This window comes from Pseudomonas alloputida (assembly GCF_021283545.2).
GTDB classification, from domain to species: domain Bacteria; phylum Pseudomonadota; class Gammaproteobacteria; order Pseudomonadales; family Pseudomonadaceae; genus Aquipseudomonas; species Aquipseudomonas alloputida.
In genome coordinates this window covers 4,257,682-4,314,150 of sequence record NZ_CP128540.1, presented here as the reverse complement: position 1 = coordinate 4,314,150, position 56,469 = coordinate 4,257,682, and the positions used below count along the sequence as shown (strand labels likewise).

General features: G+C 62.2%; 52 protein-coding genes, 2 tRNA genes and 2 rRNA genes (2 of these 56 cut by a window edge). 33 read left to right on the top strand and 23 right to left on the bottom strand.

All coding sequences use genetic code 11. From position 1 onward, the window contains the following. Positions 1 to 592 carry the 3' portion of a MiaE family protein gene (locus LU682_RS20000; RefSeq protein ID WP_010953173.1) on the top strand. The gene continues 26 nt to the left of window position 1, outside the view, so only the last 592 of its 618 coding nucleotides appear in the window; the start codon falls outside the window, past its left edge; it ends in the stop codon at positions 590 to 592. A 22-nt stretch (positions 593 to 614) separates the two neighbouring features. On the opposite strand, the gene LU682_RS19995 is transcribed toward LU682_RS20000, so the two are convergent. Further along, positions 615 to 935, bottom strand: coding sequence for an ElaB/YgaM/YqjD family protein (locus LU682_RS19995; RefSeq protein WP_003248878.1), 321 nt, complete (start codon positions 933 to 935; stop codon positions 615 to 617). A gap of 127 nt (positions 936 to 1,062) precedes the next feature. Here LU682_RS19995 and LU682_RS19990 point away from each other — a divergent pair, with 127 nt between their 5' ends. Continuing rightward, a complete protein-coding gene (locus LU682_RS19990; RefSeq protein WP_003248880.1) occupies positions 1,063 to 1,326 on the top strand; it encodes a hypothetical protein in 264 nt (87 codons plus the stop codon). 20 nt (positions 1,327 to 1,346) lie between these two features. Here LU682_RS19990 and LU682_RS19985 read toward each other — a convergent pair whose 3' ends face one another. Then, positions 1,347 to 1,826, bottom strand: a complete 480-nt coding sequence (locus LU682_RS19985; protein ID WP_010953175.1) for an LEA/WHy family protein — start codon at positions 1,824 to 1,826, stop codon at positions 1,347 to 1,349. Between the two features lie 131 nt (positions 1,827 to 1,957). Between LU682_RS19985 and LU682_RS19980 the strand changes: the two genes are divergently transcribed. Together LU682_RS19980 and LU682_RS19975 are read left to right on the top strand one after the other, a co-directional pair. Next, complete coding sequence (locus tag LU682_RS19980; protein ID WP_010953176.1) at positions 1,958 to 3,082, top strand: sigma-70 family RNA polymerase sigma factor; 1,125 nt, start codon at positions 1,958 to 1,960, stop codon at positions 3,080 to 3,082. Between the two features lie 227 nt (positions 3,083 to 3,309). Continuing rightward, entirely contained in the window at positions 3,310 to 5,736 is a 2,427-nt protein-coding gene (locus LU682_RS19975) for a TonB-dependent receptor (RefSeq protein WP_049587505.1), read from the top strand. 24 nt (positions 5,737 to 5,760) lie between these two features. On the opposite strand, the gene LU682_RS19970 is transcribed toward LU682_RS19975, so the two are convergent. Continuing rightward, positions 5,761 to 6,651 (bottom strand): LysR family transcriptional regulator, encoded by an 891-nt coding sequence (locus LU682_RS19970; RefSeq protein ID WP_010953178.1) that lies wholly within the window; start codon positions 6,649 to 6,651, stop codon positions 5,761 to 5,763. 102 nt (positions 6,652 to 6,753) lie between these two features. Here LU682_RS19970 and LU682_RS19965 point away from each other — a divergent pair, with 102 nt between their 5' ends. The 6 genes from LU682_RS19965 (at position 6,754) to LU682_RS19940 (ending at position 12,285) form a co-directional block, all read left to right on the top strand. Further along, positions 6,754 to 7,833: an extracellular solute-binding protein gene (locus LU682_RS19965; RefSeq protein ID WP_232857326.1), complete on the top strand. Its 1,080-nt coding sequence runs from the start codon at positions 6,754 to 6,756 to the stop codon at positions 7,831 to 7,833. A 25-nt stretch (positions 7,834 to 7,858) separates the two neighbouring features. Continuing rightward, entirely contained in the window at positions 7,859 to 8,824 is a 966-nt protein-coding gene (speB, locus tag LU682_RS19960; protein ID WP_004576768.1) for an agmatinase, read from the top strand. Between the two features lie 232 nt (positions 8,825 to 9,056). Beyond that, positions 9,057 to 9,374, top strand: coding sequence for a hypothetical protein (locus LU682_RS19955; RefSeq protein ID WP_010953180.1), 318 nt, complete (start codon positions 9,057 to 9,059; stop codon positions 9,372 to 9,374). Positions 9,375 to 9,396: 22 nt separating this feature from the next. Continuing rightward, positions 9,397 to 10,542 (top strand): PQQ-dependent sugar dehydrogenase, encoded by a 1,146-nt coding sequence (locus tag LU682_RS19950; RefSeq protein WP_010953181.1) that lies wholly within the window; start codon positions 9,397 to 9,399, stop codon positions 10,540 to 10,542. 41 nt (positions 10,543 to 10,583) lie between these two features. After that, the gene (gene zapE / locus LU682_RS19945) at positions 10,584 to 11,690 is read left to right on the top strand and encodes a cell division protein ZapE (protein WP_010953182.1); all 1,107 of its coding nucleotides are present in this window, start codon (positions 10,584 to 10,586) and stop codon (positions 11,688 to 11,690) included. Positions 11,691 to 11,703: 13 nt separating this feature from the next. Next, positions 11,704 to 12,285: a DinB family protein gene (locus LU682_RS19940; RefSeq protein ID WP_010953183.1), complete on the top strand. Its 582-nt coding sequence runs from the start codon at positions 11,704 to 11,706 to the stop codon at positions 12,283 to 12,285. A 72-nt stretch (positions 12,286 to 12,357) separates the two neighbouring features. Here LU682_RS19940 and LU682_RS19935 read toward each other — a convergent pair whose 3' ends face one another. The 6 genes from LU682_RS19935 to trhP form a co-directional block, all read right to left on the bottom strand. Continuing rightward, entirely contained in the window at positions 12,358 to 13,356 is a 999-nt protein-coding gene (locus LU682_RS19935; RefSeq protein ID WP_010953184.1) for an alpha/beta fold hydrolase, read from the bottom strand. A 75-nt stretch (positions 13,357 to 13,431) separates the two neighbouring features. Then, positions 13,432 to 13,869 carry a YqaA family protein gene (locus LU682_RS19930; protein ID WP_010953185.1) on the bottom strand — a complete coding sequence of 146 codons (438 nt, stop codon included), beginning with the start codon at positions 13,867 to 13,869 and terminating at the stop codon, positions 13,432 to 13,434. Then, entirely contained in the window at positions 13,869 to 14,297 is a 429-nt protein-coding gene (locus tag LU682_RS19925) for a DUF411 domain-containing protein (RefSeq protein WP_010953186.1), read from the bottom strand. The genes LU682_RS19930 and LU682_RS19925 overlap by 1 nt, the downstream gene beginning before the upstream one ends. A gap of 14 nt (positions 14,298 to 14,311) precedes the next feature. Beyond that, positions 14,312 to 15,196 (bottom strand): copper resistance protein B, encoded by an 885-nt coding sequence (locus tag LU682_RS19920; protein WP_010953187.1) that lies wholly within the window; start codon positions 15,194 to 15,196, stop codon positions 14,312 to 14,314. Continuing rightward, positions 15,189 to 16,910 carry a copper resistance system multicopper oxidase gene (locus tag LU682_RS19915; RefSeq protein WP_370688773.1) on the bottom strand — a complete coding sequence of 574 codons (1,722 nt, stop codon included), beginning with the start codon at positions 16,908 to 16,910 and terminating at the stop codon, positions 15,189 to 15,191. Before LU682_RS19915 ends, LU682_RS19920 begins: the two co-directional genes overlap by 8 nt. A gap of 81 nt (positions 16,911 to 16,991) precedes the next feature. After that, positions 16,992 to 18,326, bottom strand: coding sequence for a prephenate-dependent tRNA uridine(34) hydroxylase TrhP (gene trhP, locus LU682_RS19910; protein ID WP_049587511.1), 1,335 nt, complete (start codon positions 18,324 to 18,326; stop codon positions 16,992 to 16,994). A 132-nt stretch (positions 18,327 to 18,458) separates the two neighbouring features. Between trhP and LU682_RS19905 the strand changes: the two genes are divergently transcribed. Beyond that, positions 18,459 to 19,523: an AI-2E family transporter gene (locus LU682_RS19905; protein WP_010953190.1), complete on the top strand. Its 1,065-nt coding sequence runs from the start codon at positions 18,459 to 18,461 to the stop codon at positions 19,521 to 19,523. A 218-nt stretch (positions 19,524 to 19,741) separates the two neighbouring features. Here the strand turns inward: LU682_RS19905 and phnX are convergent, their stop codons facing one another. Both phnX and LU682_RS19895 read right to left on the bottom strand, forming a co-directional pair. After that, positions 19,742 to 20,569, bottom strand: a complete 828-nt coding sequence (gene phnX, locus LU682_RS19900; RefSeq protein WP_003250077.1) for a phosphonoacetaldehyde hydrolase — start codon at positions 20,567 to 20,569, stop codon at positions 19,742 to 19,744. A gap of 34 nt (positions 20,570 to 20,603) precedes the next feature. After that, the gene (locus tag LU682_RS19895; protein WP_010953191.1) at positions 20,604 to 21,710 is read right to left on the bottom strand and encodes a 2-aminoethylphosphonate--pyruvate transaminase; all 1,107 of its coding nucleotides are present in this window, start codon (positions 21,708 to 21,710) and stop codon (positions 20,604 to 20,606) included. 112 nt (positions 21,711 to 21,822) lie between these two features. Here LU682_RS19895 and LU682_RS19890 point away from each other — a divergent pair, with 112 nt between their 5' ends. The 14 genes from LU682_RS19890 (at position 21,823) to LU682_RS19825 (ending at position 38,315) form a co-directional block, all read left to right on the top strand. Beyond that, entirely contained in the window at positions 21,823 to 22,686 is an 864-nt protein-coding gene (locus LU682_RS19890; RefSeq protein WP_010953192.1) for a LysR substrate-binding domain-containing protein, read from the top strand. A 77-nt stretch (positions 22,687 to 22,763) separates the two neighbouring features. Further along, the gene (locus LU682_RS19885) at positions 22,764 to 23,786 is read left to right on the top strand and encodes an AraC family transcriptional regulator (RefSeq protein WP_010953193.1); all 1,023 of its coding nucleotides are present in this window, start codon (positions 22,764 to 22,766) and stop codon (positions 23,784 to 23,786) included. Between the two features lie 146 nt (positions 23,787 to 23,932). Then, entirely contained in the window at positions 23,933 to 28,378 is a 4,446-nt protein-coding gene (locus LU682_RS19880) for an NEL-type E3 ubiquitin ligase domain-containing protein (RefSeq protein ID WP_060489370.1), read from the top strand. A gap of 122 nt (positions 28,379 to 28,500) precedes the next feature. Continuing rightward, on the top strand, positions 28,501 to 30,147 hold the full coding sequence (locus LU682_RS19875) for an acyl-CoA synthetase (RefSeq protein ID WP_049587516.1): 1,647 nt from the start codon (positions 28,501 to 28,503) through the stop codon (positions 30,145 to 30,147). Positions 30,148 to 30,160: 13 nt separating this feature from the next. Continuing rightward, positions 30,161 to 30,928, top strand: a complete 768-nt coding sequence (locus tag LU682_RS19870) for an SDR family NAD(P)-dependent oxidoreductase (protein WP_003250091.1) — start codon at positions 30,161 to 30,163, stop codon at positions 30,926 to 30,928. Positions 30,929 to 30,939: 11 nt separating this feature from the next. Next, a complete protein-coding gene (locus LU682_RS19865; protein WP_010953196.1) occupies positions 30,940 to 32,133 on the top strand; it encodes an acetyl-CoA C-acyltransferase in 1,194 nt (397 codons plus the stop codon). Between the two features lie 8 nt (positions 32,134 to 32,141). Continuing rightward, complete coding sequence (locus tag LU682_RS19860) at positions 32,142 to 33,269, top strand: acyl-CoA dehydrogenase (protein ID WP_010953197.1); 1,128 nt, start codon at positions 32,142 to 32,144, stop codon at positions 33,267 to 33,269. Between the two features lie 13 nt (positions 33,270 to 33,282). Beyond that, the gene (locus tag LU682_RS19855) at positions 33,283 to 34,056 is read left to right on the top strand and encodes an enoyl-CoA hydratase (RefSeq protein WP_003250095.1); all 774 of its coding nucleotides are present in this window, start codon (positions 33,283 to 33,285) and stop codon (positions 34,054 to 34,056) included. Between the two features lie 406 nt (positions 34,057 to 34,462). After that, the gene (locus LU682_RS19850; RefSeq protein ID WP_010952894.1) at positions 34,463 to 35,764 is read left to right on the top strand and encodes an IS4-like element ISPpu8 family transposase; all 1,302 of its coding nucleotides are present in this window, start codon (positions 34,463 to 34,465) and stop codon (positions 35,762 to 35,764) included. A 344-nt stretch (positions 35,765 to 36,108) separates the two neighbouring features. After that, positions 36,109 to 36,477 carry a hypothetical protein gene (locus LU682_RS30045; RefSeq protein ID WP_232857628.1) on the top strand — a complete coding sequence of 123 codons (369 nt, stop codon included), beginning with the start codon at positions 36,109 to 36,111 and terminating at the stop codon, positions 36,475 to 36,477. Between the two features lie 35 nt (positions 36,478 to 36,512). Then, positions 36,513 to 36,917 (top strand): TraR/DksA family transcriptional regulator, encoded by a 405-nt coding sequence (locus LU682_RS19840; RefSeq protein WP_232857627.1) that lies wholly within the window; start codon positions 36,513 to 36,515, stop codon positions 36,915 to 36,917. 178 nt (positions 36,918 to 37,095) lie between these two features. Next, a complete protein-coding gene (locus LU682_RS19835; RefSeq protein ID WP_012271507.1) occupies positions 37,096 to 37,290 on the top strand; it encodes a hypothetical protein in 195 nt (64 codons plus the stop codon). A 345-nt stretch (positions 37,291 to 37,635) separates the two neighbouring features. After that, entirely contained in the window at positions 37,636 to 38,106 is a 471-nt protein-coding gene (locus tag LU682_RS19830) for a hypothetical protein (protein WP_014591718.1), read from the top strand. After that, positions 38,103 to 38,315, top strand: coding sequence for a hypothetical protein (locus tag LU682_RS19825; protein ID WP_010953202.1), 213 nt, complete (start codon positions 38,103 to 38,105; stop codon positions 38,313 to 38,315). Before LU682_RS19830 ends, LU682_RS19825 begins: the two co-directional genes overlap by 4 nt. A gap of 12 nt (positions 38,316 to 38,327) precedes the next feature. Here the strand turns inward: LU682_RS19825 and LU682_RS19820 are convergent, their stop codons facing one another. From LU682_RS19820 to LU682_RS19790, 7 genes are all read right to left on the bottom strand, one after another. After that, positions 38,328 to 38,693, bottom strand: coding sequence for a Na+/H+ antiporter subunit G (locus tag LU682_RS19820; protein ID WP_003250107.1), 366 nt, complete (start codon positions 38,691 to 38,693; stop codon positions 38,328 to 38,330). Beyond that, positions 38,690 to 38,968, bottom strand: coding sequence for a K+/H+ antiporter subunit F (locus tag LU682_RS19815; RefSeq protein WP_010953203.1), 279 nt, complete (start codon positions 38,966 to 38,968; stop codon positions 38,690 to 38,692). The genes LU682_RS19820 and LU682_RS19815 overlap by 4 nt, the downstream gene beginning before the upstream one ends. Then, positions 38,965 to 39,453, bottom strand: a complete 489-nt coding sequence (locus LU682_RS19810; RefSeq protein ID WP_010953204.1) for a Na+/H+ antiporter subunit E — start codon at positions 39,451 to 39,453, stop codon at positions 38,965 to 38,967. The genes LU682_RS19815 and LU682_RS19810 overlap by 4 nt, the downstream gene beginning before the upstream one ends. After that, positions 39,450 to 41,129, bottom strand: coding sequence for a monovalent cation/H+ antiporter subunit D (locus LU682_RS19805; RefSeq protein ID WP_010953205.1), 1,680 nt, complete (start codon positions 41,127 to 41,129; stop codon positions 39,450 to 39,452). Before LU682_RS19805 ends, LU682_RS19810 begins: the two co-directional genes overlap by 4 nt. After that, positions 41,126 to 41,470 (bottom strand): Na+/H+ antiporter subunit C, encoded by a 345-nt coding sequence (locus LU682_RS19800; RefSeq protein WP_003250128.1) that lies wholly within the window; start codon positions 41,468 to 41,470, stop codon positions 41,126 to 41,128. Before LU682_RS19800 ends, LU682_RS19805 begins: the two co-directional genes overlap by 4 nt. Next, positions 41,470 to 44,385, bottom strand: coding sequence for a monovalent cation/H+ antiporter subunit A (locus LU682_RS19795; RefSeq protein ID WP_010953206.1), 2,916 nt, complete (start codon positions 44,383 to 44,385; stop codon positions 41,470 to 41,472). Before LU682_RS19795 ends, LU682_RS19800 begins: the two co-directional genes overlap by 1 nt. 150 nt (positions 44,386 to 44,535) lie before the next feature. Then, the gene (locus LU682_RS19790) at positions 44,536 to 45,486 is read right to left on the bottom strand and encodes a DMT family transporter (protein ID WP_049588164.1); all 951 of its coding nucleotides are present in this window, start codon (positions 45,484 to 45,486) and stop codon (positions 44,536 to 44,538) included. Between the two features lie 84 nt (positions 45,487 to 45,570). Between LU682_RS19790 and LU682_RS19785 the strand changes: the two genes are divergently transcribed. Further along, positions 45,571 to 46,134, top strand: coding sequence for a helix-turn-helix domain-containing protein (locus tag LU682_RS19785; protein WP_003250134.1), 564 nt, complete (start codon positions 45,571 to 45,573; stop codon positions 46,132 to 46,134). Positions 46,135 to 46,182: 48 nt separating this feature from the next. Here LU682_RS19785 and LU682_RS19780 read toward each other — a convergent pair whose 3' ends face one another. Further along, a complete protein-coding gene (locus tag LU682_RS19780) occupies positions 46,183 to 46,731 on the bottom strand; it encodes a cysteine hydrolase family protein (RefSeq protein ID WP_010953209.1) in 549 nt (182 codons plus the stop codon). A gap of 82 nt (positions 46,732 to 46,813) precedes the next feature. Here LU682_RS19780 and LU682_RS19775 point away from each other — a divergent pair, with 82 nt between their 5' ends. Together LU682_RS19775 and LU682_RS19770 are read left to right on the top strand one after the other, a co-directional pair. Continuing rightward, positions 46,814 to 47,806 carry a GlxA family transcriptional regulator gene (locus tag LU682_RS19775; RefSeq protein ID WP_010953210.1) on the top strand — a complete coding sequence of 331 codons (993 nt, stop codon included), beginning with the start codon at positions 46,814 to 46,816 and terminating at the stop codon, positions 47,804 to 47,806. Positions 47,807 to 47,887: 81 nt separating this feature from the next. After that, a complete protein-coding gene (locus tag LU682_RS19770) occupies positions 47,888 to 48,268 on the top strand; it encodes an antibiotic biosynthesis monooxygenase (protein WP_010953211.1) in 381 nt (126 codons plus the stop codon). Here LU682_RS19770 and LU682_RS19765 read toward each other — a convergent pair. After that, positions 48,247 to 49,017: an alpha/beta hydrolase family protein gene (locus LU682_RS19765; protein WP_049588163.1), complete on the bottom strand. Its 771-nt coding sequence runs from the start codon at positions 49,015 to 49,017 to the stop codon at positions 48,247 to 48,249. The two genes, LU682_RS19770 and LU682_RS19765, sit on opposite strands and share 22 nt — an antisense overlap. Next, positions 49,001 to 50,119 (bottom strand): DUF3182 family protein, encoded by a 1,119-nt coding sequence (locus tag LU682_RS19760; RefSeq protein ID WP_010953213.1) that lies wholly within the window; start codon positions 50,117 to 50,119, stop codon positions 49,001 to 49,003. Before LU682_RS19760 ends, LU682_RS19765 begins: the two co-directional genes overlap by 17 nt. 220 nt (positions 50,120 to 50,339) lie before the next feature. Between LU682_RS19760 and LU682_RS19755 the strand changes: the two genes are divergently transcribed. Continuing rightward, positions 50,340 to 52,148, top strand: coding sequence for an aminopeptidase P family protein (locus LU682_RS19755; protein ID WP_049588162.1), 1,809 nt, complete (start codon positions 50,340 to 50,342; stop codon positions 52,146 to 52,148). A gap of 39 nt (positions 52,149 to 52,187) precedes the next feature. Here the strand turns inward: LU682_RS19755 and LU682_RS19750 are convergent, their stop codons facing one another. Both LU682_RS19750 and rhtA read right to left on the bottom strand, forming a co-directional pair. Then, entirely contained in the window at positions 52,188 to 52,469 is a 282-nt protein-coding gene (locus LU682_RS19750) for a hypothetical protein (RefSeq protein WP_014591706.1), read from the bottom strand. Between the two features lie 191 nt (positions 52,470 to 52,660). After that, a complete protein-coding gene (rhtA, locus tag LU682_RS19745) occupies positions 52,661 to 53,548 on the bottom strand; it encodes a threonine/homoserine exporter RhtA (protein WP_010953215.1) in 888 nt (295 codons plus the stop codon). 473 nt (positions 53,549 to 54,021) lie between these two features. Here rhtA and LU682_RS19740 point away from each other — a divergent pair. The 4 genes from LU682_RS19740 to LU682_RS19725 all read left to right on the top strand — a co-directional run. Continuing rightward, a 16S ribosomal RNA gene (locus LU682_RS19740) occupies positions 54,022 to 55,558 on the top strand. Between the two features lie 85 nt (positions 55,559 to 55,643). After that, positions 55,644 to 55,720, top strand: a tRNA-Ile gene (locus LU682_RS19735). Between the two features lie 24 nt (positions 55,721 to 55,744). Next, positions 55,745 to 55,820, top strand: a tRNA-Ala gene (locus LU682_RS19730). A 243-nt stretch (positions 55,821 to 56,063) separates the two neighbouring features. Next, a 23S ribosomal RNA gene (locus LU682_RS19725) occupies positions 56,064 to 56,469 on the top strand; it runs 2,487 nt beyond the window's last position. Together the 16S and 23S rRNA genes with 2 tRNA genes alongside form the textbook arrangement of a ribosomal RNA operon.

Below are 56,469 nucleotides of genomic sequence, written 5' to 3'. Positions count from 1 at the left end.
CTTTCTTGGCTGCCCGACGCCAGATGCCTGGATCGAAGCGGCGCTCGCCGACCAGGAAACCCTGCTGATCGACCACAAGAACTGCGAGTTCAAGGCCGCCAGCACGGCCTTGAGCCTGATCGCCAAGTACAACACTCACCTGGATCTGATCAACATGATGTCGCGCCTGGCCCGCGAGGAGCTGGTGCACCACGAACAGGTGTTACGCCTCATGAAACGCCGCGGTGTGCCGTTGCGTCCGGTGTCGGCAGGGCGTTATGCGTCGGGGTTGCGCCGGCTGGTGCGCGCCCACGAGCCGGTCAAGTTGGTGGATACGCTGGTGGTGGGGGCGTTCATCGAGGCGCGCAGTTGCGAACGTTTTGCCGCGCTGGTGCCGCATCTGGATGAAGAGCTGGGCCGCTTCTACCACGGGCTGCTGAAAAGCGAAGCGCGCCACTACCAGGGCTACCTGAAACTGGCGCACAACTACGGTGATGAAGCGGACATCGCTCGCTGCGTCGAGCTGGTACGCGCGGCGGAAATGGAGCTGATCCAGTCACCAGACCAGGAGCTGCGCTTCCACAGCGGCATCCCGCAGGCTTTGGCCGCCTGATGGGCACCAGGCGGCGCAGGCCTTAACTGCGCCGGCCCAGTAGCAGGCCTACCGCCAGCCCGAGGCCGGCAGAAATAGCAACAGTCTGCCAGGGGTGGCCGCCGATGTAGTCCTGGGTGGCGTCCACCACCGGTTGCGCCTTGCTGCGCACGTTGCTGGCCGCCTGGCGAGCCTGACGAAGTTTCAGGCTTACCTGGGCGCGCAGGGTCTCGGCTTCTTCGCCCACCAGGGCGGCACTGTCGTTCAGCAGTTTTTCCGATTCTTCTATCAGCGATTGCAGTTCGCTGAATACCTGGTCCTTGATCTGATCGCTGTCAGCCAGCGTGGCGTTTTTCCGGGCCATGAACTCGTCCTCGTCAATGGGGGTGTGAACAATGGATGCCGCCACGTCGGGAAAGTTGCGGCGGCTTTCCGATGATGGGTTGCCTGGGTGTAAGATAGCGGCCATTTTCAAACCTGCAGGTAACTTCATGAGTTTCAATCTGGCCAACATGAGCTTCGAGGAACGGGCGCAGATCGAGGCAGAGAAGGCTCGGCTGTTCGAGATGTGGCAGAACAACCTGGGCAAAGCCAAGGGCGAAGCCGCCCGGCTGATTGCCGAAAAGCCACGGCGCAAGGGCAAATGGGCCGAGTGGGTGCGCGCCGAACTGGACGGCATGACGCCGCCTGAATACGCCAGCATGGTGCGCAGCGAAGTCAACAAGCTGATGGCCGCAGCCAGCGCCAACCGCTGAGCACACCCGCCCGGCGCTTGTCAGTAGGTGCCCTTGGGCAGGTCCAGCTTGCCTTCATCGGTAAAGCGCACGGTCCCCAGCGGCCCGCCGGCCAGTTTGCCGCGCAGCTTGTAGGGTAGACCCTGCAGCGAATCCAGCTTGCCCAGCCCATAGGCCTGGCGCAGGAAGGAAAACGCCGTGATGCTTACCGGCACCACGATCACCGCTTCGTCGTAGCGGCCAATATGCCCCTGCTGGTCACTGACCCCAGTGGCCAGCGGCTGGCCGTTCACTTCCAGGTTCAAGGCGATACCGTTGTAATCGATCGGCGCCTCATTGGGGTTTTGCACCCGCATTTTCACCGCCATGCGCAGTTCCAGCTCCTGACCGGGCAGTGGTTCGATGCCGATCACGCTGATGTTCACCGGGTCGCGTGGCTGGAACAGCGCACAGGCCCCCAGGCCACAGGCCAGCAGCAGGACCAGGAACAGGCGGGTGTAGCGGTATAGACGGGCAGTCATGGGCTGTGACCTTGCCGGAGTGGAGCTGGCAGTGTGGCAAATGCGCGTCGGCGTTGAAAGTATCGGTTCATATGAAAGATACTGTTTCTCATTAACGCTCGATAACCTCTCTTACTGGCTGTTCCCCAATCATGCTGACTTCACCCATGTCGGGCCTGCTGGCAAGTTTCCAGGAGCACTACGACGACCTGCTGCAGTTTCTGACACGGCGCATGAGTGACCGCCAGCGCGCGGCCGATGTGGCGCAGGAAACCTACCTGAAGCTGGTGAACATCGACGAGCAGGCGGTGCCGGTGTTGCACGCGCGCAGTTTCATCTTCCGCGTCGCCGGCAACCTGGCGATTGACGCTTTGCGCCGTGAGCAACGCATCGCCGCCAGCCACGACGACAGCGACGGAGCCTGTGAGGTGGCCTGCCCGGCGCCTGCACCCGAGGCGGCGTTGCTGGCCCGCGAGCGTTTGCAGATTCTTGACCAGGCGCTGCTGCAGTTGCCCGACAATGCCCGCCAGGCGCTGTTGCTCAACCGTGTCGAGGGCCTGACCCAGAAGCAGGTCGCTCAACGCCTGGGGGTTTCCGAGAGCATGGTGGCAAAGTATATCGGCCAGGCCTTGCGCCATTGCCGCGGCCGGCTGAAGCAGGCGGGTGTGGCGGCTTCGGTGGTGTTGCTGGTCGCCGCTGTGGCGGGTTGGCAGCAAGCCCCGATACTGCTGGCCGATTACCACACCGCCGTGGGCGAGCGGCAGGTCATTACCCTGACAGATGGCACACGGGTGACGCTGAACAGCGCCAGTGCCTTGAGCGTGGCGTTCAGCGAGCATGAACGGCGTGTGGTACTCGATGCGGGTGAGGCGTTGTTCGAGACCGCCGATGATTCACGTCCGTTTGTGGTCGAAACGGCCGGTGCGCGGGTGCAGGGCAATGCTGCCACCTTCAGCGTGCAGCGCGATGGCCACGTCGTGTTGGCTCGCGGTGAAGCCAAGGTGGGTGAACATGAACTGGCAGTGGCGGCCGATGCCGGCACGCAGATGGCCTGGCAGCGTGGCAAGCTGATCTTCAACGGCAAGCCGCTGGGGCAGGTGCTGACCGAGCTTGAGCGATACCGGCATGGGCGCATTGTGTTGTCCGACAGCAAGCTGGCTGCGATGGAAGTGAGCGGGGTGTTTGACCTGGATGAACCTGAGGCCCTGTTGCGGACGTTGGAGCAGCGGTATGGCCTGAAGGTGACTTACCTGCCGTGGTTGGCCGTGGTGCATTGATCAGCCTGTTCCGGCCTCTTAGCGGCAAGCCCGTTCCTGCACAGATCGCACAATCTTCAGGCGGGCGCAGTCGTTGTAGGAGCGGGCTTGCCCGCGAAGAGGCCGGACAGAAATAAAAATATTTTCCATTTGGCACTGCAAGTTCCTGCAAGCCAGATCGTCGTAGTGAGACTGATCAGCAACCCATTCTCATTTACGACTTGTCAGGAAGCTCATTCGTGCCTCTGATGCTCAAGCCCTTGCACCGCCGTCGCGGTTCTTTTCACCATGCCTTGATGTCTTGCAGTGCCGTGGCCCTGTTGCTCGGCCCCCTGCACGCAGGGGCCGCGACGGCTGCCGAACAGACCCAGATGCAGGCCCGCCAGGTCCAGCTCGACCTGCCAGCCCAACCGCTGGACCAGGCGCTGACCACTTTCGCCGACCAGGCCGGCCTGCACCTGCTGTACACCACAGGCGATGTCGCCGGCCAGGTCAGCCCGGCGTTGCAGGGCAACTACAGTGTCGAGCAGGCCCTGCAGCAGTTGCTGGCCGGCAGCGGCATGAGCTGGCAGTTCAGCGAGGCTCGCACCGTCACCCTGCGCAAGGCCGAGGCCGCGCCGCAGGCGGTCAACCTCAAGCCGATCGAAGTCAGCGTAGCCTCGCGCACCAGCACCGCCATCAGCGAAATCCCCGGGACCGTCTGGGTAGTGGACCAGCAGCAATTGCGCGAGCAGATCGACAGCGGCGTCAGCCTGAAGGAAGCCATCGGCAAGCTGGTGCCGGGCCTTGACCTGGCGCCGGAAGGGCGCACCAATTACGGCCAGAACATGCGTGGGCGCAACGTGCTGGTGATGATCGACGGGGTCAGCCAGAACAGCTCCCGCGGCCTGTCGCGCCAGTTCGACAGCATTTCGCCGTTCAACGTCGAGCGCGTCGAAGTGCTGTCTGGCGCCAGCGCCATCTACGGCGGTGGCGCCACCGGCGGCATCATCAACATCGTGACCAAGAAGGGCGAGCCTGGCCCGGCGCGCTTCGAAACCCAGTTGGGGGCCAGCAGCGGTTTCAACAACAGCGACGACCTGGCCACCCGCTTCGCCCAGTCCGTCAGCGGTGGTAACGAGCGGGTCAATGCCCGGTTGGGTATTTCCGGTGAGCAGAACGAAGCCTTCTACGATGGTGCTGGCGACCAGATCTTCATCGACAACACCCAGACCGACCTGCAGTACAATCGCACCATCGACGTACTCGGTACCTTGGGCCTGCAACTGAACGACCAGCAGAGCCTCGACCTGTTGGCCCAGTACTACGACTCGGGCAACCACGGCAGCACGGGTATCTACTTCCCCAACCTGAACTACAACGCGCCATCCGACCTGGAAGACGCCGAGCTGCGCAGCGGTTATTCATCGGACCTGGAGCCGCGTACGCGGCGCTTGCTGCTCAACGCCAATTACCACCACACCGACGTGCTGGGCCAGGACTTCTACTTGCAGGCTTCGTACCGCAAGGAAGACGACAACTTCTACCCGTTCCCGTACTACAACCGTGCCACGCCCACCGGCTCGCGCGGGGTGTACTTTGCCGCCTCGCAGCAGAACTTCGAAGTCACCAGCCTCAAGGGCCTGTTTGCCAAACAGTGGGATACGCTGAAGCTGACCTACGGCGTTGACCTGGACCGCGAGCGCTTCAACGCCGAGCAGACCACCTTCAACGCCCAGACCTCGTCCGAGTCGGGTGGCCTGGAGCTGGAAAAAGACAGCAAGGCCGACCGCTACCCCAGCTACCGGGTGGATGGTGTGTCGGTGTATGCCCAGCTGGACTGGCATGCCACCGACAACCTGACATTGTCCGGTGGTGCCCGGCGGCAGCAGATGGACGTTGATGTCAGCGACTTCAAGGGTGTGCCAGGTGGCAGTAACGACTATCAGGTCAACCTGTTCAACGTCGGTGCCATCTACGACTTCAAGAACGGCCACCAGGTGTGGAGCAACTATGGCGAAGGCTTCGACCTGCCTGACCCGGCCAAGTACTACGGCAAGCCGGGCCTGAGCGTGGCCGATAACCCGTTGGCCGGTATCAAGAGCCGCCAGGTGGAATTGGGCTGGCGCTATGCCGACCTGGATTGGGATGCGCAGGCAGCGCTGTACTACATCTGGTCGGACAAGATCATCAACGTCGATTCGCAAACGCTGACCATCGACGTGGAAGAGCAGAAAAGCCGCGACTTCGGCTTTGAAGGTGCACTGACCCGGCACTTCCAGACCGGCTGGGAAGCTGGCGGCACATTGCACATGACACGCTCCGAGGAAGAGGCCGAGGACGGCGGCTGGATCAAGCGCGATGCCCGTTATGCCTCTTTGTCCAAGGCCACTGCGTTCGTCGGCTGGAAGGGCGATGGCCGCAGTGCACGCTTGCAGGCCAACCATGCCTTCAGCCTGAAGGACGATGCCGATCACGAGATTGACGGCTACACCACCTTCGACCTGCTGGGCAGCCAGGACACCGGTTTCGGCACCTTCAGTGCCGGTATCCAGAACCTGCTGGACAAGCAGTACAGCACGGTATGGGGACAGCGTGCGACGTTGTTCTATTCGCCGACCTACGGGCCGGCGTATCTGTATGACTACCAGGGGCGTGGGCGGACCTATACGCTGAGCTGGAGCATGGCTTACTGATTGTGGTGGCCTGAACGGGCCTGTTCAGGCAAACGCCGCCAGCAAATCCTGCGCAAATACATGGGCTGCCTCGCCAACCCCCTGTGCCCGGTGCCGGGCCAGGGTGAACGGCACCGCAAAATCAAGCTCAGGGTCCAGCGCCCATAACAGCCCCTCGGCCTCCCAGGCCTGTGCACAATGGCATGGCAAGTAGCCAATATGCTGCCCAGACAGAATGAACGTCAGCACGCTTTCGATCTGCTCCGCCACTGCCGTGCTGCGTCTGCTCTGGAACGGTTCGCCCCCTTTGAGAAAACGGTACGGATGGCGCACCTGGTCCATGTCCAGCAACCGCTCAAGCCCAACATCCGTTTCGCCGTACAGCACATGCCCCCTGCCGCAATACAGCCGCTGTCGTTCCGCGAACAAGGGCTGGTAATCAAAGGCCGCCTGGTTGCCGGAAAAATAGCTGATGGCATAGTCCAGCCGCTGTTCCAGCAACAGCCGTTCCAGCTCCGCCGGCGGTGCACTGACAAGCTCCAGTTGCACCGATTCCTCTCGCCTGCGAAATGCCGCAATGGCCGCCGCCAGTTTCAGGCTCACCGCCTTGTCCTGATTTTCCGCCATGCCTATGCGCACAGTCCCCAGCAGCCGCCCGGCAACGCCGTTGGCCTGCTGGCGAAACTGCTCGATGTTCAGCAGTAGCCCACGCGCCGCCTCCAATAGCAATTCACCTTTTTCCGTCAGGCGAAAACCACCCTTGCCGCGGCTGCACAGGCGGTAACCCAAGCGTGCCTCCAGTTGCGCCATGCGCTGGCTGATGGTGGGCTGGCTCAGGCCCAGCACGCCTTGAGCGGCGCTGAAGCCACCTGCCTCGACTACAGTGACGAACAGCCGCAGCAGGTGCAGGTCGGGATCGTGCACTTGTCCGAGCATTACATTGCTCCTGATGAATGTCAGCTTTGCAAACTTGCCATTGGTGCAATGTAACCCGGCTGGCATGCTCGCGGCATCCACCCATTTACCGAGGTGTCCGCCATGCGTCGATCGTTGTGCCTTTTGTCTCTGGTTCTGGCCCTGCCGCTGCAGGCCGAAGAAAAGGTCGTCAACCTCTACAGCTGGGCCGATTACGTCGCCCCGCAAACCCTGCAGCGCTTCGAACAGGAAACGGGCTACAAGGTGCGGTACGACACCTTTGACACCCCCGAAGTGCTGGAAACCAAGCTGTTGACCGGTGGTAGCGGCTACGACGTGGTGGTGCCGTCATCCACCGTGCTGGCCCGAGCGCTCAAGGCCCATGCCCTGCAACCGCTGGACGCTCAGGCCATGCCTGGTTATGGCAACCTCGACAAGGACCTGCTGGGCAAACTGGCCGAGGTTGACCCCGGCAACCGCCATGCTGTGCCGTACACCTGGGGCACGCTGGGCCTGGGGGTAAATGTGGAGGCAGTACGCCAGCGCCTTGGCGATGTACCGCTGGACAGCCTCGACCTGTTGTTCAAGCCCGAGTACGCCACCCGCCTGAAGGGTTGCGGCATCGCTTTGCCTGACTCGCCCCAGGAGGTGATCGGCGTAGCCCTGAACTACCTGGGCAAGGACCCTTACAGCCAGAACAAGGATGACCTGGCTGCCGCGCAGAACCTGCTCAGCCAGCTGCAGCCGTCGATCAGCTACGTTGCCAACGGCCGGCAGATCAACGACCTGGCCAATGGCAGCGTGTGCCTGGCATTGACCTACAACGGTGATGCCGCGATGGCCGCCGACCAGGCCCGGCGTGCCGGCAAGCCGTTCGAGGTGATCTACCGCATCCCCCGCGAAGGCACGCTGGTATGGCAGGACAACCTGGTCATCCCCAAGGACGCCCCGCACCCCGAGGCCGCATGGGCGTTCATCGCCTTCATGCTCAAGCCAGAGTCGGTGGCAGCGCTGACCAATACGCTGTTCTTCGCCAATGCCAACCAGGCTGCCACGCCGCTGGTGGACGAAGCGGTGCGCAACGACCCGGATATCTATCCGTCGGCCGAGGTGCGTCAGCGTCTGTATGCCGACCGCAGCATGGCCTTGGCCGACCTGCGCCAACGCAACCGTCTGTGGACCGCCTTCCGCAGCCGGCAGTAGCCCATGACAATCAAGGAGCCCGACCGTGGACCAAGCCGCAAGCAATGACCAGGCCATGACCCGCGATAGCCTGTATGGTACCGCCGCAGAAAGCACCTACGCTGGTGTTGTCAGTTTCTCCCGCCGCCGCTACAGCCGCGACTTGCGCGGTGTGGATGTGGTGGTCAGCGGTGTGCCGTTCGACACGGCCACCAGTAACCGCCCCGGCGCGCGCTTCGGCCCGCGGGCGATCCGTGCTGCCTCGGTCCAGCAGGCCTGGGCCCGCCACTGGCCGTGGGCGTTCGACCCGTTCGACCACCTGGCGGTCATCGACTATGGCGACTGTCCCTTCGACAGCGGCACGCCGCAGTCGGTACCGGACAGCATCGAGGCCCATGCCGAGCACATTCTGCAGGCGGGTTGCGCCATGCTGACCCTTGGTGGCGACCACTTCATCAGCTACCCGCTGCTCAAGGCTCACGCCCGCCGCCATGGCCCGCTGGCGCTGATCCATTTCGATGCGCACAGTGACACCTGGCCGGACGAGGCGGGCAAGCGCATCGACCACGGCACCATGTTCTGGCATGCCGCCCGCGAAGGCCTGGTTGACCCCGCCCACTCGGTGCAGATTGGCCTGCGCACGACCAATGACGACAGCCAGGGCTTTGCCATTCTCGACGCCAGGCAAGTGCACCGCCAGGGCACAGAGGCGGTGATTGCAGCGATTCGCCAGCGGGTGGGCGAGCGGCCGGTGTACTTGACCTTCGACATCGACTGCCTCGATCCGGCCTACGCGCCCGGTACCGGAACGCCGGTGTGTGGCGGGCTGAGCACGGTGCAGGCGCTGGAGATTCTGGGTGGGCTGCGTGGCATCAACCTGGTAGGCATGGACTTGGTGGAAGTGGCGCCAGCCTATGACCATGCCGATATCACCGCGTTGGCCGGGGCAACCCTGGCCATGGAGATGCTGTGCCTGTATGCGGCGCGGCACAAGGTGGACAACGGCCAGTAGATTTTGCGGCCATTCGCGGGCAAGCCCGCTCCCACACGTGTCTCACAGGGCCAGAAATCTGTGGGTGACCGTGGAGCGGGCGCGCCCGCGAATGGCTGCAAAGCAGCCCTCCGAGGCCCATACTGAAACATCAGGAATCATCTCCACCCGCATTCACACTTTTGCCGCGAACCCCTCGCGCCTTAGGCTATCAAACCCACCAGGCGCGGCATTTTCGTACAGGAGGTGAAGCATGACCCCGACATTGCCCATCCTGGCCCTCGGCCTGGCCTTGTGCCTGCCCGCGCACGCGGCTGCGCAGCAGCCCGTGCAACGTGCTGCCGGCAACAACAACCCTTACAACAGCCCGATCCAGCGGGCCAACCCCAACAGCCGTCAAGGCAGCATGCCGGCTGCGCCACCGGTACGTGGCCCGTCCACCGACCCGTACCAGCGCCCACCCACCCTGGACAACCGCGGCATCGGTAACGGCGACAACCTGCGTCGTCAGCAGCAAACACCGAACCTGGAACCCACCCGGCCACCGCGCGACAACCCACGTGCGCCTTAAGCCCACTTGAAAGGAATCCGGCATGCTTCGAGCACACTGGCTAGCCACCCTGACCGCCGCTGCGCTACTGCCACTGTGGGCGCATGCAGCGGCCGAACAGCGGTTCCCCAGCGAAGAAGGCACCTTGATCGTCGACACGCTTGCCGATGGCCTGCGCAACCCCTGGGCCCTGGCCTTCCTGCCCGGTGGCAAGGACATGCTGGTGACCGAGCGCGCCGGCAACCTGCGGCTGGTCAATGCCGAAGGCAAGGTTGGCCCGTCGATCAGCGGTGTACCCAAGGTCTGGGCCGAAGGCCAGGGCGGCTTGCTGGATGTGGCGCTGTCACCGGAGTTCGGCAAGGACCGCACCGTCTACCTGTCCTACGCCGAGGAGGGCAGTGACGGCAAGGCCGGTACTGCAGTCGGCCGCGGGCAGCTGTCCGAAGACCGCGCCCGGCTGGAGAATTTCACCGTGATCTTCCGCCAGCAGCCCAAGCTGTCGGTGGGTAACCACTTCGGCTCGCGGCTGGTGTTCGACCGCGACGGCTACCTGTTCATCGCCCTGGGCGAGAACAACCAACGTCCCACTGCCCAGGACCTGGACAAGTTGCAAGGCAAGGTCGTGCGTATTCTGCCGGACGGCGAAGTGCCCAAAGACAACCCCTTCGTCGGCAAGGACAACGTGCGCCCGGAGATCTGGTCGTACGGCCACCGTAATCAGCAAGGCGCCGCGCTCAACCCCTGGACCGGCCAACTATGGACCCACGAACACGGCCCGCGCGGAGGGGATGAAATCAACATCCCAAAGCCTGGCAAGAATTATGGTTGGCCGATTGCGACCCACGGCATCAACTACTCGTTGCTGCCCATCCCCGAGGCCAAGGGCGAGCATGTGGACGGCATGGTCGACCCGCACCATGTATGGGAAAAGTCACCGGGTATCAGCGGTATGGCTTTCTACGACAGCCCAACGTTCAAGGCCTGGGACCACAATCTGTTCATAGGGGCGCTGGCCACGCAGGAATTGATCCGCTTGCAACTGGATGGCGACAAGGTGGTGCACGAAGAGCGGTTGCTCGGTGACCTGAAGGCGCGTATCCGTGATGTGCGGGTGGGGCCAGATGGTTACCTGTATGTACTGACCGATGACAAGGATGGCGCGCTACTCAAGGTCGGCCTGGCCGACTGACGCGCGCCTGCACCGAGGGTGACAGTCGGGTAGAATGCGGCATGGCCCTCGACCCCCAAACCCTCTACCAGCAAGCCCTGAGCACTCGGGGCTACGTTGCTGACCCTGCCCAGGCCCGCGTCGTCGAGGCCTTGCAAGCCTGCTTCCAGTCCCTTGAGCAGGGCCGCCCCACCCAGGGCCTCTACCTCTGGGGCCCGGTCGGGCGCGGCAAGACCTGGCTGATGGACCAGTTCCACCAGTGTCTGCGCATACCGAGCCGGCGCCAGCACTTTCATCACTTCATGGCCTGGGTGCATCAACGCCTGTTTCAGCTCAACGGCACCGCCGACCCGCTGCTCGCCCTGGCGGGGGAGCTGGCGCGGCAGATCCGCGTGCTGTGCTTCGATGAATTGTTCGTCAGCGACATCGGTGATGCGATCATCCTCGGCCGCTTGTTCCAGGTATTGTTCGATCAGGGCGTGGTGATCGTCGCCACCTCCAACCAGCCACCCGAGCAGCTCTACCGCGATGGCTTCAACCGCGAGCGGTTCCTGCCAGCCATCGCCGCCATTGGTCGTCACATGCAGGTATTGCCGGTAGCAGGCGAGCAGGATCACCGCCTGCACCCCGGTGAGGCGCGGCAGCGCTATTGGGTAGCCGAGGCGGGGCAGGCCAGCCAGTTGGGCGAGGTGTTTCGCCAGCTCAGCCCGGAAGATGCCGGCACTGATCAGCCCTTGGGTATTGGCTCAAGGCACATTCACGTCGTGCGGCGCAGTGAGCAGGCTATCTGGTGCCGTTTCACCGATCTGTGCGATCAACCCTTGGCGGCCATGGAGTTCATGGCCTTGTGCGACCGTTTTCCCTCGATTCTGGTATCCGGCATTCCGGCGCTGGGCGGGGAGCAGCGGGCGGGGCGTATTGCCCGTGGCACCGAAGATGGCGCGGCGAGGGTAGTGGCGGGCGACCGTGAACTGCCTGCGCTGTCGCCCAAGGACGATGCGGTTCGCCGCTTCATTGCCCTGGTCGACGAATGCTATGACCGCCGGGTGGCGTTGTACCTGGAGGCACAGGTGCCGCTCGATGCCCTCTACACTCAAGGGTATCTGGCGTTCCCGTACCAGCGCACCCTGAGCCGGCTACGGGAGATGCAACTGCAACGCTTCGCCTGAAAAGGAGCCGACCATGCAGCCGTTATCGCATTATCTGCTGACCCAGGCCTATAACAATGGCTGGGCCAATCACCGCCTGTACAAGGCCTGCCTGCAACTGACCCAGGACGAGTTCGTCGCCCCGCGTTGCAGCTTCTTCCCGTCGATCAAGGCCACCCTCAACCATTTGCTGACGGTGGATTGGTTCTACCTGCATATGCTCGAGTGCGAGCAGCGCGGCGAGCAGCCCGATGCCGACGGCGAACGCTTTTTCGACCCGGAACAGCCGTTTGCCACCTGCACCGACCTGCATGCCGAGCAGGCCCAGGCTGACCACCGTTTGATCGCCTACTGCCGGGGGCTGAGTGATGGCGACCTTGGCCGCTATGTGAGCGTCGTTCGGCCCGATCGGGTGCAGCGCGAGCAGCGGCTGCGTTTGCTGGCGCATCTGTTCGAACATCAGGTGCATCACCGTGGGCAGGTGCACGCGATGCTCAGTGATACAGCGGTCAGGCCACCACAGCTGGATGAGTTTTTCTGCGAGGAAGAGGCCGAGTTGCGGGCGGGCGACTTTGCCGAGCTGGGCTGGACAGAAGAGCAGGTCTGGAAAGTGTAATGGCACCCTGTGGCAGCAGCGGTCTTGTGCAGAGTACAAAAGCGTACGCTGCCACAGAGGCCGATCATTGGCTCACTTGCCCAGCCATTCGACCAGGGTGCGATTGAACCGCACCGGTTCCTCGATTTGCGGCGCGTGCCCCATGCCTTCGAACGTGATCAGCTCACCTTTGGGTATCAGCCTGGCCACCTGCGGCCCCAGCTCTGCATAGTTGCCCAGCCTGGCCTTTACCTCCGGCGGCGCGATATCGCTGCCGATGGCCGTGGTGTCCTTGTCGCCGATCAGCAGCAGGGTCGGCATCTGCAGGTGCTTGAACTCGTGGTACACCGGCTGGGTGAAGATCATGTCGTAGATCAGCGCCGAGTTCCACGCCACCGCTTCATGCCCCGGCCCTTTGTTCAAGCCCACCAGCATCTGCACCCAGCGTTCGTACTCAGGCTTCCAGCGCCCGGCGTAATAGGTTTTGCGTTCATATGCACGTACGCCTTCGGCATCCAGTTTGAGTTCGCGGGCATACCACTGGTCCACGGTGCGGTAGGGCACCCCCAGGGCTTTCCAGTCTTCCAGACCGATCGGGTTGACCATTGCCAGGCGTTCCACCTGCTGGGGGTACATCAGCGCATAGCGGGTGGCGAGCATGCCGCCGGTGGAGTGGCCGAGCACAATGGTTTGCTTCACACCCAGCTGTTCGAGCAGGGCATGGGTGTTGTCGGCCAGTTGTTGAAAGCTGTACTGGTAATGCGCCGGTTTGCTCGACGTGCAGAAGCCGACCTGGTCGGGCGCGATGACCCGGTAGCCGGCCTTGCTCAGGGCGTCGATGGTGGTTTCCCAGGTGGCGGCGCAGAAGTTCTTGCCGTGCATCAGCACCACGTTGTGGCCGTTGGCCTGGCCTTGGGCGGGCACGTCCATGTAGCCCATCTGCAGGGCCTGGCCCTGGGACTTGAAGTCGAAATGCTTGAGGGGGTGCGGGTAGCTGAAGCCTTCGAGCTGGGGGCCGTAGGTAGGCGACTCGGCAGCGATGGCCGAACTGCTGGCAAGGCAGGCCAGGGCAAGGGCGGTTGCGCGCAGCATGGGGGCACTCCGTGTAGGGCCGGGTTGAATGGGGCGACTGTAACAGGCAGTGGACCACGCGAAACCTGAAAGGTGTTACCAGGCGTGAAACCAGCCCAGGGTAATCATCGCAAGCACCGCATAGCGGCCAGCCTTGGCCAGGGTCACCAGCAACAGGAAGCGCCAGAATGGCTCACGCATTATCCCGGCGATCAGCGTAAGCGGGTCGCCGATCACCGGCATCCAGCTGAGCAGCAGCGACCATTGCCCCCAGCGTTGGTAGCGCTGCTGCGCACGCGCCAGTTGGGCAGCGCTGAAAGGGAACCAGCGCTTGTCGCGCAGGTGCTCGATGGCCCGGCCCAGCAGCCAGTTGACCACCGAGCCGAGCACGTTGCCCAGGGTGGCTACCAACAGCAGGGTCGCCCAGGCCTCGGGCTGGCGCAGCAACAGGCCGACCAGCACAGCCTCCGATTGCAGCGGTAGCAGGGTGGCGGCACCAAAGGCGCTGAGAAACAGCGCCCCTAGGCTGAGCATCAGTAGTTGGCGACCACGGTGTCCTGGCCATCCTGGGTCACCCCGATGACCTGGTAGGCATCCTTGTGGTCACCCATCTCCATGCCGGGCGAGCCCATGGGCATGCCCGGCACCGCCAGGCCCTTGAGGTCGTTGCGTTTGGCCAGCAGGCGCACCTGCTCGGCCGGCACGTGGCCTTCGACGAACTTGCCGCCGATCACCCCGGTGTGGCACGACGCAAGGCGTGGCGCCACGCCGAGGCGTTGCTTGACGGCGCTCATGTTTGGCTCGACGTGGTCGTTGACGGTAAAACCATTGTCACGCAGGTGGCTGATCCAGGCCTTGCAGCAGCCGCAGTTGGGGTCGCGGTAGACGTCGATGGTCTCGGCGGCCTGGGCCAGGCCGGTGACGGCCAGCAGGCTCAGGGTCAGCAGGTGTTTGCGCAGCATGGTGAAGCACTCCTTTAAAAACGCAGGCGGATACCGGCGACCAGGCGGGTCTGGCCCAGATCTTCGCCGTCTTCTCGGGCCTGGTTGGCACGCGAGCCGTGCAGGCGGTTGAAACTGAGCCCGACGTAGGGGGCGAAGCCGCGCGTGATTTCGTAGCGCAGGCGCAGGCCCACCTCGCTGTCGGCCAGCCCCGCACCTTGTTCGCGCCCGGCGTCGTTGCGCCCGTAGAGGTTGGCCTCCAGGGTCGGCTCCAGTATCCAGCGGTTGGTCAGCAGCATAGCGTAAGCGGCTTCCAGGCGCAGCGCCGTCTGTTGCCGCTCGCCTGCATAGGCGGTGGCTTGCAGCTCCAGGCCGTACAGCGGTGTGCCCTGGATGCCGAAGGCGGCCCAGGTTTGGCCACTGGCAGGCTTGAAGTCCTGGCGTGCACCGGCCACCAGTTCCCACCACGGGCTCACGGCATGGCCCCACAGCGCCTGTAGCTCGGCCTTGTGGGTCTTGCCCTGTTCGCGTTCGCCTTCGGTGCGCAGCCACAAGCGGTCGATATCACCACCGACCCAAGCGGTGGCGTTCCAGTTCAGGGCACTGCTGCTCTCGAAGTTCTGGTATTCGAGCTTGTCCACGATCACTGCCCAGTTCAGCGCCCGGTCATGCGCCTGGTGCCCTGGCAATGGCGGGAAGGCGGCGCGGCGGTCGGCGTCGGTGATGACAGGCAGGGGCGTGCGAGGTTGGCTGGGGGAAGGCTGGTCGTGGCCCATGCTTTCATGGTTAATGGGCATGGCCTGATGGCCCATCTGGCCGTGGTTCGTGTGTTCGGAACCAGCGGCCATCGCCCGTTCACTGGCGAGCAAGGTCAGCAGCGCCACGCCTGCCACGAAGCTGCGGTTGCGGGTGTCATTCATCGACGCGTACCTCGCGGAGCATGCCGGTCTCCATGTGGTAGAGCAAGTGGCAGTGGTAGGCCCAGCGGCCCAGCGCGTCGGCGGTCACCCGGTAGGTGCGTCGGCTGCCGGGCGGGATATCGACGGTGTGCTTGCGCACCAGGAACTGGCCATGCTCGTCTTCCAGGTCGCTCCACATGCCGTGCAGGTGGATGGGGTGGGTCATCATGGTGTCGTTGACCAGGGTGATGCGCACGCGCTCACCGTAGGTCAGCCGCAGCGGTTCGGCGTCGCTGAACTTGATGCCGTCGAACGACCAGGCGAAGCGCTCCATATGGCCGGTCAGGTGCAGCTCGATGTCACGCGATGGCGGGCGACCGTCCGGGTCGGGGTAGGGGCTGCGCAGGTCGGCGTAGGTCAGCACGCGGCGACCATTGTCACGCAGGCCTATGCCAGGATCGGCCAGGTTGGGGCGCGGTGCCATGGTCTGCATGTCCACCAGCGGGTTGTCGGTTTCACTGATCGGGTGTTGCTGCATGGCCGACATGGCGGCGTGGTCCATACCGGCCATGCTGCCGTGGTTCATGCCCTGCGGATTTCTGTGGTCCATGCCCGCCATGGCATCCATGCCGCCGTGGCCCATGTCTTCCATGCTCAGCACCGGGCGCGGGTCGGGGGCAGGCACCGGCGCCTGCAGCCCGGCCGCACGGGCCAGGGTACCGCGGGCAAAGCCGGTGCGGTCCATGCTCTGGGCGAACAGGGTGTAGGCGGGTTGGTCACCCACGGTCACCAGCACGTCGTAGGTCTCTGCCACGGCAATGCGCAGTTCATCCACGCTCACAGGGGTTACCGGCAAGCCGTCGGCGGCGATCACCGTCAGCTTCAGCCCGGGGATGCGGAAGTCGAAGTAGGTCATGGCTGAGGCATTGATCAGCCGCAGGCGCACGGTTTCGCCTGGCTGGAACAGGCAGGTGAAGTTGCCTTGTGGTGGTTGGCCGTTGAGCAGGTAGGTGTAGGTGGCGGCGCTGATATCGGCGAGGTCGGTTGGGCTCATGCGCATGCGCGCCCAGGCCGTGCGTTCGGCGACGGTGGCGCTCCAGCCGTTTTCGGCCACGTCATCGATGAAGTCGCCAACCGTGCGCTTGTGGAAGTTGTACGCGTCGGACTGCGTCTTCAGCGTCGCCATCAGGTGTTCCGGTGCCTGGTCTGACCAGTCGCTGAACAGCAGCACATGGTCGCGCTGGTAGCGGTGCGTTTCGGGCTCGCGTGGCTCGATCACGATCGCCCCGTATACCCCGGCTTGCTCCTGTAGCCCCGAATGGCTGTGGTACCAGTAGGTGCCGCTCTGGCGCAGGGTGAACTGGTACAGGTAGTCGCCGCCGGGCTCGATGCCAGCGAAGCTCAGGCCAGGCACGCCGTCCATGTTGGCCGGCAGGATGATGCCGTGCCAGTGGATCGAGGTGTCCTGCGCCAGTCGGTTGCGCACGCGCAACGTCACGGTGTCACCTTCGCGCCAGCGCAGCAGTGGGCCGGGCAGGCTGTTGTTGACGGTCAGTGCGGTACGCGGTCGGCCTGTGATGTTGACCGGAGTCTGGCCAATGAACAGCTCGAAATGCTGGCCGGCCAGGTCTCGGCCTTCAGCGGCCTGGACCAGCGGGCGCCACAGACCCAGGCCCGCCAGCGTGCTGGCGGCGCCCAGGCCTTTGACAAACGTACGGCGGGAGGGGTTGCGCAACATGGCGAGGCCTCATGCGGAATAGCCACGATGTTCGCTGCCGCCTGCTGTCAGGTAGCTGAGGTGCACATTACAGTGTTGTCAGCTTGCTGCTTCGTCGATGCGCAGGTCGCGCATCAGCAGGCCGTAGTCGAGGGCAACCTGTTCCGGGATCGGCAGATACACCACATGGCCATCGCCCGGTGCGACCTCGATGGCGTGCTGCTGGCGGTTGCACAGGCGGTGCAGGTCGAAGTGGTAGTTGCCGCGCGGGGTCATCAGTTCCAAATGGTCGCCCACGGCGAAGCGGTTCTTCACCTTGACCTCGGCCAGGCCGTCGACGCGCACGCCAGTCAGTTCGCCTACGAATTGCTGGCGCTCGGACACCGAGTTGCCGCGCTGGTAGTTCTGGTACTCGTCGTGAACGTGGCGGCGCAGGAAACCTTCGGTGTAACCGCGTTGCGCCAGGGATTCGAGGTTGCCCATCAGGGCGCGGTCGAATGGTCGCCCGGCCACCGCGTCGTCGATCGCCTGGCGATACGACTGTACCGCGCGGGCACAGTAGAAGTGCGATTTGGTGCGGCCCTCGATCTTCAGCGAATGCACGCCCATCAAGGCCAGGCGCTCGACGTGCTGGATGGCGCGCAGGTCCTTGGCGTTCATGATGTAGGTGCCGTGTTCATCCTCGAACGCCGGCATTTCAGTGCCGGGGCGGTTGCTTTCCTGCAGCAGGAACACTTGGTCGGTGGGTGCGCCCAGGCCCAGGGTGGGTTGCACTTGGCGCACGATGTCACCGGTGGCGTTTTCGGTGGCCGGCGTGGCGTCGTACTTCCAGCGGCAGGCATTGGTGCAGGTGCCCTGGTTGGCGTCACGCTTGTTGAGGTAGCCCGACAGCAGGCAACGGCCGGAATAGGCCATGCACAGGGCGCCGTGCACGAACACTTCCAGTTCCATGCCCGGCACCTGCTGGCGGATTTCCTCGATTTCGTCCAGCGACAGCTCCCGCGACAGGATCACCCGGCTCAGGCCAAGTTGCTGCCAGAACTGCACGCTGGCCCAGTTGACGGTGTTGGCCTGCACCGACAGGTGCACCGGCATCTGTGGGAAGTGCTGGCGCACCAGCATGATCAGGCCGGGGTCGGACATGATCAGCGCGTCCGGCGCCATCTCGATCACGGGTGCCAGGTCCTTGAGGAAGGTCTTGAGCTTGGCATTGTGCGGGGCGATGTTGACCACCACGTAGAAGCGCTTGCCCAAGGCGTGCGCCTCCTCGATCCCCAATGCCAGGTTGGCGTGATCGAACTCGTTGTTGCGCACCCGCAAGCTGTAACGCGGCTGGCCGGCGTAGACCGCATCGGCGCCGTAGGCAAACGCGTAGCGCATGGTCTTGAGGGTGCCGGCGGGGGCCAGCAGTTCGGGCTTGGCAGTAGGGTTCATGTGCGCACCGGGGCAAAAGGCGGGGATGCTAGGGTCGATGGACAAGGTGCGTATTGATTTGCGTCAAGTGAGCACGGCACTTTTTTCCAGGCGCGGTGCACTAATCACTCATAAGCCATTTGAGGAACTGCGATGAACGAAACCGCGCTACAGAACAAGGCCCTGGCAGTACTCTTGGCGTTGGTGACCATTGCCTTCTTCTGGATTCTTCTGCCGTACTACGGCGCAATCTTCTGGGCGGTGATCCTCGGCATCCTGTTCGCCCCGCTGCAGCGTCACTTGCTGATCCGCTGCGGGCGGCGGCGTAACCTTGCCGCGGCCACGTCCACGCTGGTGTGCCTGCTTGTGGCGATCCTGCCGGTGATCATCATCAGCGCCCTGCTGGTGCAAGAGGGCGCCACGCTGTACCAGCGCATCGAAAGCGGGCAGCTGGACATTGCCGGTTACGTCGAGCGCGGCAAGGACATGCTCCCGGCATTCGCCCAGCGTGGGCTGGACAACATGGGCATGGGTAACCTTGACGGGTTGCGTGACAAGATCACCAAGTGGGCAACCCAGGGTAGCCAGGTATTGGCCAGCCAGGCGTTCAGCTTTGGCCAGGGCACATTCGAGTTTCTGATCAGTTTCGGCATCATGATGTACCTGCTGTTCTTTTTCCTGCGTGATGGCCCGGAAGTTGCGCGCCGGGTGCGGATGGCCGTCCCGCTGCCCGAGCACCAGAAGCGTCGTTTGCAGTTGAAGTTCAATCGTGTGGTGAGGGCGACGGTGAAAGGCAACGTGCTGGTGGCCATTACCCAAGGTGCGTTGGGAGGTTTTATTTTCTGGGTGCTGGATATCCCGAGTGCGTTGGTGTGGGCGGTGCTGATGGCGTTTCTGTCGCTGCTGCCGGCGGTGGGCGCGGGCATCATCTGGGCGCCGGTGGCGGCGTATTTCCTGCTGACCGGGGCGATACTGCAAGGGGTGGTGCTTACCGCGTTCGGGGTGCTGGTGATCGGCCTGGTGGATAATGTGTTGCGGCCAATCCTGGTGGGCAAGGATACGCGCATGCCGGATTACCTGATCCTGGTGTCGACCCTTGGCGGGCTGGCGGTGTTCGGCCTCAACGGCTTCGTGATCGGCCCATTGATCGCGGCGCTGTTCGTCTCCAGCTGGGCGATCTTTGCCGCGACCAAACCGCGGGTGCAATTGCCACAATAGCGTTCTTGCTCAGTTTTGTCGGCCGTAGGAGCGGGGGTGGACACAGGTCGGTGGTTGGGCACAGGCCGCGTGTAGGAGCGGGTTCACCCGCGAAAGGGCCGGGCCTGCTGGCCAATTTCCACCCGCCGTTCACCGTTGCTGCCGCCACCGTATTCGCGGGTAAACCCGCTCCTACACAGATTGGTGGCGGACACACACATACAGCGAAACCGCAGGGGTCAGAAGGCTTGCGGCATCTCGCCCTTGGCCAGGCGCCGGTTGATGTCGGCAATCACTTCGGGCAGGTCGTTGATGGTGTCGATCAGGTAGTGCGGGCGGGAGCCGGCAAACAGTGCATGGATGCGCTGGCGCTCGCTTTCCAGTTTCTCGGCACTCAACGCCCGGAAGCCTTCCCAGGTCAGGCCCAGAGCATTACCCGAGCAGACCAGCGCCACGGTCCACATGCCGGCACGGCGGCCTTCAAGAATGCCAGGCACGGTGTCGTCCACCTTCACGCAGGCCGCTACATCGTCAATCCCCAGCGCAATCACGTTGGCCAAGGCCTGGGCCGGCCATGGGCGGCCGTTCGGGGTTTCATCGGTGGCCACTACATGGTCGGCCACGTAGCCGTTCTGCGCAGCCAGTTCCACCACCTTGTCCATCACCACTTTCGGGTAGCCCGAGCACGAGCCGATCTTCAGGCCGTCCTGGCGTAGACCGGTGAGGGTGTCGAGCGCACCGGGGATCAGTGCCGAGTGCACGGCGATCTTCTCGATCTGCAGCGGCATGAAGCGGTTGTAGATGGCGGTGACGTCATCATCGGTCGGGGTACGGCCGAACACCTTGCGGTAGCGCTCGGCAATTTCCGGTACGTCGCACAGGGTGCGGATATGGTCCCATTTGCCCATGCCCATCGGGCCTCGGGCTTCCTCGATCGACACCTGCACATCGAACTCGGCAAAGGCCTCGACAAAGATCTGGGTGGGAGCGAATGAGCCGAAATCGACCACGGTGCCAGCCCAGTCGAGGATGGCGGCTTGCAGTTGGGTGGGGTTGTTGTAGTTCATGTGCGCTAACTCCTGAATTCGGGTGGGCAAAGCGTCAGATATCCAGCACTTCCATTTCCCGCAGCACCTCGGCCACGGCATTCACGGCGGCCTGCATGCCGTCCGCCCCGACCACGCCGATGCAGCCGACGCGGAAGGTTTCGACCTGGGTCAACTTGCCCGGGTAGAGAATGAAACCCTTGGCCTTGACCCGCTCGTAGAAGTCCTTGAACTGGTAGCGGGCATCGGTGGGGGCGTGGAAGGTGACGATGATCGGCGCCTGGATCTCGGCAGGCAGGAAACTGCGCAGGCCGATGGCTGCCATGCCGTCGAGCAGCGTCTTGCAGTTGTCTGCGTAGCGCTGGTGGCGGGCCGGAAGGCCACCTTCCTCGTTGTATTGCTGCAGTGCTTCGTGCAGGGCCGCGACCACGTGGGTAGGCGGGGTGAAGCGCCATTGCCCGGTCTTGGCCATGTAGGCGTGCTGGTCGTGCAGGTCCATGGCCAGCGAGTGGGCATTGCCTTCGGCGGCCGCCAGGGCGCTTTTTTCGGCGAAGACGAAGCCCATGCCGGGTACGCCTTCCAGGCACTTTCCGGAGGCCGCGATCAGTGCTTCGAAGGGGATTTCGCGGGCATCGATCGGCAATGCTCCGAACGAGCTCATGGCATCGATGATCAGGCGCTTGCCATGGCGTTTGATCACCTGGGCGATCTCGGGCAGTGGGTTGAGGATGCCGGTGCTGGTTTCGCAGTGGATCAGCGCCACATGGGTGATGGCCGGGTCTTCGGCCAGCAGCCGGTCGACGTCGGCGGCGGTGGTCGGCTGGTCTTCGGCCGTTTCGAAGGTGCTGTAGGTGCGACCCAGCACTTTGCAGATCTTCGCCAGGCGCTGGCCGTACGCGCCGTTGATCAGTACCAGAACCTTGCCATCGCGTGGCACCAAGGTGCCGATGGCCGCTTCCACGGCGAAGGTGCCGCTGCCTTGCAGGGGCACGCAGTGGTGGCTGCTGGCGCCGTCGATGATGGCCAGCAGTTGTTCGCAGACGCTGGCAGTCAATTGGTTGAAGTCACGGTCCCAGGAGCCCCAGTCCACCAGCATGGCTTGGCGGGTGCGGATTGATGTGGTCAGGGGACCTGGGGTCAGCAGAATCGGGGCGTTGCTCATTCCGTTATTCCTCACAAGCGGTGGGCTGAAACTACGGGGCCTAGGTTGCAATTCGCGCTGCCATCAATCAAATTGTTTGTTGTTATCCCAGCTATAAGTCAGGCCGATAAATATGAACCTGTTCCAGCTACGCGCCTTCGACGCCGTGGCCCGTGAGGGCAGCTTTACCCGTGCTGCCGAGCGCCTGTTCATCAGCCAGCCGGCGGTGACCGGGCACGTCAAGGCCCTGGAGGAGCACTACCAGATCACCTTGTTGCGGCGTACTGCACGGCGCGTGGAGCTGACCGAGGAGGGCACGCGCCTGGCGGCCATCACGCGCGCCATGTTCGGCCTGGCCGAAGAAGCGCAGGCCATGCTTGAGGCCAACCGCCAGTTGCTGACCGGGCGCCTGGAGGTAGCCGCCGACGGCCCGCATCGGGTCATGCCGATGCTGGCGCTGCTGCGTGAGCGGTACCCTGGTGTCACCGTCAACTTGCGCCTGGGCAATGCTCAGGAGACCTTGGCTGCGCTGCTCGGCGAGCATGCCGACGTGGCGGTGCTGACCGAAATCGAGCCGCGCAAGGGGCTGCATCTGCAAAATCTCTGTGAGTCGCGCCTGTGTGCGCTGTTACCGGTGGGGCACGCCTGGGCCAGCGCGCGGGAGGACTTGCCGTTGGCCGCGCTGCACCAGCAGATCATGGTGCTGCGCGAACCCAGCTCCACCACCCGGCGCACCTTCGACAAGGCCTGCATCAAGGCGGGCGTGCAACCGCGTGTATTGCTGGAGCTGGACAGCCGGGAGGCGGTAACCGAGGCTGTGGCCTCGCAGCTGGGGATTGGCGTTGTTTCTTCCACTGAAGTGGCCAATGATCCCCGTGTGGTGGCACGACCATTGGCCGGCGAGGGCCTTGTCAACCAACACGTGATCGGCTGCCTGGAGCGTCGTCGCGAACTGCGCCTGATTCAGGCATTCCTGAGCCTGGCAGCAGGGCTATGATGGCTGTTTGCTACGGGGCACCCTCGGCTTTTCATACAGACCCTAATATGGCCGGCAATCAGCCGACAGGACCGTCGATGAGCGACAAAGACACCATTTCCATGCAGCTGGTGCGCGAAGCGCTGTTGCAGACCTGCCCTGCCGGTGAGCCTGACAGTGGCTTGCTGGCCAGGGCGGGCATCGCCGTTGAACAACTGCACCTGCCAGAGGCAAGGGTCAGTGCCGAGTCCTATGCCCGCCTGTGGCGCTTGCTGGCCCGGCGCTGCAACGACGAATTCTTCGCGATGGACACGCGCGGTCTGTGCAGTGGCAGCCTGGCGTTCATGTGCCGTGCCAGCATGGGCCAGCCGACACTGGGCGCAGGCCTGGAAACCTCGCTGGCCTTTCTGTCGCTGATGCTTCAAGACATGCAGCCCAGCCTGGTGCGCCAGCAAGGCCTGGCCGAAATTGTCATTAATGAGCCGCGTGACGAACCGCGCCGCGCGTTCACCTATTTCACCTTCTGGATGATCGTGCATGGGGTGACCTGCTGGCTGGCCGGGCGGCGCATCCCGATTCTGAGCATTGATCTGCGTTGTGCCGAACCACCCTTTTGCGACGACTATCGGGTCATGTTTTCGGAGAACCTGCATTTTGAGCGTCCACGCACACGCATGATCATTGCTTCGCAATACCTCGACTTGCCCCTGCGGCGCAGCGAGGAGGAGCTGCAGCGTTTTCTGGCCGAAGCGCCGGGCAATATCCTGGTCAAGTACCGTGACCCGGCCAGCCTCGGGCGGCGTATCCGCACCGACCTGTTGCGCCTGGCCCCTGAGCAATGGCCCGATGCTGACCGCCTGGCTCGGCAGCTGTGCCTGTCGCCATCGACCCTGCGTCGGCGCCTGGCAGAAGAGGGGCAGAACTACCAGGGCTTGAAGGACAGCGTACGACGGGAGCTGGCGATCGCCTGGCTCAGCCAGGAAGACGTGGCCATGGGCGAGCTTGCCGAGCGTTTGGGGTTCGCCGACAGCAGCTCGTTCTATAAGGCATTTCGCAAGTGGTTCGGCTGCAACCCGGGACATTATCGGGCATTGATCCAGGCGCGAGGGGCAGGGCACTGAAGGGCGAACGCTTCCTGCAGTAGTGCATTACCGCGCGGGCCCAGAAGGCTTACCGAGCAGGCGCTGATCGAACCCGTTCCCTCTGCATCCTGGGCCGACATTTGAACAACATGGTTGGCTTCGTCATATAGCTAGGGGAACCCACCATGATCATCAACGCGACGGGCCATGACCGATTCATCGGTGCCCGATTACCTGAGTGGCTCAAACGCGCGTCAAGGGGCCAGATCAACACCCTGCGCACCAGTCTGAACGCGCACCATGCCAGCCAGGCACGCTTGAGTGGCCTGACGCTTGAGTTACTGCCGCTCCAGCAGTTTGCCGAGAAGCACCTGGCGGCGTTGCTGGATGCACCGTTGCCGGACGGGCAGGTATTTGCCCAGCTCGAGTGGCTGCGGGTGGCGCCACGCTTCGGCACACTGCCAGGTACCTTGCAACAGACATACGGGTACAGCCAGACGCGTGAGAACGGGTTACTGCGGCTTATGCGCAACTTTGCTGCGAATACCCGCTACTACGAGGGCACGGGGCTGGTTTTGTCAGGCAGCGATAAACCATTGAATGCATCGCTGGAAGCATTGATTACGGCCTGTCGCAATCTGGACGTTGGTCAGCGTTATCAGGACGCGTTGCAAAGGATCTTCCCGCCAGCTACCCAGGCGGTGCTGGCTGAAGACAAACGTTCGGGGTTGAAGCTGGCGACCGAGCTTGCGGCATTGCAGGGAAACATAAGCGTCGATGTGCAGCTCGCCTTGCGTGAGGTGGTGGACCCCGCTCAGGAGGGGCGACAAAAAGGCCTCGAAGGCAAACCCATGCTGTTGAGGGCAATAGGGAGACCTGTGGTCGATGGCTTGCTGATTCACTTGCAAGACAAGGCGGGAAATGAACGGGGCATCGTGCTTTACCTGCCTGGTGATCCCCGGCAGGCATTGCGGTTCTTCGACAATGTCGCCTCCATGAACAGTACCGTGGCAATGTTGTTGCAAGATCCGGGTTACTGGCAGTTCTTCACACAGCTCATCAGCCTTGAGCACCGTGCAGGTTTTGTCAGTACCCTCGGCAAGCGCCTGAAAGACAAGCTGCCGGACCTGGAGCTTGAGGGTGAAACACCTGGGGGAGGGGTTTTCACGCAACTGGCGACTCGGCAAGTGCAACGGGTCAAGGAAGATGCCCGGTTGCTGCTGGTACCGACCGCTGACGCTGATAGCCGGGCGGTTAGCGCCAGACACGCTGAGTGGAAGGCGGCAGGTCTGGACCTGGTAAACCTCGCCGGCCTTTTCATCCCGGCTGTGGGGGGCGTGCTGCTGGGGCAGGTGGTTGCTCAGACGTGCGCTGAAGTGTTCGAAGGGATGAGGGATTGGTCGAAGGGGCACCAACACGAAGCGCTGCAGCATCTGCTGGGGGTCGCCGAAACCTTGGCGGCTACCGCAGCGACGGTGGCGGGTGTCAGTTTTGTGCGCAGTGCGTTTGTCGCGGGCCTGGAGCCGGTAAGCCTTGGGAATGGGCGCAGTCGCCTGTGGCAGTTCAACGCCAGAAATTATCGATCATTGCCGGGCCCTGTCGATCTGCTCGAGGAGGAGCGCGGTGGCGAGGCGGGCCGCCGCTGGGTCCGTATCGATGGACGTTACCTCGAAGTGCATCAGCCCGTCGTCGATGGCCCCTATCGCCTGCGCCATGCAGCGAGTGAGGGTGGCTACGGGCCGGTCGTGTTGCACAACGGTGAGCGTGGCTGGCAGCTGATGCGTGAACAACCCTTAAGCTGGCAGGCGCCTGCCCGCATGCTGGATGCATTATGGCCACAGCTTTCCCCTGTGGACGCGCATCAGGCCGAGCAGATAATGCGGGTGGCAGGTATCGATGCAGACTTGTTGCGCGGCGTTCTCGTGGAGAATCGCCCGGCGCCGGTGAGCCTTGGCCAAACCTTGCGCGCCTTCCAGGCGCATGCACGCATTGAAAGGTTTTTCCAGCGTGTTCGGCTGAAGGCGTTGATGCCATCGGACAGGGAGCTGCTGGCCTGGTGTGAAGCAAGGCCAGGCGTGGGCGCCGGACTGGAGCAGATGCAGGTGCATGAGGCTGGGTTGCGGCCGCAATTGTTTGCTCGCCTGACAGAACAGTCACTGGCAGCAGACCCGCTGAGCATGTTGGTAAAACGGGACTTCCCGGGTTTGCCTTCGGCCTACATAAATGAAGTAACCGGTCAGGCGCATGAGCTTGAGCACCAAATGGCGCGTGTCGAGCGGCGGCTGCCATTGCCGTGCGCGAAGAGCGCCCGTTCGCTCTTGCGTCTGGCTCGCCTGAGCCGGGGGCTGGCGGGGTTGTATCTGAGCACGGCGTACAGTGATGTCACCGGCGAACTGGCCCTTGCGTTGCTGGATAGCTTCGAACTCGAGCAACTTGACCTCGACTTGCGCGACCGCGGGCTGGATGGGCGGTCTATCAGGCGCCTCGGTAGCGGCGGGCGAACCGAGGCAAGAAGAATAGTGGTCAGGCATGAAGGCAGGTTTCTGATCTACAACGGGTCAGGTTTGCCACACGTGTTTATCGCTGACGAGCCGGGATGTATCTTCGAGGCGCTTTCTGCCGCACTGACATCAGAGCAGCGGGCAGCGATGCAACTGGTGGGCAGTGCGGCGGCGAGGCAACTGCGTGAGAAGCTTCTGGCGCGGTTACCCGCTACCCATTGGGATATCGCGCGCATGCTCGGCTGGCCAGAGGAGCAGGCCTGGCTCAATCCAGGGCGTCGCATGGACGATGGGCGCGTGGGATACCCGCTCAGTGGCCGCCCTGGCGCTGCTCCCAGGGATGAGCGAGCGATCATTCGCGATCAGCTACGATCGCTTTATCCTGGCCTGGACGAGGCCGCGCTCGATGTGGAGCTGGCGCGCGTGCAACAAGGCCCGCAGCCAGTCTTCGAGCGCCTGGTAGAACTGCAGGAAGCGCATGACCAGCTAGTGCTGTACCTCAACCGCTGGGTCGGTGCCGAGTTGCAGGAGGGGCGACGCGCCGCCCGCAGGTTGACGGCCGACAGCATCCTGCGAGCCTGGCGACTGCAGGGCGAGCCTGTTTCGGCCGGCGAGGGGCAAACACAGGGGCAGCGCTTGTCGATGAGCGGTTTGAGTTTGCGCACACTGCCAGCACTACCGCCGCATATCGATTTCCATCGCATTACCCTGCTGAGCGTGAACGACACCCTGATTACTGACATTCCGGCCGACTTCCTTCGCCCGTTCACTGCCTTGACGCACCTGAACCTCAACAACAACGCGTTGATGCGTCTACCAACAGGCATTGCCCATTTACCGAATCTTCAATCGCTTCGGTTGGCGCATAACGAGATACGCCTCGACGCCCAGGCGATCAGCGTTCTGCATGGTTTGTCCAACCTTGTGCATCTTGATCTCAGTCATAACCGGCTGGAAGCGCTGGACATGAGCTTCCACCAACTTTCTCGGCTGACCAGCCTGAACCTGCGTCATTGTCGGCTGGGCAGCTGGCCGCGTCGCCTGGAGCTCTGTGGTCTACTTGAACGTGCTGACTTGCGCAACAACCAACTCCGCGAAGTGCCCACCGAGATCCAGCTGATGCCTTATGCATTTCGACAGGCCATTCTGATGGAGGACAACCCCTTGTCGGTCATGCAGCAACGAAGGTTGTATGCCCTCGATGTGATCGAAGAACACCGGCACTCACCTGAGCAGTTGGGGTCAGTTGACCTGGCCAGGGCCCGTACGCGTTGGGTAGGCCATACGGATGCGACGGTTCAGGCCGAGCGTGAGGCCGTGTGGCTGCGGTTGCTGGAGCAAGCGGGTAGCAGCGGGTTGTTCAGGTTGTTGGCTCGCCTGGAGATGACTGCGGACTACAGCCAAGCGGGTGAAGGGCGGGATGCGCTGGTTGACGGCGTATGGACACTGCTGGCTACGCTGGACGGCGACCCGGTGCTGTGCCGGCGGATTTTTGAGCGGGCCGGCCTGCCGCTGTCATGTTCGGACGCCGTTGCCAGCCATTTCAGTGCATTGCAGGTATTGGTGAGGCAGGCGCAGGCCGAAGCCGCCGCAGTCAACCCTGAACGCAGGGGCGAGTTGCTTGAACTGGGCAGGCAACTGTTCCGGCTGGATCAACTGGAAGGGATTGCCTACCAGGATGGCCGGCAGCGTCTGGCTGCCAGTGAACATGTCGACCAGTTGGCATTGGGGCTGGCTTACAGGGTGCAACTTCGTAGCCGTTTGCGGTTGCCCAACCAGCCGTATGCCATGCGCTATCCCGATGCTGTCGCGCTGACACAGGCCCAGGTAGAGGATGCATTTCTGCGGGTTACGCGCGCGCAGACCATCGAGGGCCTGACCGATAGCCTGAGCCAGCGCGCGTTCTGGCGCCGTTACCTGCGCCAGCAACATGACCAAATGTTCGATGCCCTCAGTGCGGATTACACTCGGCGCACGCTTGAGCTGCAGGCTCAACGTCCTGTCTTGGCGCCGGCGGCCTTCGAGCAGCAACTACGCCGGCTACAGGAACAGCAGGACCTCGATATCGAGCGCCTGGTCGCAGGGCTCACCCAGTCCTACCTGCGTGCAGCCGAGCGCGCAGAGGGGTGATTAGCGGCGGCCAAACCAGTCATCCAGATTGACAGCTTTGGCCATTGCCGCCGCGCATGAGCGGCGCGAACATCGTCGGACCGATGCTTCAACTCCAAAAACAAGAAACCAGGAGTCCGATGATGCGCGATTACGCCGAGGCCGCTCGTACGTTCGACCATGACCAGGCCGTTGTGACGGCATTGCACGGCAACCTTGAAGCCCTTAATGCCTGTGTCGAATGCTGTGACCGGCATGCCGGTGACGGCAAGCTGGCACTGATTCATGAGGACCGCGATGGTAACAGCGCGTGCTATAGCTTCGATCAGCTTCAGGTGCAGGCTGCTCGGTTCGCCAATGTGTTAAAGGCGCAGGGGGTAGGCGCCGGAGACCGGGTTGCCGGCTTGATGCCGCGTACCCCTGAACTGCTGGTGACCATCCTCGCTACCTGGCGCCTCGGGGCGGTTTACCAGCCCTTGTTCACCGCGTTCGGCCCCAAGGCCATCGAGCACCGGCTTGAGCAATCCCATGCCCGAGTGGTGGTCACCGATAGCCACAACCGCGCCAAGCTGGACGATGTGCACGCCTGCCCGACCATCATCACTGTCAAGGCCCGCAGTGGTGAGCTGGACTTCCAGCAATGCCTGGAACGCGCAGCGGACGTATGTGAGCCGGTGATGCGCTCAGGCAACGATCCATTCCTGCTGATGTTCACTTCCGGAACCACTGGCCCGGCAAAACCCCTGGAAGTGCCACTGCGTGCGATCGTCGCGTTTCAGGGCTACATGCGTGATGCCATCGAGCTGCTGCCCGAGGACAACTTCTGGAACCTGGCCGACCCGGGTTGGGCTTACGGCTTGTATTACGCCGTTACCGGTCCGTTGTCGCTGGGGCACGCCACCACGTTCTACGATGGCCCGTTCAGTGTCGAGAGCTGCGCCCGGGTGATCGACAAGCTGGGTATCACCAACCTGGCCGGCTCGCCCACCGCGTATCGCTTGCTGATTGCGGCGGGCAAAGATTTCTCGGCACCGATCAAGGGCCGCCTGCGGGTGGTCAGCAGTGCCGGCGAACCGCTGAACCCCGAAGTGATCCGCTGGTTCGCCGACGAGCTGGGCGTGACCATTCACGATCACTACGGCCAGACCGAACTGGGCATGGTGCTGTGCAACCACCATGGCCTGCAGCATCCGGTGCACCTGGGTTCTGCCGGCTATGCCATCCCCGGCCACCGCATCGTGGTGGTGGACGAGCAAGGTAACGAACTGCCAGCCGGCCAGCCAGGCATCCTCGCCGTTGACCGTGAGCAGTCGCCGCTGTGCTGGTTCGGCGGTTACCACGGCCTGCCGACCAAAGCCTTCGTCGGCAAGTACTACCTCAGCGGCGACACTGTCGAGCTGAACCCGGATGGCAGCATCAGCTTCGTTGGCCGTAGCGACGACGTGATCACCACCTCCGGTTACCGTGTGGGGCCATTCGATGTGGAAAGCGCGTTGATCGAGCACCCGGCGGTGATCGAGGCAGCGGTGATCGGCAAGCCCGACCCGGAGCGTACCGAGCTGATCAAGGCGTTCGTGGTATTGGCCAGCGGCTACGCCGGCAGCGTCGAGCTGGAAGAAACCTTGCGCCAGCATGTGCGCCAGCGCCTCTACGCGCATGCCTACCCCAGGGAAATCGAATTCGTCAGCGAGCTGCCCAAGACCCCGAGCGGCAAGCTGCAACGCTTCATCCTGCGCAACCAGGAAGTCGCCAAACAACAAGCGCAACAGGCCACCCCTGCCAGCGTCTGAAAGGAAAGTACTCATGCACATAGCCAATAAACATTTCATCGTCAGCGGCGCCGCTTCCGGGCTGGGTGCCGCGACTGCACAGATGCTGGTCGAGGCTGGCGCCAAGGTCATGCTGGTCGACCTCAATGCCCAGGCTGTCGAAGCCAAGGCCCGCGAACTGGGCGACAATGCCCGTTTCGCCGTGGCTGATATCAGTGACGAGCAGGCGGCCCAGTCGGCTGTCGATGCAGCTGTCAGCGCCTTTGGCAGCTTGCATGGGTTGGTCAATTGTGCCGGCATCGTCGGTGCCGAGAAGGTGCTGGGCAAGCAGGGCCCGCATGGCCTGGCCAGCTTCGCCAAGGTCATCAACGTCAACCTGATCGGCAGCTTCAACCTGTTGCGTCTGGCTGCGGCGGCCATGGCCGAAGGGGCTGCCGATGAGAGCGGCGAGCGTGGGGTCATCATCAACACGGCCTCCATTGCCGCCTATGACGGCCAGATTGGCCAGGCCGCCTACGCCGCCTCCAAGGGTGCCATTGCCAGCCTGACCTTGCCGGCCGCGCGCGAACTGGCACGCTTCGGCATCCGTGTGATGACCATCGCTCCGGGTATCTTTGAAACCCCTATGATGGCCGGCATGAGCGATGAGGTACGTGCTTCGCTGGCTGCCGGCGTGCCGTTCCCGCCCCGCTTGGGCCGCCCGCAGGAATACGCCGCGCTGGCCCGCCACATCATCGAGAACAGCATGCTCAACGGTGAGGTCATCCGCCTCGACGGTGCGCTGCGCATGGCTGCCAAGTAAGGAGAGCGAACATGACCCTCGCCAATGACCCCATCGTTATCGTCAGCGCCGTGCGCACGCCCATGGGCGGGTTGCAGGGCGACCTCAAGAGCCTGACTGCGCCGCAACTGGGCAGCGCCGCCATTCGTGCTGCCGTGGAACGGGCCGGCATCGATGCCGCCGGTGTCGAGCAGGTACTGTTCGGCTGCGTGCTGCCGGCCGGCCAGGGCCAGGCACCGGCACGCCAGGCCGCGCTGGGCGCCGGGCTGGACAAGCACACCACCTGCACCACCCTGAACAAGATGTGCGGCTCGGGTATGCAAGCCGCGATCATGGCCCATGACCTGCTGCTGGCCGGCACCGCAGACGTGGTAGTGGCGGGTGGCATGGAAAGCATGACCAACGCGCCGTACCTGCTGGACAAAGCCCGTGGCGGCTACCGCATGGGCCACGGCAAGATCATCGACCACATGTTCATGGACGGTCTCGAAGACGCCTACGACAAAGGCCGCCTGATGGGTACCTTTGCCGAGGACTGTGCCCAGGCCAATGCCTTCAGCCGCGAGGCCCAGGACCAGTTCGCCATCGCCTCGCTGACCCGAGCGCAGGAAGCCATCAGCAGCGGCCGTTTTGCCGCCGAGATCGTGCCGGTGGAAGTCACCGAGGGCAAGGAAAAGCGCGTCATCAAGGATGACGAGCAGCCGCCCAAGGCGCGTCTGGACAAGATTGCGCAGCTCAAACCGGCGTTTCGTGAAGGCGGCACCGTGACGGCGGCCAACGCCAGTTCGATTTCCGACGGCGCTGCGGCGCTGGTACTGATGCGCCGCTCCGAGGCCGACAAACGTGGCCTCAAGCCATTGGCCGTCATCCACGGCCACGCCGCCTTTGCCGACACCCCGGCGCTGTTCCCGACCGCCCCGATCGGCGCGATCGACAAACTGATGAAACGCACCGGCTGGAACCTGGCCGAAGTCGACCTGTTCGAGATCAACGAGGCCTTCGCCGTGGTCACCCTGGCGGCCATGAAACACCTCGACCTGCCACACGACAAGGTCAATATCCACGGCGGCGCCTGCGCCCTCGGTCACCCGATCGGCGCTTCTGGCGCACGTATTCTGGTCACCCTGTTGTCGGCCTTGCGCCAGAACAATCTGCGTCGGGGTGTGGCGGCCATCTGCATCGGCGGTGGCGAGGCCACGGCCATGGCTGTTGAATGCCTGTACTGAGGTGAACCATGCTGGTAAATGACGAGCAACAACAGATCGCCGACGCGGTACGTGCGTTCGCCCAGGAACGCCTGAAGCCGTTTGCCGAGCAATGGGACAAGGACCATCGCTTCCCGAAAGAGGCCATCGACGAGATGGCCGAACTGGGCCTGTTCGGCATGCTGGTGCCGGAGCAGTGGGGCGGTAGCGACACCGGTTATGTGGCCTATGCCATGGCCTTGGAGGAAATCGCTGCGGGCGATGGCGCCTGCTCGACCATCATGAGCGTGCACAACTCGGTGGGTTGCGTGCCGATCCTGCGCTTCGGCAACGAGCAGCAGAAAGAGCAGTTCCTCACCCCGCTGGCGACAGGTGCGATGCTCGGTGCTTTCGCCCTGACCGAGCCGCAGGCTGGCTCCGATGCCAGCAGCCTGAAGACCCGCGCACGCCTGGAAGGCGACCATTACGTGCTCAATGGCAGCAAGCAGTTCATTACCTCGGGGCAGAACGCCGGCGTAGTGATCGTGTTTGCGGTCACCGACCCGGAGGCCGGCAAGCGTGGCATCAGCGCCTTCATCGTGCCGACCGATTCGCCGGGCTACCAGGTAGCGCGGGTGGAGGACAAACTCGGCCAGCACGCCTCCGACACCTGCCAGATCGTTTTCGACAATGTGCAAGTGCCAGTGGCCAACCGGCTGGGGGCGGAGGGTGAAGGCTACAAGATCGCCCTGGCCAACCTTGAAGGCGGCCGTATCGGCATCGCCTCGCAAGCGGTGGGTATGGCCCGCGCGGCGTTCGAAGTGGCGCGGGACTATGCCAACGAGCGCCAGAGCTTTGGCAAACCGCTGATCGAGCACCAGGCCGTGGCGTTTCGCCTGGCCGACATGGCAACGAAAATTTCCGTTGCCCGGCAGATGGTATTGCACGCCGCTGCCCTTCGTGATGCGGGGCGCCCGGCGCTGGTGGAAGCGTCGATGGCCAAGCTGTTCGCCTCGGAAATGGCCGAAAAGGTCTGTTCGGACGCCTTGCAGACCCTGGGCGGTTATGGCTATCTGAGTGACTTCCCGCTGGAGCGGATCTACCGCGACGTTCGGGTTTGCCAGATCTACGAAGGCACCAGCGACATTCAGCGCATGGTCATTGCGCGCAATCTTTGAAGGAGCAGACTGCATGGCATTCGAAACCATCCTGTTGGACATCCACGGCAAGGTTGGCCTGATCACCCTCAACCGGCCGCAGGCGCTCAATGCGCTGAACGCGCAGATTGTCGGCGAGATCAACCAGGCTCTGGACCAGCTCGAGCGCGACCCGAACATCGGCTGCGTGGTGCTGACAGGCTCGGCCAAAGCCTTTGCCGCTGGCGCCGACATCAAGGAAATGGCCGAGCTGCAATACCCGCAGATCTACGTCGACGACCTGTTCAGCGACGCTGACCGCATCGCCAATCGCCGTAAGCCGATCATTGCTGCTGTGTCTGGATTTGCCTTGGGCGGCGGCTGTGAGCTGGCGATGATGTGCGACTTTATCCTCGCTGCGGACAATGCCAAATTTGGTCAACCGGAAATCAACCTGGGCGTGCTGCCGGGCATGGGCGGCACCCAGCGCCTGACGCGTGCGGTGGGCAAGGCCAAGGCCATGGAGCTTTGCCTGACCGGCCGCCTGATGGGCGCGGAAGAAGCCGAGCGTGCAGGCCTGGTGGCGCGGATCGTGCCGCAGGCAGAGCTGGTGGAAGAGGCGCTGAAGGTGGCGGCGACCATTGCCAGCAAGTCGATTCCGGTGAGCATGATGGTCAAGGAGAGCGTCAACCGGGCATTTGAAGTCACCCTCAGCGAGGGGGTTCGCTTTGAGCGTCGGGTCTTCCATGCGGCTTTCTCCACCGAAGACCAGAAAGAAGGCATGGCCGCATTCATCGCCAAGCGTGAGGCACAGTTCAAGGACCGTTGATCAGACTCGGTTCGTTGCCGTTGCCGTTGCCGTGGCTTTTGCTTCTAAGTGCGCGATAGTTCAGGCGACGCAGATTGCGACTTCAGGAGGCCGAGCGTAGGGCTTGCGGAGGGAGGTGACGGGCATGGATGCCCGTCAAGCGCTGAGGCCCCATGGATGGGGCCTGCAGCGCGTACTCCCGGGAGCAAGACCGTAGCGAGGGAACCCCGGAGCGTAGCGCAGGGGCCGGATGATGGGAGCCAGCGTTTTTTGGTTACTTTTTGTCGCGTTTGACAAAAAGTGACCCGCCGTAAGGGCCATCCCTTTCAAGGTCTTCGGTAGAATTCGCTGAAATCCAGTCAGGAAGACCCGAGCGATGTGGGCTGATGTACTAGCGCGATTCGAGAAAAAAGCACCCGCCAGCGTAATGGCCAAACTTGCCTTGGAGCAGGCCATTGCGCCGGAGTGGGTCGATCAGGTTTTCGAGGAGCACCGCCAACGGCAGTATTCTCGCGAGCTGCTGTTCTCGACCATTATCAAGTTGATGTCGCTTGTTTCATTGGGCTTGAAGCCATCGCTGCATGCTGCGGCAAGACAACTGGACGACCTTCCCGTCAGCCTGGCAGCTCTGTACGACAAGATCAGTCGAACCGAACCTGCCCTGTTGCGTGCTCTGGTGACAGGCTGCGCGCAGCGCTTGGCGCCGACAATCCATGAGTTGGGCTGCTCAGCCATGCTTCCTGATTGGCAAGTTCGGGTGGTCGATGGCAGCCACTTGGCCTCTACCGAAAAGCGTCTTGGCGCGTTGCGCCAAGAGCGCGGAGCGGCTCGCCCCGGGTTTTCGGTGGTGGTTTACGACCCCGACCTGGATCAGGTAATTGACCTCCAGCCGTGCGAGGACGCCTACGCAAGCGAACGAGTTTGTGTTTTGCCGTTGCTGGCTGAAGCAAAGACCAATCAGGTTTGGATCGCTGACCGTCTCTACTGCACGCTGCCTGTAATGGAGGCGTGCGAACAGGTGAAGACATCATTTGTCATTCGCCAGCAGGCCAAGCATCCACGCTTGATCCAGGAAGGTGAGTGGCAAGCACCGATGCCCGTCGCCACAGGCACTGTGCGCGAGCAATCCATCGAAGTAAAAGGCGGGCACCGCTGGCGACGTGTCGAGTTAACGCTTCATTCACCAAACGACTCAGGTGATAACAGCTTGATGTTCTGGAGCAACCTGCCCGAGAGCATCAGTGCGCAACAGATCGCAGACTTCTATCGGCGCCGCTGGAGCATTGAAGGGATGTTCCAGCGGTTGGAAGCAATTCTGGAAAGTGAAATTGAAACCCTCGGCAGTCCGCGAGCCGCCTTGCTTGGATTCACCACTGCCGTGCTGGCATACAACGTTCTGGCCTTGCTCAAGCGAAGTGTTGAACAGGCTCACCGCGATGCCTTGCCCGAGAATTGGGAAGCCTCGATCTATCACTTGGCGGTGCAGATCAGAGGGGGTTACGAAGGCATGCAGATTGCCCTGCCATCCGAGTACATGCCCGTTGTTCCGATGGAAAACCTGGCTCAGCGCCTGCTGGAGCTGGCCAGAAACATCCAGCCCAGACAGGTTGCGAAAAGCCCACGAGGCCCCAAGGTGCTCAAAGCGAAGGCCTGGGTGCAAGGGACGGCTGTACATGCTCATGTTTCGACGGATCGGGTCATCAAAGCCGCCAAAACCAAAAGACCTTGAAAGGGATGGCCGTAAGGGCGGAAAGGTGACTATGCGCCACCTGCGTGAATGAATACCTACTCGATGTGAATGCCCACATCCAAGAAGCAAGAAGCAAGAAGCAAGAAGCGAACTCGTCTGTTTTGACTCAGCGAACCGTCCATTTGCGATGGCGACGCTGACTCACCTTTTCGCCCATACGGCGAGTCACTTTTTGTCAAACGCGACAAAAAGTAACCAAAAAACGCTGCGCTCCCATCATCCGGCCCCTGCGCTGCGCTCCGGGGTCCCCTCACTCCGGCCTTGCTCCCGGCAGGACCGCGCCGAAGGCCCCATCCTGGGGCCTCAGCGCTTGACGGGCATCCATGCCCGTCACCTGCCTCCGCAAGGCCTGCGTTCGGCCTCCTGAAGTCGCGAAGATCAAGATCAAGATCAAGATCAAGATCAAGATCAAGATCAAGATCAAGATCAAGATCAAGATCAAGATCAACGGCAACGGCAACGGCAACGGCAACGGCAACAGCAGGTGGATGGGCACAGAATCTCAGTTTACTACTGGCACAGCAGCTGAGCTGGGGTGCCGACCGGCGGATTGTGAGCAGTGGAAGCAAATTCGCACCCATTTGCAGTTGCTCCACGCGGCGTGGCGCCTTAGACTGCCGCCCCCTGTAAAAGAGTGCCGGTTGGCGCTTGAAGAATTCCGCTGGCGATGCATAGGCATCGACGGCACATGAATCGCCCAAATGCACATTTTTTCATAGAGAAATCGATGACCAAGGAACAGTTGCTGGCCATGTCGGCCGATGACTACATGAACGCCGACCAGCTTGCCTTCTTTACTGAGCTGCTGCAGGCGATGAAAGTCGAAACCCATGAACGCATCGAACTCAGCCGCACCACCATCGAAGGCCTGGACACTCCGTCAGACCCTGCCGACGTGGCTTCGGTCGAAGAAGAACGTAGCTGGCTGGTAATTGCCATCGACCGCGACCAGCGCCTGCTGCCACAGCTTGAAATGGCCCTGGACCGTATTGCCGACGAAAGCTTCGGCTGGTGCGATGACAGTGGTGAGCCCATCGGCCTGAAGCGTTTGCTGATCAGCCCGACCACCAAGTACTGCATCGAAGCTCAGGAGCGCCACGAGCAGCTCGACCGCCACCAGCGCCAGGTATAAAACCGCGCGTGGTGCCAAGCCCCTCGGAGCTATCCCTGGGGCTTTTTGCGTTTCTCGACGAGACCGTTTTTGTTGCGCCTTACGAAACACTGCTGTACCGCAATGCGCTGTTTCCGCACCACTGTCAGGCGTATCATGGCTTTATCGTTAGGGTGCTAATTAAATTCCGGAGGGGATGATGAATAGCCGAGTCGATGTGGCTGTGATGATAGGGTCGGGTGTGCCGGCCACCTTGCAGGCGCTGGGCAAGCGTATTTGCTGGGTAGTGCTGGTCAATGGCGAGCGTCGCGGCACCGCCTTCGCCACGCGCGAAGAAGCGCTTGAGTGCCAGGCTGCCTGGCAGCAGCAGCTGAAGAAAGGGCTGGCTGCCTGAAAATGTTTATTGCCTCTCGACGGGTTTCGGTGTTTTCGGGCATATTTGTCCTACAGTAATGCGCACATGGATGCCAGGGCTTGTCTTCTAGCAGGCTCACGCCATTGGTTGCGTTTTCTGGCGAGTGATTTCAGGCATCACGCTTCCCAAGCCGGGAATGAGCCAAACGCCTTCGGTTGAAGGCGATTCTGGCAAACCAGAGTAAAGATTCCTGCGCGCTGCATCGTCAGCGAGCACAGACATTTCGCATATCGCTTTATTACTCTTTTTGCCTATCGATAAGAAATGGCCGTGCCTCCCCGAGCTTGGGTGAGGGCGGGTTGTAACCGGTTGAGGATTACTTCATTGGCAGTCAGCACACTTGATACACATGCGTTGTTCGCCCTGGGCGACTTGCGCGGTAAATTGGCCCAACTGTTTCAGGGCCGCTTCATCTATGTCACCGAACAGAGTCCCGAAGGCCTGTACATGGCCGAAATCGACACCGAGAGTGCACTGGTAGTCGATGACAAGCAGCGCCTTGAACTGAAAGTCGGCGACCACTTTCGTGCTGCCGTATTGCCCAGCCGCGAAGGTGGCAAGCTGGAAATGCGCTTTCGCGACATCAAGTTGAATGTGTATGGCGTAGGTGATTACGCCTTCGTTTCTGTGCCGGAAGGCGAGGGCATCGTATTTCGTGAAGGCCATGGCGTGATGCTGGTATTCGCCGCGCAGCAGCAAGTGCAGGAAGGCCTGGGCAAGTTGCTTAAAGCAGTGACTGGCAAAGTCGCCAAATGGCGCAAGGGTGAACTGACCACCTTCAAGGCCAGTGAATGACCGACAGTCACGACTCACCAGCCTCGCGGGCCGAGTTTCATCGGCAGCACCAGGCAGATGCCGTGGCTGAGGCAGAACGTTTGCTGGCCGGGCGTGAGAAGCTGCAAGGCGCCTGGTTGACTTGGGTAGCGGCTGAGCTCTATCGCCTCAGCCCGCCACCGTATGCCGCCATGGTCCGGCGCGAGTTGCAGCGCCTCAGCCAAGGTTGAGACGGCAAACCTTCAATTGCCACGGTCTCGGCCGCTGCTGACCTCTTCAGGCACCGGCTCTTTCGACATGCGCTTGCGAAATAGCGCCGCCCGCGCCAGCAACAGCGTGGTTATCGGCACGGTAATCGACAGCAGGATCGGAATCAGCCAAGCGTGCAGCACAGGGGTGCCCTTGAGCCACGAAAAGTAGATGATCGAGGCCAGTGCAACGCACCAGGCACCAAGGGTCGAGGCCAGCGCTGGCGGGTGCATGCGCTGGAAGTAGTCTTTCAAGCGTACCAGGCCTATAGCACCGACCAGGGCGAACAGGCTGCCGGTGAGCAATAGCGCGGCGGTGACCAGCTCCAGCCAGAACGGCAGTACCAGGGCTTCAGTCATTCGATCACCTCACCGCGCAGCAGAAACTTGGCCAAGGCAAACGAGCCGACGAAACCAAACAGTGCAATCAGCAGGGCACCTTCGAAGTAGGTGTCACTGGCATAACGGATACCCAGCACCAGCATGGTGAGCATGGCCAGGATGTACAGGTAGTCCAGGGCCAGCACGCGGTCTTGGGCGGACGGGCCACGGAACAGCCGGATCAGCGCCAGGCTCATGGCCAGGGCGAAGATGAACAGGCTGGCGAGGACGGCATTGGCGAGCAGGCCTGTCATTGGAAAATCTCCATAAGCGGGCGTTCGTAAGTGTCCTTGAAGTGCTGTATGAAGGCCGCTTCATCGTCCAGCTCAAACACATGCAGCAACAGCACACTGCGGTCCAGTGCCAGTTCGGACCAGACTGTGCCAGGCACCACGGTGGTGATCATCGACAGCGCTGCCAGGCCGTGGGGGTCACGCAATGCCAATGGTATGTGAACGAACGCAGAGCGTGGCGGCTGCTTGTCGGCCCGCAGCACACCACGGGCCACCAGCAGGTTGGAGGTGATCACATCGATGCCGACCCGGCAGATGAGGCGGGCGATGGCGAGGGGGCGCCGTACGTGTGCATGCTGCGGGCGCAGGGGCGCCATCAACAGTGGCGCCAGTATGCCAAGTGCGGCGCCCAGCAGCAGGTTGCCGGGGCTGACCGAGAGGTTCAGCAGCAGCCACAGGCCAAACAGCGAGACCGATAACAGTGGAGCGGGGAACAGTCGGTTCATGGCTGCACCTGTACGTCGCGCGAGGTGGGGCCAGGAATCGGCTGGGCGGCCATCACGGCTTTGATATAGGCATCTGGGGCCTGCAGGCTGGCGGCAGTGTCCTGGGTGTAGCGCAGCAACGGCTCGGCCTTGAAGCTGAGGATGAGGCACAAGCCGAGCAGGATGACGATGGGCAGGCATTCATAGCGCCGCAGCACCGGTGACGGGCGCTCTTCGGGCTTCCAGAAACGCTGGATGCCGACGCGGCCGAAGGCGATCAGCGAGGCCAAGCCGGACAGGATCAGCAACGCCACCAGGCCCCAGCCGGCGGCACTCAGGGGCTGCTCGGCCGGTACGCCGAGGCCCAGTGGATTGAACAGCGCGCTGATCAGGTTGAGCTTGCCGACAAAGCCCGACAGCGGCGGCATACCGATGATCAGTAGTGCGCAGGCGATGAAGCTGAGGCCGAGGAAGGCCATGGTCCACGGGATGATCTGGCCGATTACCACCTGCTGTTCATCGTCGAGGTTGATGCCCTTGGGCGGGTGCAGCGATTCCAGTGGCGGCGGCATGGCGTCTTCTTCTTCGTCCAGCGGCGCTTCATTGGCCGAGCGTGAGCGTTCGACCAGTTCGGCGAGCAGGAACAGTGCGCACAGTGCAAGGGTCGAGTTGACCAGGTAGAACAGCGCAGCGCCGGTCAGGGCCGCCTGGGCAAAACCCACCGCACCCAGCAGCGTGCCGGCCGAAACCAGGATACTGAGTGCCGCCATACGCTCCAGGCGCTGAGCTGCCAGGATCGATACCGCTGCCACCGCCAGGGTGACCAGGCCGCCGTAAACCAGCCATTCGCCGCCGAAATGCGCCGAGGCCCCGGCCTGCCCGGAGAACAGCAGCGTCCACAGGCGCAGCACGGCGTACAGGCCGACTTTGGTCATGATGGCGAACAGTGCAGCCACCGGCGCGCTGGCTGACGCGTAAGCTGGCACCAGCCAGAAGTTCAGCGGCCAGATACCGGCCTTGACCAGAAAGGCCATGGCCAGGATTGCCGCGCCGGCATGCAGCAGGCCACGGTCGGCCTCCGGTACCAGTGGAATCTTCAGCGCCAGGTCCGCCATGTTCAGGGTGCCGGTCACGCCATACAGCATCGCTGCGCCGATCAGGAACAGCGACGAGGCGAACAGGTTGATAGCGATGTAGTGCAGGCCGGCGCGCACCCGCGCACGCCCCGAACCATGCAGCAGCAGGCCATAGGAGGCGGCCAGCAGCACTTCGAAGAAGACGAACAGGTTGAACAGGTCGGCGGTGAGGAAGGCGCCGTACAGCCCCATCAGCTGGATCTGGAACAGCGCATGGAAGCTGGCCCCTGCACCGTCCCAGCGGGCACGGGCAAATAGCAGCGCGCTGAAACCGATGACCCCGGTCAGGGTCAGCAAGAGCGCGGACAGGTGGTCCACCACCAGCACGATGCCGAATGGCGCCGGCCAGTTGCCCGGCAGGTACACGCCGATCGACGCTGCCTGGCCCTGGGTGCGCACCCACAGCAGCAGACAGGCCGCGATTGCCAGGCCGGAGAAGGTAGACAGCAGGTTCAGCCTGGCCTTGATGTGCCTGTGCTTTTCACCCAGCAGCAACATTATCGCCGCCGTAATCAGCGGCAGCAGGATGGGGGCGACAATCAGTTGACTCAGATCACTCATTCGTCACGCTCCCGGCCATCCACGTGGTCGGTACCGGTCAGGCCGCGCGAGGCCAGCAGCACCACCAGGAACAGCGCGGTCATGGCGAAACTGATGACGATGGCGGTGAGCACCAGTGCCTGTGGCAGCGGGTCGGTGTAATGCAGCAGGTCCTGGGTAACGCCATCCTTGATGATTGGCTCCTTGCCGATGAACAGGCTGCCCATGCTGAAGATGAACAGGTTGACCCCGTACGAAAGCAGACACAGGCCCATGATCACCTGGTAGGTACGCGGGCGCAGGATCAGCCACACCCCGGAGGCAGCCAGCACGCCGATGGCGACTGCAATCACTTCTTCCATCAGGCGGCTCCTGCTTGGCTGGTTTTTGCCGGGTTGCCCGGGCGATAGGCGCGCACCGACTGGTGCGCCAGGGCTGTGAGGATCAGCAACGTCGAGCCGACCACGACGGTGTATACGCCGATGTCGAAGAACAGCGCGCTGGCCACGTGCACATCACCCAGCAACGGCAGGTGCAAGTGGGCGGTATGGGTGGTGAGGAACGGGTAACCCAGCAGCATGGCACCGACCCCGGTCAGGGTCGCGCACAGCAGCCCGGTACCCATCCAGCGCAGCGGCCGCAGGCTCATCTGTGCCTCGACCCACTGGGTGCCGGCCACCATGTACTGGAGGATGAACGCCACCGACATGACCAAGCCAGCGACAAACCCGCCACCGGGCTGGTTGTGCCCGCGCATGAACAGGTACATCGACACCAGCAAGGCGATCGGCAGCAGCAGGCGCACCAACGCTGCAGGCACCATCATGAAGCCCAGCGCGGTATCAGTGGCATGCCGCGGGTTGATCAGGTCGGTGACCACGTCTGGCGCCAACTGGCGTTGTTGCGCCGGCAACTGCATGCTCTCTTTCGGAGGGCGGAAGCGCCGTAGCAGGGCGAACACGGTCAATGCCACAGCCACCAATACGGTGATTTCACCGAGGGTATCGAAGCCGCGGAAGTCGACCAGCATGACATTGACCACATTGGTGCCGCCGCCCTGAGGCAATGCGCGGCTCAAATAGAACGAGGAAATGTCGTTGGGCGTCGGTCGGGTCAGCATGGCGTACGACAGCACCGCCATGCCGCCACCCACCAGCACGGCCAGCAGCAAGTCGCGCAGGCGGCGCAGGCGCGCGCGTTCCAGGCTACCCGGCAGCGGCGACACGCCTTCGATACGCCGTGGCAGCCAGCGCAGGCCGAGCAGGATCAGTACGGTGGTGACCACTTCCACCACCAACTGGGTCAGTGCCAGGTCGGGCGCAGAGAACCAGACGAAAGTGATGCAGGTCATCAGGCCGCAGACGCTGACCATGATCAGTGCCGCCAGGCGGTGGTACTTGGCCTGATAGGCGGCGCCGATGGCGCAGGCAATGGCGATCAGCCACAGGGCGACGAACACGCCCGAACCGGGAATCTTCGGGCGATCACCCCAGCTCAGGCCGCTATACAGCATAGGCGTGAGGCCCGCGAGGAACGCGGCGAATACCAGCATGAACAGCTGCGACTGCAGTCGGCGGGTGGTGAGCACGCGCTCGATGCGACGCGCCAGCAGCATCAGGTGAACCTGGCCGTGTTCGAACAGTCGCTTGCCATTGAAGCGCTCGATCACGGGCGGGTAGGGGAAGCGGCCCAGGCGCAGTTGCTTGCGCAGCAACAGGTACAGGACGATGCCGCCGCTCATGGCGACCAGGCTCATGATCATCGGCGCGTTCCAGCCATGCCAGATGGCCAGGCTGTATTCCGGCAGGGTACCGCCAACCACCGGCAGGGCCGCAGCGGCCAACAGGGGGCCGACCGACTGGGTGGGGAAGATGCCCACTACCAGGCACGTGAGCACCAGCAGCTCCACCGGAGCACGCATCCAGCGTGGCGGCTCGTGCGGGGTATGGGGCAGGTCCTGGGCTGTCGGCCCGAAGAACACATCGACGGTAAAACGCAGGGCATACGCCACGCTGAAGGTGCCGGCCAGGGTGGCGATTACCGGCAGCGTGGCCTCGACCCAGGCGGTGGAACTGATGAATACCGTTTCGGCGAAGAACATTTCCTTCGACAGGAAGCCGTTCATCAGCGGCACGCCGGCCATCGACGCGCTGGCGACCATGGCCAGGGTCGCGGTGTAGGGCACCAGGCGGATCAGGCCGCTGAGGCGGCGAATGTCACGGGTGCCGCTCTCGTGGTCGATGATGCCGGCGGCCATGAACAGCGAGGCCTTGAAGGTGGCATGGTTGAGAATGTGGAATACCGCGGCGACGGCAGCCAGCGGGCTGTTAAGGCCCAGCAGCAGGGTAATCAGGCCCAGGTGGCTGATGGTCGAATAGGCCAGCAGGCCCTTGAGGTCATTCTGGAACATGGCGGCGAAAGCGCCGAGCAGCAGGGTGAGGGCGCCGGCACCGCCGACGATCCAGAACCACTCCTCGCTACCGGAAAGTACCGGCCACAGGCGTGCCAGCAGGAACACCCCGGCCTTGACCATGGTTGCAGAGTGCAAATAGGCCGACACCGGTGTGGGCGCTGCCATGGCGTGGGGCAGCCAGAACTGGAAGGGAAACTGTGCGCTCTTGGTCAGGGCGCCGATGAGTATCAGGGGCAGCAGCACCGGGTAAAGCGCATGCTGGCGGATGATATGCCCGGCAGCCAGGACCTTGTCCAGGTCATAGCTGCCGACCACATGGCCGAGCAGCAGGGCCCCTACCAACAGGCACAAGCCGCCTGCACCGGTTACCATCAGCGCCATATAGGCGCCGCGACGGGCGTCGGCGCGGTGGTGCCAGTAGCCGATCAGCAGGAAGGAGAACAGGCTGGTCAGTTCCCAGAAGAACACCAGTTGGATCAGGTTGCCGGAGATGACCAGGCCGAGCATGGCGCCCATGAAGGCCAGGAAGAACGCGAAGAAGCGTGGTACCGGATCTTGCGGTGACATGTAGTAGCGGGCATACAGCGATACCAGTGCGCCAATGCCCAGTACCAGCAACGAGAACAGCCAGGCAAAGCCGTCCATGCGCAACACCAGGTTCATTCCCAGGCTGGGCAGCCACAGGAACTCTTCGCGAATGACGCCACCATGGGCAACCTGAGGGTACAGAAGTGCTACCTGGACGGTGCCGACCAGGGCTACGAGCCCGGCAAGAATGGACTCGGCGTTACGTGCGTTGTGCGGCAGCACAGCTGCCAGGCAACTGCCCACGAACGGCAGAAGCAATAGCACTATCAAGGACATAGCGGCCTATTCTGGAGAAGTTTGCAAAGAATCATACGTGCCGAGGTGTTTATCACCAACACGCAAGCTGTCGCAGGATCCTACAAACCGGCTGTGACAAGCGGTTTTTTTATAACAGTTTTTTACAAAGAATAGCCGCTGTTGACCGTTTTACAGCCCCGCCTGGCGTTCGCCCGGGTTCTGCACATCGCGTGTTTCGACAGTTTCGCGAGGGCGCCGCACCTTGAGTTCACTGACCACCACGGCGACCACGATCAGCAGGCCGCCGAGCAGCGCCACGCCAGGCAGGCGCTCGCCAGCCAGACGCCCGACGATGCCGGCCCACACCGGTTCACCGGCATAAATGAGTGTGGCGCGGGTAGGCGAGACCGACTTCTGTGCCCAGTTCATTGCCACCTGGATCACTGCACTCATTGCGCCCAGGCCCACTGCACTGGCCAGCAACAGCCAGGAGAAGTCGGGGATGCGCTCCTGGGTCGGCACGATCATCAGGAACGCCAGCAGCGATGCAGTCGCCAGTTGCACCACAGTAACCCGGCGCACATCGACCTGACCGGCGTAGCGGCTGATCAGAATGATTTCACCGGCGATGGCCACGGCGCTGATCAGGGTGACCAGTTCGCCCTCGCTGAAACGCAGGCTGCCGCCTTCCGGCCCGGCCAGCAGCATCAGGCCGATGAATGCCAGGCAGATACCCATGCTGGGCATCAGGCCAGGCCGCCGCCCCAGCACCAGCCACTGCAGCAGCGGCACGAACGGGACGTACAGCGCAGTGATGAACGCTGACTGGCTGCTGCTGATGGTTTGCAGGCCCATGGTCTGCAGGCCATAGCCGAGCATGATCGACACGCCGATCAGCATGCCGGCCTTCAGTTCGGTGAAGGTCAGGCCGGGCAGCGCTCGCGCCGAGACCACACCAACGAACAGCGCGGCTGCCGCAAAACGCAGGCCGACGAAGAACATCGGGCCGCTGACGGTCATCACGTTATGCACCAACAGGAAAGTGCCGCCCCACAACATGGTGATGAATACCAGCACCAGTTCGGCCTTGCTCAGGCGGAAGGTGACGGCAGGGGTAGGCTTGCTGCTGGGCTGGTTCATGGTCTTGCACACTCGGAAAGGGCGGCGCACAATCGCCGCAAAAGTGGGCAGTATACTGCGCAATCTTGACCAGTGAGCAATATAGTGCACAAGGATTCTTCGCACCGGGCATCGGTGCTGCAACATGTCAGCCTCAATGTGCGCAGTCTGCGCAACGCCGCCGGCTTGAGTCAGGCGGCGCTGGCCGAGCGTTCAGGGGTCAGCCGGCGCATGCTGGTCGCGATCGAGGCGGGCGAGAAGAATGTCAGCCTGACCACATTGGACCTGATTGCCGAAGCCTTGGGCGTGGCTTTCAGCACCCTGATCCAGGCGCCAGACCTGCGCGACCCCGGGCGCATTGAAGAGCTGGCGTGGGCTGGCGAACACCCGCAGAGCCGAGCGGTGTTGCTGGGCACCAGCCCGGCAAGGCGCGAGGTGGAACTTTGGGAATGGACCCTGGCACCGGGGGAGTGCTATCACAGTGAGGCCGACGCCGAAGGCTGGAGCGAGCAGATTTATGTGATCGATGGGCAGCTGACGCTGATCATCGAAGAGGTCGAGCATCGCTTGCAGGTGGGGCAGTTCCATGTGTTCCCCAGTAACTGCCGGTATGCCTACCGTAACGATGGCGTGGTGGCTGTTCGGTTTGTGCGCAATGTGGCGATTTGAGCCTGCAGACTTTGGGGCTGCTGTGCAGCCCCAAAGGTCTCAAGCCGATCAGCTTTTCAGCAGCTCGTCGGTCTTCACCACATTGGCATAGGCAAACGCCAACGCCGCCATCGCCGAATCATGCACATGAGCCGCCGGCACCTGCTTGCCGTCGAACGCCAGTGGCAGGGTCGCGCAGGCATCGTGCGCCACAGTCACTTGATAGCCCAGATCGGCTGCAGCCCGGGTGGCGGCGTCAATGCACATGTGGCTCATGCTGCCGACGATGGTCAGCGCCTCGACGCCATGCCGGTCCAGCGTGTGCTCAAGATCGGTACCGAGAAAGGCGTTGACCTTGTGCTTGAGCACCACCGGCTCGCCCGGCAATGGCTCGACCTTGGCGTGGATGGCCGCACCCTGCGAACCGGGGGCAAAGAAGGGGGCATCGGCAGTGTCGAACTCATGCCGCACATGCACCACCAGGTCGCCGCGCTGGCGTGCTGCTGCCAGCAGGCGGGCGGCGTTGTCGGCTGCCTGGTCGACGCCATCGAGGGGCCACTTGCCGCCGGGGAAGTAGTCGTTCTGGATGTCGATGATGATCAGTGCCTGCTTGCTCATGCTGCCTCCTGTGGCAGTAGTCGTCGAGAGACGTTAGTTATAGGCTGTGTTCACTCACCTGAGGATTGGCGCGAACGACACTATGCGGGCAAAAACTGACACCGGCGCTAACCTGGATATCGGCTTGCTGTTGTACCCCGGCGTGCAGCGCGCCGCTGTGCATGGCCTGGCCGACCTGTTCCTGGTGGCCAACCGGGTGGCGGCCGAACTGGGGGCCGTCGAGCTGCCGCACATTCGCGTCAGTTGCTGGCAGGCAGACGAGACAGGGCAGTTGTTGCCTGCGTCGGATAACTCAGCTGTCACCGTACCAGGCCTGCGGGTCCTGATCATACCGCCAAGCCTGGAGTCAGCTCCGCAAGCCGAGTTGCTCGAACGTCATCGCGCGCCGCTGTGCCTGCTGCACGGGCGTGGTACGGTGCTGGCGTCGGTATGCATCGGTGTATTTTTCATTGCCGCCAGCGGTTTGCTCGACGGGCGCCCGGCCTGCACGCACTGGAATTATGTGCATGCGCTTGCCCAGCGCTTCCCCAGGGTGCGGGTAGAGGCTCAGCAGCCGTTGCTGGATGACGGCGACATCGTGACCTCGGCAGGGTTGATGGCCTGGACGGACCTCGGCTTGCGCCTGCTGGAGCGCTTTTTGGGGACGACGGTGGCTCAGGAGACCGCTCGCTATCTGGCCGTCGATCCGGTCGCGGCGCCGCTGCCCGGCGCTGTGTTCAACCCGCGCCTGGACCACGGCGACGAGGCCGTGTTGAAGGTGCAGCACTGGTTGCAGGGCAATGGCGGGCAGGATGCCGACCTGGCCACGATGGCGGCCTGCGCGGGGCTGGAGGCGCGCACTTTCTTGCGGCGCTTTCGTGCCGCTACCGGGCTGCGCCCGACCGAGTATTGCCAGCAGGTGAGGGTGGGGCGGGCGTGCCGCTTGCTGGAGTTTACCCGGCGCACCGTCGAACAGATCGCGTGGGGTGTCGGTTACCAGGATCCGGGCGCGTTTCGCAAGGTGTTCCAGCGTGTCATCGGCCTTACTCCGAGTGACTATCGGCGGCGGTTTGCGGTATCCGGCCAGGGTCTGTAGAAACCACTTGACCTTGACTTTACTTGAGGTCTTACCCTGCTCGGCATCGCGCTGCATGCGTACGTAGCCAGGAGACTGTCGATGTTGGCAACACCTCATGCCTTGTGGTTCACCCAGATGATCGAATACGAAGTACCCAGTATGTACCAGCAAGCATTGGCTCAGGCCCTGGTGGAGCGTAGTGAAGCATTGGCTGCTCGTTGCGAAGGGCTGCAGGGTGTGAGCATCCAGGCCAGCGACGATGGCTGCCGGGTGTTGCAGTACCTGCAATGGCAGTCACGCCAGGCCTGGGCTGCGGCGGCCGTGCACTTCGTCGAGGAATCGTTTCTTGACCTGCTGGGCCAGCATCAGGCACGCGGTGTCAACTTCGCCGCCTACCAGGCCCTGCGCAGCCTGGTGCGCGGGGACGATGGCGTGCTGCATTGCCAGATGGGCGGTCCTCAGGCATACCAAGGTGCGTAGTGCGGGTAGCGATCCAGGCGGGCACCGATGACCATTTCGCTGATCCATGCCGCCAGGAGCGAGCTATACGCTTTCTGGCTCTGTTCGCTGGACAGCGCGTGGTCGGCGCCGTCGACGATGCGATGGGTGAGCGAGTGGGCGTTGACGAACGCCGAGCGGTAGTTCATCAAGGTACTGTGCGGCACGTAGTCATCCTGCTCGGACTCCACCAGCAATACATCCCCGCCGAATTCGGCGCACGCGGCCAGCGCGCGGTTGTCGGTCGGGCCCAGGGGGCGCTGGCGATAGGCATTCAGGCGTTGACGGTCAAGGGTTTGCTTCGGGCTGCCCCATTCGTCATCCCAGTACATGGCAGGTACCCGCAGGGCCAGCCACCTGACCGGCCGTTCGCGGGTCAGCAGAGTCGCCAGGTAACCGCCATAGCTGCTGCCGATAATGGCGATGGCGCTGCTGTCGACTGCCGGGTGGCTGACCAGTCGATCGTAAGCCACCAGCAAGTCCTGCAGGTTTTGTTCACGGGTGACCGTGAGGCGCTGGCTTTCAGTTTTTTCGTGACCGCGCAGGTCGAAGGTCATGCACACGCATCCCAGTCCGGTGATATGCCGGGCGCGGGCCAGGTCACGTTGCTGGCTGCCGCCCCAGCCGTGGACGAAGAGAATGCCCGGCATTTTGGTGCCCGGGCTGACCAAGGTGCCGGCGATGCGGTCATTCTCGACCTGCAGTTCAACGGTTTCACTCTGAATGGCCATGGTCGCGAATCCGCGCAAATTTGCTGAGTTGTCCGAGTTCACTGTCGTTTCCTTGGTAAAAGAGGATGGCATCAGCGGGCAGGTCGGGGTTGCCGAATACTTCGTGGGTGGAAGCCCGCACCCGTTGCAATGCGGGGTCATCGGCAAAGGCCTGCAGGGCCAACAGTTCGGCACTGCTGGCACCACCCAGGCGCCAGGATTGTTCGAGCACCCCGCTGCACAGATGGCCCGAAGGGCTGATGCCGCGGGCGATGTCATAGTTGCGACGTGAGGCGACAAAGCCCGGGAAGTGCTGCTCGGCGGCTTGTTCGTAAACCATGGCCTGGTTGATGGCAAGGCGCAGGTGGTCGTCCAGTGGGAGCTGTAGCAACGCCTGATAGTCGCCACGTACCACCACCAGTTCAGAACCGCCGTAGACCTCGGTACCCTGATGGTCACGTGTCAGTTGCTGGGCGCCGTGGTAGCTGCAGGTCAAGCCGGCGACGCGCACCTGGCCGACGCTGAAGGTTTGCACCTCGCTCAGGTCTTCTTCGAGCACCAGGCCCCACTGCGCCAACGTGTGGTCATCCATATCGGCCAGCAGAGGCTCCAGGGCATCTGCAGTGGTGATGACCTGTTGCCCGCGTCCCGCACAAGCCAGTACCGGTTTGACCCTCAGCGGGCCGTCGAGCAGCAGCAACTGTGCGGCAGTGCGAGCGTCGGCTTTGCTGAACACGGTGTAGCCGCGCAGCAGGGCATCGCTGGCCTGTCGGGCGAAGTCGTCGGTCCAGCCTGGCGGGAAGCTGGCCCCGGCGGGTAACGGGTGAGAGATCGCCTTGGTCGCCATGTAGGGGTACGGCACCATGCCGCCAAACAGGTCCTGTTCGCTGCAAATACCCAAGCCGGCATATCGTCTGGGGTCGATCAGGGTCTCGGTTGGCAGATAATAGTAGGCATCGGCTGCATCTGGCGGCCGCATGGGCTGTATAAATGGGCAGCCCAGCAAACGTGCCAGGCCTTCGGCAAGCTTGAGATGAACGCCGTGCTCGTGTTCGGGCGTGTGGTCGCGGGTGTCAAGCAACACCACGCCGGCTTTCGGTTCGATGCCACTGGGCATGGTCATTTGCCTGTGTGCAATGAATGTACTGTGTGTGAAGCCGGTGTCCTGGGGAAGTTCAGGGAAACTTGATCGGTGGTCCTGGTCCTGTTGTAGGAAGTGTCCTATTGGCACAGGGCGTCGTGGGCAAGGCATGCCGTATCTTGGTCGTCACGATTGCAGCGCCCTGGCGGCTGTTCCATTATCGGTCTATTGGATCAACCGTTATGAAGCCGCAGGAGAGCGCATGAACGTCCAGACCACCCTTGAGCAAAGCGTGCCGCAGCGACTGGTGCACGTGCGCCAAGCCATGGCGGCAGGGGGCATCGATGCCTTGCTGGTCCCCTCGGCCGACCCCCACCTTTCCGAATACCTGCCCGGTTACTGGCAGGGGCGCCAGTGGCTTTCGGGGTTCCATGGTTCGGTCGGTACGCTGGTGGTCACCCCCGGCTTTGCCGGGCTGTGGGTCGACAGCCGCTACTGGGAGCAGGCAGCTCAGGAGCTGAAGGGCAGCGGCATCGAACTGATGAAACTGTTGCCGGGCAAACCCGGGGCGTTGGAATGGTTGGGCGAAAATGTCGAGCCCAACGGTCGCGTGGCAGTGGATGGTGCGGTCATGGCCCTGGCTTCGGCGCGCCAGCTGGCTGAGCGGCTGAAGGCGCGTGGAGCGCAGCTGGTAACAGACATTGACCTGCTGGGTCAGGTCTGGGACGGGCGCCCGGCGCTGCCCGGTAACCCGGTGTACCAGCACCTGCCGCCCCACGCCACGGTGAGCCGGGCGGAAAAGCTCGCGCAACTGCGCCAGGGCATCCAGGCCAAGGGGGCCGACTGGCACTTCATCGCTACCCTGGATGACATTGCCTGGCTGTTCAACCTGCGCGGCAGCGATGTCTCCTACAATCCGGTTTTCCTGGCCTTTGCCCTGATCAATCAGCAGCAGGCCATCCTGTTCGTGGGCCAGGACAAGGTGGACGAGCACCTGCGTCATGTGCTGGAGGTCGACGGCATCGAGGTGCGCGACTACAGCGAAGCAGGCAAGGCGCTAGGCACCGTTCCTGCGGGGGCGCGGCTGCTGGTGGACCCGACCCGGGTCACCTGCGGCCTGCTGGACAACCTGGCGGCAGAGGTGGTTCTTGTCGAGGGGCTAAACCCCACCACGCTGAGCAAGTCCTGCAAGGGTGACGACGACCTGGTGCATATTCGCCAGGTCATGGAGCAGGACGGCGCAGCCTTGTGCGAGTTTTTCGCCTGGTTCGAGGCGAACCTCGGCCGGGAGGTCATCACCGAGCTGACGGTTGACGAGCAATTGAGTGCCGCGCGTGCTCGACGGCCGAATTTCGTGTCACTGAGCTTTTCTACCATTGCCGCCTTCAATGGCAATGGCGCGATGCCACACTACCGGGCCACCGAGCAGTCGCATGCGCTCATCGAGGGTAATGGCTTGCTGCTGATCGACTCGGGCGGTCAATACCTGGGCGGCACTACCGACATCACCCGCATGGTGCCGGTCGGTAACCCCAGCCAGGCTCAGAAGCAGGACTGCACCCGTGTACTCAAGGGCATGATTGCCTTGTCGCGTGCCACGTTCCCGCGAGGGGTACTGTCGCCGTTGCTCGACGCCATTGCCCGGGCGCCGATCTGGGCTGACCAGGTCGACTATGGCCATGGTACCGGCCACGGCGTGGGCTACTTCATGAACGTGCATGAGGGGCCTCAAGTGATCGCCTACCAGGCGGCACCTGCACCGCAGACGGCGATGCAAGTGGGCATGATCAGCTCGATCGAGCCGGGTACGTACCGCCCGGGGCTGTGGGGCGTTCGCATCGAGAACCTGGTGGTCAACCGAGAAGCGGGGAAGAGTGCCTTTGGTGACTTCCTGCAGTTCGAAACCTTGACGCTGTGCCCTATCGACACCCGCTGTCTGTTGCCCGAGTTGCTGACCAAGGAGGAGGTGGAGTGGCTGAACGGCTACCACGCCTGCGTACATGAGCGCCTGGCGCCCTTGCTCCAAGGGGATGCGCTAGCCTGGCTGGAGATGCGTACTGCACCGCTGTAACGCAGCGGAAAAAGGGCAGTTTGCGAACTGCCCTTTTCTCTATTTACAGATGATGATCATGCTCCGGCTGGTGTAGCCCGCCGGGTTGATGCCGAACAAATAGTCACCGGCCTCTTCATCGCTATCGCCCGAGCGCGCAATGACCCGGTAGCCGCGCGTGCTGCAGGCGCTTGCGGCCTTGCTGTAGCAATTGTCCCATGAGGAAGAAAGACCGGAGCAATTGATATGCAGGCCCTTCTTGCCCCTTTTGACCTCGGTCTTGGCTGTGGCGGCACATCCAGCAATGGCCAAGATGGCCAGGATGAGAAAAATTCGTTTCATTCCTGTCCTTAAATGCAGGGCAAATCAGTTGTCACGACCCTGTCGTTGTCGCTTCGGTTCTTCCTGAACCTTCCCCAGCGTCCGTGTTCGGCCCAGTAGATAGCGTAAAGATGATGATTCTGTGACAGCTTAATCAGCGAGACAGGCTGCTACAATCATTAATCCTTTCTCAAATGAAAATATTTCTCATATCAGTCTGCTGCGATGGCCGGGCTGGGCGCCTTGCGCATGGACAGGGTGGTGCCGACCGAGGCGGTAATGATTGCCAGAATCGCCAGCCATTGAGTGAGCGTCAGCACCTCGCCGAGGAAAAGCAGGCCGGACAATGCGCCAAATGCCGGTTCGATGCTCATCAGGGTGCCGAACGTGCGCGCCGGAATCCGCGTGAGGGCAACCATTTCCAGGCTGTATGGCAGGGCGGTGGACAGTATTGCAACGGCAAACGCCATGGGGATCACGGCAGGTGTGAGCAGAGCGCTACCGGCGTGGGCGATACCGATGGGGGCGACGAACAGGGCCGCTACCACCACCCCCAGGGCCGCGCTCTGGATGCCGTGCTCGGCCCCTGCACGTTGCCCGAACAGGATGTACAGCGCCCAGCACACACCCGCCCCCAGCGCATAGGCGGCGCCCACTGGGTCGAGTGCCTGGCCGCTGTGACCTGCCGGCAGCAACAGCAGCAGGCCTGCGATGGCCAGGGCAATCCACAGGAAATCGATCGCTCGGCGCGAGGAGAAGATCGCCACGGCCAACGGGCCGGTGAATTCCAGGGCGACGGCGATACCGATTGGTACCGTTTGCAGGGCCATATAGAAGAGGAAGTTCATGCCGCCCAGTGCCATGCCGTAGATGACCACATTGCGCAACGTGTTGGCGGTCATGCGTACCCGCCACGGGCGCAATATAAGCAGCATGATGATGCTGGCGAAGATCAGGCGCAGGGTGGTAGTGCCTTGTGCGCCGACGATCGGGAACATGCTTTTGGCCAGGGAGGCGCCGGACTGAATCGATGCCATGGCGATAAGCAGTAGGCCGATCGGGAAGAGGGTGGCGGCCAGGCTGCGGGGTTGGGTGTTCATTTAAGTGCGGAAATCCTTGGGCGGGGGAGATGGTGAGCAATATAGTGCGCAATTGGTGGGGGAGGTGGTAGCCCTCAAGCGGCTTCACCAGCAATATTTCAAATCATTGAAATTAAAGGTTGACCTTCTCGATGGCCTCCCTATAATGCGCACCACTCCAACGCGGTAGCGAAGCAAAGCTAGCCACTGTGTTGAGTCAAGTATTTGAAGTTAAACGAGTTTCTCGCAAAAACTTCAAAATAAACGCTTGACAGGCTCTGAGGAAAGCGTAGAATGCGCGCCTCGGTTGAGACGAAAAGCTCTTAACCAAACGCTCTTTAACAAATCGAATCAAGCAATTCGTGTGGGTGCTTGTGAGTACGGACTGATAGTCAAAAAGATTATCAGCATCACAAGTGACCATGCGAGAAATCACATAGTCATTTGAGATTGCTGAGCCAAGTTTAGGGTTTCTTAAAAACCCAAGCAGTATTGAACTGAAGAGTTTGATCATGGCTCAGATTGAACGCTGGCGGCAGGCCTAACACATGCAAGTCGAGCGGATGACGGGAGCTTGCTCCTTGATTCAGCGGCGGACGGGTGAGTAATGCCTAGGAATCTGCCTGGTAGTGGGGGACAACGTTTCGAAAGGAACGCTAATACCGCATACGTCCTACGGGAGAAAGCAGGGGACCTTCGGGCCTTGCGCTATCAGATGAGCCTAGGTCGGATTAGCTAGTTGGTGGGGTAATGGCTCACCAAGGCGACGATCCGTAACTGGTCTGAGAGGATGATCAGTCACACTGGAACTGAGACACGGTCCAGACTCCTACGGGAGGCAGCAGTGGGGAATATTGGACAATGGGCGAAAGCCTGATCCAGCCATGCCGCGTGTGTGAAGAAGGTCTTCGGATTGTAAAGCACTTTAAGTTGGGAGGAAGGGCAGTAAGTTAATACCTTGCTGTTTTGACGTTACCGACAGAATAAGCACCGGCTAACTCTGTGCCAGCAGCCGCGGTAATACAGAGGGTGCAAGCGTTAATCGGAATTACTGGGCGTAAAGCGCGCGTAGGTGGTTTGTTAAGTTGGATGTGAAAGCCCCGGGCTCAACCTGGGAACTGCATCCAAAACTGGCAAGCTAGAGTACGGTAGAGGGTGGTGGAATTTCCTGTGTAGCGGTGAAATGCGTAGATATAGGAAGGAACACCAGTGGCGAAGGCGACCACCTGGACTGATACTGACACTGAGGTGCGAAAGCGTGGGGAGCAAACAGGATTAGATACCCTGGTAGTCCACGCCGTAAACGATGTCAACTAGCCGTTGGAATCCTTGAGATTTTAGTGGCGCAGCTAACGCATTAAGTTGACCGCCTGGGGAGTACGGCCGCAAGGTTAAAACTCAAATGAATTGACGGGGGCCCGCACAAGCGGTGGAGCATGTGGTTTAATTCGAAGCAACGCGAAGAACCTTACCAGGCCTTGACATGCAGAGAACTTTCCAGAGATGGATTGGTGCCTTCGGGAACTCTGACACAGGTGCTGCATGGCTGTCGTCAGCTCGTGTCGTGAGATGTTGGGTTAAGTCCCGTAACGAGCGCAACCCTTGTCCTTAGTTACCAGCACGTTATGGTGGGCACTCTAAGGAGACTGCCGGTGACAAACCGGAGGAAGGTGGGGATGACGTCAAGTCATCATGGCCCTTACGGCCTGGGCTACACACGTGCTACAATGGTCGGTACAGAGGGTTGCCAAGCCGCGAGGTGGAGCTAATCTCACAAAACCGATCGTAGTCCGGATCGCAGTCTGCAACTCGACTGCGTGAAGTCGGAATCGCTAGTAATCGCGAATCAGAATGTCGCGGTGAATACGTTCCCGGGCCTTGTACACACCGCCCGTCACACCATGGGAGTGGGTTGCACCAGAAGTAGCTAGTCTAACCTTCGGGGGGACGGTTACCACGGTGTGATTCATGACTGGGGTGAAGTCGTAACAAGGTAGCCGTAGGGGAACCTGCGGCTGGATCACCTCCTTAATCGACGACATCAGCCTGCTGATGAGCTCCCACACGAATTGCTTGATTCATTGTAAAAGACGATGCTGTAACGCGACCCTGTTATAGGTCTGTAGCTCAGTTGGTTAGAGCGCACCCCTGATAAGGGTGAGGTCGGCAGTTCAAATCTGCCCAGACCTACCATTACATGGTTCAGCCGTAGAATACGGGGCCATAGCTCAGCTGGGAGAGCGCCTGCCTTGCACGCAGGAGGTCAGCGGTTCGATCCCGCTTGGCTCCACCACTTTCGCCGTACGCAGTCACTTGTCAGAACTTAGAAATGAACATTCAGTTCGAATGTTGATTTCTGACTTTTGTCAGATCGTTCTTTAAAAATTCGGATATGTGATAGATATAGACTGAACACCAGTTTCACTGCTGGTGGATCAGGCTAAGGTAAAATTTGTGAGTTCTGCTCGAAAGAGCAACGTACGAATTTTCGGCGAATGTCGTCTTCACAGTATAACCAGATTGCTTGGGGTTATATGGTCAAGTGAAGAAGCGCATACGGTGGATGCCTTGGCAGTCAGAGGCGATGAAAGACGTGGTAGCCTGCGATAAGCTTTGGGGAGTCGGCAAACAGACTGTGATCCAGAGATCTCTGAATGGGGGAACCCAGCCAGCATAAGCTGGTTATCTTGTACTGAATACATAGGTGCAAGAGGCGAACCAGGGGAACTGAAACATCTAAGTACCCTGAGGAAAAGAAATCAACCGAGATTCCCTTAGTAGTGGCGAGCGAACGGGGACCAGCCCTTAAGTTGATTTGAGATTAGTGGAACGCTCTGGAAAGTGCGGCCATAGTGGGTGATAGCCCCGTACACGAAAATCTCTTGTCAATGAAATCGAGTAGGACGGAGCACGAGAAACTTTGTCTGAATATGGGGGGACCA

Coding starts and splice junctions, on each gene's coding strand:
- LU682_RS19995 (WP_003248878.1), bottom strand. CDS start 935: ATGGCCCGGAAAAACGCCACGCTGGCTGACAGCGATCAGATCAAGGAC.
- LU682_RS19990 (WP_003248880.1), top strand. CDS start 1,063: ATGAGTTTCAATCTGGCCAACATGAGCTTCGAGGAACGGGCGCAGATC.
- LU682_RS19985 (WP_010953175.1), bottom strand. CDS start 1,826: ATGACTGCCCGTCTATACCGCTACACCCGCCTGTTCCTGGTCCTGCTG.
- LU682_RS19980 (WP_010953176.1), top strand. CDS start 1,958: ATGCTGACTTCACCCATGTCGGGCCTGCTGGCAAGTTTCCAGGAGCAC.
- LU682_RS19975 (WP_049587505.1), top strand. CDS start 3,310: ATGCTCAAGCCCTTGCACCGCCGTCGCGGTTCTTTTCACCATGCCTTG.
- LU682_RS19970 (WP_010953178.1), bottom strand. CDS start 6,651: ATGCTCGGACAAGTGCACGATCCCGACCTGCACCTGCTGCGGCTGTTC.
- LU682_RS19965 (WP_232857326.1), top strand. CDS start 6,754: ATGCGTCGATCGTTGTGCCTTTTGTCTCTGGTTCTGGCCCTGCCGCTG.
- LU682_RS19955 (WP_010953180.1), top strand. CDS start 9,057: ATGACCCCGACATTGCCCATCCTGGCCCTCGGCCTGGCCTTGTGCCTG.
- LU682_RS19950 (WP_010953181.1), top strand. CDS start 9,397: ATGCTTCGAGCACACTGGCTAGCCACCCTGACCGCCGCTGCGCTACTG.
- zapE (WP_010953182.1), top strand. CDS start 10,584: ATGGCCCTCGACCCCCAAACCCTCTACCAGCAAGCCCTGAGCACTCGG.
- LU682_RS19940 (WP_010953183.1), top strand. CDS start 11,704: ATGCAGCCGTTATCGCATTATCTGCTGACCCAGGCCTATAACAATGGC.
- LU682_RS19935 (WP_010953184.1), bottom strand. CDS start 13,356: ATGCTGCGCGCAACCGCCCTTGCCCTGGCCTGCCTTGCCAGCAGTTCG.
- LU682_RS19930 (WP_010953185.1), bottom strand. CDS start 13,869: ATGCTCAGCCTAGGGGCGCTGTTTCTCAGCGCCTTTGGTGCCGCCACC.
- LU682_RS19925 (WP_010953186.1), bottom strand. CDS start 14,297: ATGCTGCGCAAACACCTGCTGACCCTGAGCCTGCTGGCCGTCACCGGC.
- LU682_RS19920 (WP_010953187.1), bottom strand. CDS start 15,196: ATGAATGACACCCGCAACCGCAGCTTCGTGGCAGGCGTGGCGCTGCTG.
- trhP (WP_049587511.1), bottom strand. CDS start 18,326: ATGAACCCTACTGCCAAGCCCGAACTGCTGGCCCCCGCCGGCACCCTC.
- LU682_RS19905 (WP_010953190.1), top strand. CDS start 18,459: ATGAACGAAACCGCGCTACAGAACAAGGCCCTGGCAGTACTCTTGGCG.
- phnX (WP_003250077.1), bottom strand. CDS start 20,569: ATGAACTACAACAACCCCACCCAACTGCAAGCCGCCATCCTCGACTGG.
- LU682_RS19895 (WP_010953191.1), bottom strand. CDS start 21,710: ATGAGCAACGCCCCGATTCTGCTGACCCCAGGTCCCCTGACCACATCA.
- LU682_RS19890 (WP_010953192.1), top strand. CDS start 21,823: ATGAACCTGTTCCAGCTACGCGCCTTCGACGCCGTGGCCCGTGAGGGC.
- LU682_RS19885 (WP_010953193.1), top strand. CDS start 22,764: ATGAGCGACAAAGACACCATTTCCATGCAGCTGGTGCGCGAAGCGCTG.
- LU682_RS19880 (WP_060489370.1), top strand. CDS start 23,933: ATGATCATCAACGCGACGGGCCATGACCGATTCATCGGTGCCCGATTA.
- LU682_RS19875 (WP_049587516.1), top strand. CDS start 28,501: ATGCGCGATTACGCCGAGGCCGCTCGTACGTTCGACCATGACCAGGCC.
- LU682_RS19870 (WP_003250091.1), top strand. CDS start 30,161: ATGCACATAGCCAATAAACATTTCATCGTCAGCGGCGCCGCTTCCGGG.
- LU682_RS19865 (WP_010953196.1), top strand. CDS start 30,940: ATGACCCTCGCCAATGACCCCATCGTTATCGTCAGCGCCGTGCGCACG.
- LU682_RS19860 (WP_010953197.1), top strand. CDS start 32,142: ATGCTGGTAAATGACGAGCAACAACAGATCGCCGACGCGGTACGTGCG.
- LU682_RS19855 (WP_003250095.1), top strand. CDS start 33,283: ATGGCATTCGAAACCATCCTGTTGGACATCCACGGCAAGGTTGGCCTG.
- LU682_RS19850 (WP_010952894.1), top strand. CDS start 34,463: ATGGCCAAACTTGCCTTGGAGCAGGCCATTGCGCCGGAGTGGGTCGAT.
- LU682_RS30045 (WP_232857628.1), top strand. CDS start 36,109: ATGCCCGTCACCTGCCTCCGCAAGGCCTGCGTTCGGCCTCCTGAAGTC.
- LU682_RS19840 (WP_232857627.1), top strand. CDS start 36,513: ATGACCAAGGAACAGTTGCTGGCCATGTCGGCCGATGACTACATGAAC.
- LU682_RS19835 (WP_012271507.1), top strand. CDS start 37,096: ATGAATAGCCGAGTCGATGTGGCTGTGATGATAGGGTCGGGTGTGCCG.
- LU682_RS19825 (WP_010953202.1), top strand. CDS start 38,103: ATGACCGACAGTCACGACTCACCAGCCTCGCGGGCCGAGTTTCATCGG.
- LU682_RS19820 (WP_003250107.1), bottom strand. CDS start 38,693: ATGACTGAAGCCCTGGTACTGCCGTTCTGGCTGGAGCTGGTCACCGCC.
- LU682_RS19815 (WP_010953203.1), bottom strand. CDS start 38,968: ATGACAGGCCTGCTCGCCAATGCCGTCCTCGCCAGCCTGTTCATCTTC.
- LU682_RS19810 (WP_010953204.1), bottom strand. CDS start 39,453: ATGAACCGACTGTTCCCCGCTCCACTGTTATCGGTCTCGCTGTTTGGC.
- LU682_RS19805 (WP_010953205.1), bottom strand. CDS start 41,129: ATGAGTGATCTGAGTCAACTGATTGTCGCCCCCATCCTGCTGCCGCTG.
- LU682_RS19800 (WP_003250128.1), bottom strand. CDS start 41,470: ATGGAAGAAGTGATTGCAGTCGCCATCGGCGTGCTGGCTGCCTCCGGG.
- LU682_RS19795 (WP_010953206.1), bottom strand. CDS start 44,385: ATGTCCTTGATAGTGCTATTGCTTCTGCCGTTCGTGGGCAGTTGCCTG.
- LU682_RS19790 (WP_049588164.1), bottom strand. CDS start 45,486: ATGAACCAGCCCAGCAGCAAGCCTACCCCTGCCGTCACCTTCCGCCTG.
- LU682_RS19780 (WP_010953209.1), bottom strand. CDS start 46,731: ATGAGCAAGCAGGCACTGATCATCATCGACATCCAGAACGACTACTTC.
- LU682_RS19775 (WP_010953210.1), top strand. CDS start 46,814: ATGCGGGCAAAAACTGACACCGGCGCTAACCTGGATATCGGCTTGCTG.
- LU682_RS19770 (WP_010953211.1), top strand. CDS start 47,888: ATGTTGGCAACACCTCATGCCTTGTGGTTCACCCAGATGATCGAATAC.
- LU682_RS19765 (WP_049588163.1), bottom strand. CDS start 49,017: ATGGCCATTCAGAGTGAAACCGTTGAACTGCAGGTCGAGAATGACCGC.
- LU682_RS19760 (WP_010953213.1), bottom strand. CDS start 50,119: ATGACCATGCCCAGTGGCATCGAACCGAAAGCCGGCGTGGTGTTGCTT.
- LU682_RS19755 (WP_049588162.1), top strand. CDS start 50,340: ATGAACGTCCAGACCACCCTTGAGCAAAGCGTGCCGCAGCGACTGGTG.
- LU682_RS19750 (WP_014591706.1), bottom strand. CDS start 52,469: ATGAAACGAATTTTTCTCATCCTGGCCATCTTGGCCATTGCTGGATGT.
- rhtA (WP_010953215.1), bottom strand. CDS start 53,548: ATGAACACCCAACCCCGCAGCCTGGCCGCCACCCTCTTCCCGATCGGC.